Source organism: Streptomyces sp. MUM 2J, assembly GCF_022414535.1.
GTDB lineage: Bacteria > Actinomycetota > Actinomycetes > Streptomycetales > Streptomycetaceae > Streptomyces.
Map to the genome: position 1 here is coordinate 1 of NZ_JADWYM010000021.1, position 57,671 is coordinate 57,671.

46 protein-coding genes, 1 tRNA gene and 1 pseudogene (1 of these 48 running past the window's edge) are annotated in these 57,671 nt (G+C 72.7%); 36 read left to right on the forward strand and 12 right to left on the reverse strand.

What is annotated here, in order from left to right; genetic code table 11:
• Nucleotides 1–583 precede the first annotated feature (583 nt).
• Complete coding sequence (locus I3F54_RS18090; protein ID WP_240119850.1) at nt 584–3,100, reverse strand: bifunctional SulP family inorganic anion transporter/carbonic anhydrase; 2,517 nt, start codon at nt 3,098–3,100, stop codon at nt 584–586.
• A 338-nt stretch (nt 3,101–3,438) separates the two neighbouring features.
• Here I3F54_RS18090 and I3F54_RS18095 point away from each other — a divergent pair, with 338 nt between their 5' ends.
• A complete protein-coding gene (locus I3F54_RS18095; RefSeq protein ID WP_240119851.1) occupies nt 3,439–4,713 on the forward strand; it encodes a hypothetical protein in 1,275 nt (424 codons plus the stop codon).
• A 247-nt stretch (nt 4,714–4,960) separates the two neighbouring features.
• Here the strand turns inward: I3F54_RS18095 and I3F54_RS18100 are convergent, their stop codons facing one another.
• Nucleotides 4,961–5,941 (reverse strand): ATP-binding protein, encoded by a 981-nt coding sequence (locus tag I3F54_RS18100; protein ID WP_240119852.1) that lies wholly within the window; start codon nt 5,939–5,941, stop codon nt 4,961–4,963.
• A 101-nt stretch (nt 5,942–6,042) separates the two neighbouring features.
• Here I3F54_RS18100 and I3F54_RS18105 point away from each other — a divergent pair, with 101 nt between their 5' ends.
• Nucleotides 6,043–6,867: a Fic family protein gene (locus tag I3F54_RS18105; protein ID WP_240119853.1), complete on the forward strand. Its 825-nt coding sequence runs from the start codon at nt 6,043–6,045 to the stop codon at nt 6,865–6,867.
• Between the two features lie 441 nt (nt 6,868–7,308).
• Here the strand turns inward: I3F54_RS18105 and I3F54_RS18110 are convergent, their stop codons facing one another.
• Entirely contained in the window at nt 7,309–8,142 is an 834-nt protein-coding gene (locus I3F54_RS18110; protein ID WP_240119854.1) for an HAD family phosphatase, read from the reverse strand.
• Between the two features lie 583 nt (nt 8,143–8,725).
• Between I3F54_RS18110 and ssd the strand changes: the two genes are divergently transcribed.
• From ssd to I3F54_RS18145, 7 genes are all read left to right on the forward strand, one after another.
• On the forward strand, nt 8,726–9,829 hold the full coding sequence (gene ssd, locus I3F54_RS18115; protein ID WP_240119855.1) for a septum site-determining protein Ssd: 1,104 nt from the start codon (nt 8,726–8,728) through the stop codon (nt 9,827–9,829).
• The gene (locus I3F54_RS18120; protein WP_240119856.1) at nt 9,826–11,073 is read left to right on the forward strand and encodes a TadA family conjugal transfer-associated ATPase; all 1,248 of its coding nucleotides are present in this window, start codon (nt 9,826–9,828) and stop codon (nt 11,071–11,073) included. Before ssd ends, I3F54_RS18120 begins: the two co-directional genes overlap by 4 nt.
• 145 nt (nt 11,074–11,218) lie before the next feature.
• Entirely contained in the window at nt 11,219–12,028 is an 810-nt protein-coding gene (locus tag I3F54_RS18125) for a type II secretion system F family protein (protein ID WP_240119940.1), read from the forward strand.
• A 19-nt stretch (nt 12,029–12,047) separates the two neighbouring features.
• The gene (locus tag I3F54_RS18130; RefSeq protein WP_240119857.1) at nt 12,048–12,836 is read left to right on the forward strand and encodes a type II secretion system F family protein; all 789 of its coding nucleotides are present in this window, start codon (nt 12,048–12,050) and stop codon (nt 12,834–12,836) included.
• Between the two features lie 472 nt (nt 12,837–13,308).
• The gene (locus tag I3F54_RS18135; RefSeq protein WP_240119941.1) at nt 13,309–13,518 is read left to right on the forward strand and encodes a DUF4244 domain-containing protein; all 210 of its coding nucleotides are present in this window, start codon (nt 13,309–13,311) and stop codon (nt 13,516–13,518) included.
• A 34-nt stretch (nt 13,519–13,552) separates the two neighbouring features.
• Complete coding sequence (locus I3F54_RS18140; RefSeq protein WP_308373624.1) at nt 13,553–13,924, forward strand: TadE family type IV pilus minor pilin; 372 nt, start codon at nt 13,553–13,555, stop codon at nt 13,922–13,924.
• Nucleotides 13,921–14,346: an Rv3654c family TadE-like protein gene (locus tag I3F54_RS18145; RefSeq protein ID WP_240119858.1), complete on the forward strand. Its 426-nt coding sequence runs from the start codon at nt 13,921–13,923 to the stop codon at nt 14,344–14,346. Before I3F54_RS18140 ends, I3F54_RS18145 begins: the two co-directional genes overlap by 4 nt.
• Here the strand turns inward: I3F54_RS18145 and I3F54_RS18150 are convergent.
• Nucleotides 14,252–16,765: a DEAD/DEAH box helicase gene (locus tag I3F54_RS18150; RefSeq protein ID WP_240119859.1), complete on the reverse strand. Its 2,514-nt coding sequence runs from the start codon at nt 16,763–16,765 to the stop codon at nt 14,252–14,254. The two genes, I3F54_RS18145 and I3F54_RS18150, sit on opposite strands and share 95 nt — an antisense overlap.
• An 81-nt stretch (nt 16,766–16,846) precedes the next feature.
• Between I3F54_RS18150 and bldG the strand changes: the two genes are divergently transcribed.
• The 12 genes from bldG (at nt 16,847) to I3F54_RS18210 (ending at nt 34,574) form a co-directional block, all read left to right on the forward strand.
• On the forward strand, nt 16,847–17,188 hold the full coding sequence (gene bldG / locus I3F54_RS18155; RefSeq protein WP_009189842.1) for an anti-sigma factor antagonist BldG: 342 nt from the start codon (nt 16,847–16,849) through the stop codon (nt 17,186–17,188).
• Between the two features lie 106 nt (nt 17,189–17,294).
• Nucleotides 17,295–17,729 (forward strand): ATP-binding protein, encoded by a 435-nt coding sequence (locus I3F54_RS18160; RefSeq protein WP_240119860.1) that lies wholly within the window; start codon nt 17,295–17,297, stop codon nt 17,727–17,729.
• A 341-nt stretch (nt 17,730–18,070) separates the two neighbouring features.
• Entirely contained in the window at nt 18,071–20,476 is a 2,406-nt protein-coding gene (locus tag I3F54_RS18165; protein WP_240119861.1) for a sodium-translocating pyrophosphatase, read from the forward strand.
• A gap of 209 nt (nt 20,477–20,685) precedes the next feature.
• Nucleotides 20,686–21,267, forward strand: a complete 582-nt coding sequence (locus tag I3F54_RS18170; RefSeq protein WP_240119862.1) for a small secreted protein — start codon at nt 20,686–20,688, stop codon at nt 21,265–21,267.
• 28 nt (nt 21,268–21,295) lie between these two features.
• Nucleotides 21,296–22,822 (forward strand): methyltransferase, encoded by a 1,527-nt coding sequence (locus tag I3F54_RS18175; RefSeq protein WP_240119863.1) that lies wholly within the window; start codon nt 21,296–21,298, stop codon nt 22,820–22,822.
• A 319-nt stretch (nt 22,823–23,141) separates the two neighbouring features.
• The gene (locus I3F54_RS18180; protein ID WP_240119864.1) at nt 23,142–23,339 is read left to right on the forward strand and encodes a hypothetical protein; all 198 of its coding nucleotides are present in this window, start codon (nt 23,142–23,144) and stop codon (nt 23,337–23,339) included.
• 257 nt (nt 23,340–23,596) lie between these two features.
• Nucleotides 23,597–26,422: a type I DNA topoisomerase gene (gene topA, locus I3F54_RS18185; RefSeq protein ID WP_240119865.1), complete on the forward strand. Its 2,826-nt coding sequence runs from the start codon at nt 23,597–23,599 to the stop codon at nt 26,420–26,422.
• A 316-nt stretch (nt 26,423–26,738) separates the two neighbouring features.
• Nucleotides 26,739–29,954, forward strand: coding sequence for a dTMP kinase (gene tmk / locus I3F54_RS18190; protein ID WP_240119866.1), 3,216 nt, complete (start codon nt 26,739–26,741; stop codon nt 29,952–29,954).
• Between the two features lie 111 nt (nt 29,955–30,065).
• Nucleotides 30,066–31,271: a DNA polymerase III subunit delta' gene (locus I3F54_RS18195; RefSeq protein WP_240119867.1), complete on the forward strand. Its 1,206-nt coding sequence runs from the start codon at nt 30,066–30,068 to the stop codon at nt 31,269–31,271.
• A 259-nt stretch (nt 31,272–31,530) separates the two neighbouring features.
• Nucleotides 31,531–33,099 (forward strand): alpha/beta hydrolase, encoded by a 1,569-nt coding sequence (locus tag I3F54_RS18200; RefSeq protein WP_240119868.1) that lies wholly within the window; start codon nt 31,531–31,533, stop codon nt 33,097–33,099.
• A 108-nt stretch (nt 33,100–33,207) separates the two neighbouring features.
• A tRNA-Thr gene (locus I3F54_RS18205) sits at nt 33,208–33,284 on the forward strand.
• 378 nt (nt 33,285–33,662) lie between these two features.
• A complete protein-coding gene (locus I3F54_RS18210; protein ID WP_240119869.1) occupies nt 33,663–34,574 on the forward strand; it encodes a glycosyltransferase family 2 protein in 912 nt (303 codons plus the stop codon).
• A 198-nt stretch (nt 34,575–34,772) separates the two neighbouring features.
• Here the strand turns inward: I3F54_RS18210 and I3F54_RS18215 are convergent, their stop codons facing one another.
• Together I3F54_RS18215 and I3F54_RS18220 are read right to left on the reverse strand one after the other, a co-directional pair.
• The gene (locus tag I3F54_RS18215) at nt 34,773–36,458 is read right to left on the reverse strand and encodes a bifunctional 3'-5' exonuclease/DNA polymerase (RefSeq protein WP_240119870.1); all 1,686 of its coding nucleotides are present in this window, start codon (nt 36,456–36,458) and stop codon (nt 34,773–34,775) included.
• 150 nt (nt 36,459–36,608) lie between these two features.
• Nucleotides 36,609–36,850 (reverse strand): annotated as a pseudogene (locus tag I3F54_RS18220) (ATP-dependent Clp protease ATP-binding subunit); the annotation flags it as partial.
• Nucleotides 36,851–36,962: 112 nt separating this feature from the next.
• Between I3F54_RS18220 and I3F54_RS18225 the strand changes: the two are divergent.
• Entirely contained in the window at nt 36,963–38,105 is a 1,143-nt protein-coding gene (locus I3F54_RS18225) for a DUF2786 domain-containing protein (RefSeq protein ID WP_240119871.1), read from the forward strand.
• A 291-nt stretch (nt 38,106–38,396) separates the two neighbouring features.
• Here the strand turns inward: I3F54_RS18225 and I3F54_RS18230 are convergent, their stop codons facing one another.
• Nucleotides 38,397–38,942 (reverse strand): hypothetical protein, encoded by a 546-nt coding sequence (locus I3F54_RS18230; protein ID WP_240119872.1) that lies wholly within the window; start codon nt 38,940–38,942, stop codon nt 38,397–38,399.
• 405 nt (nt 38,943–39,347) lie between these two features.
• Between I3F54_RS18230 and I3F54_RS18235 the strand changes: the two genes are divergently transcribed.
• Together I3F54_RS18235 and I3F54_RS18240 are read left to right on the forward strand one after the other, a co-directional pair.
• The gene (locus tag I3F54_RS18235) at nt 39,348–39,653 is read left to right on the forward strand and encodes a hypothetical protein (RefSeq protein ID WP_240119873.1); all 306 of its coding nucleotides are present in this window, start codon (nt 39,348–39,350) and stop codon (nt 39,651–39,653) included.
• Nucleotides 39,654–39,779: 126 nt separating this feature from the next.
• On the forward strand, nt 39,780–40,049 hold the full coding sequence (locus tag I3F54_RS18240; protein WP_240119874.1) for a DUF397 domain-containing protein: 270 nt from the start codon (nt 39,780–39,782) through the stop codon (nt 40,047–40,049).
• 113 nt (nt 40,050–40,162) lie between these two features.
• Here I3F54_RS18240 and I3F54_RS18245 read toward each other — a convergent pair whose 3' ends face one another.
• Complete coding sequence (locus I3F54_RS18245; protein ID WP_240119875.1) at nt 40,163–40,642, reverse strand: ATP-binding protein; 480 nt, start codon at nt 40,640–40,642, stop codon at nt 40,163–40,165.
• A 376-nt stretch (nt 40,643–41,018) separates the two neighbouring features.
• On the opposite strand from I3F54_RS18245, the gene I3F54_RS18250 reads away from it, so the two are divergent.
• The 6 genes from I3F54_RS18250 to I3F54_RS18275 all read left to right on the forward strand — a co-directional run bounded on the left by I3F54_RS18250 (nt 41,019) and on the right by I3F54_RS18275 (nt 46,563).
• Nucleotides 41,019–41,843, forward strand: a complete 825-nt coding sequence (locus tag I3F54_RS18250; RefSeq protein ID WP_240119943.1) for a helix-turn-helix transcriptional regulator — start codon at nt 41,019–41,021, stop codon at nt 41,841–41,843.
• Between the two features lie 113 nt (nt 41,844–41,956).
• Nucleotides 41,957–43,420, forward strand: a complete 1,464-nt coding sequence (locus I3F54_RS18255) for an aldehyde dehydrogenase family protein (protein ID WP_240119876.1) — start codon at nt 41,957–41,959, stop codon at nt 43,418–43,420.
• A gap of 115 nt (nt 43,421–43,535) precedes the next feature.
• Nucleotides 43,536–44,087 (forward strand): DinB family protein, encoded by a 552-nt coding sequence (locus I3F54_RS18260; RefSeq protein ID WP_240119877.1) that lies wholly within the window; start codon nt 43,536–43,538, stop codon nt 44,085–44,087.
• 10 nt (nt 44,088–44,097) lie between these two features.
• On the forward strand, nt 44,098–44,739 hold the full coding sequence (locus I3F54_RS18265; protein ID WP_240119878.1) for a PadR family transcriptional regulator: 642 nt from the start codon (nt 44,098–44,100) through the stop codon (nt 44,737–44,739).
• 73 nt (nt 44,740–44,812) lie between these two features.
• Nucleotides 44,813–45,805, forward strand: coding sequence for an ATP-binding cassette domain-containing protein (locus I3F54_RS18270; RefSeq protein ID WP_240119879.1), 993 nt, complete (start codon nt 44,813–44,815; stop codon nt 45,803–45,805).
• Nucleotides 45,805–46,563, forward strand: coding sequence for an ABC transporter permease (locus I3F54_RS18275; protein WP_240119880.1), 759 nt, complete (start codon nt 45,805–45,807; stop codon nt 46,561–46,563). Before I3F54_RS18270 ends, I3F54_RS18275 begins: the two co-directional genes overlap by 1 nt.
• 36 nt (nt 46,564–46,599) lie before the next feature.
• Here I3F54_RS18275 and I3F54_RS18280 read toward each other — a convergent pair whose 3' ends face one another.
• Complete coding sequence (locus I3F54_RS18280) at nt 46,600–48,012, reverse strand: glutamate decarboxylase (RefSeq protein WP_240119881.1); 1,413 nt, start codon at nt 48,010–48,012, stop codon at nt 46,600–46,602.
• A gap of 283 nt (nt 48,013–48,295) precedes the next feature.
• On the reverse strand, nt 48,296–48,661 hold the full coding sequence (locus I3F54_RS18285; protein ID WP_240119882.1) for a YbjQ family protein: 366 nt from the start codon (nt 48,659–48,661) through the stop codon (nt 48,296–48,298).
• Between the two features lie 132 nt (nt 48,662–48,793).
• Here I3F54_RS18285 and I3F54_RS18290 point away from each other — a divergent pair, with 132 nt between their 5' ends.
• A complete protein-coding gene (locus I3F54_RS18290; RefSeq protein WP_240119883.1) occupies nt 48,794–49,864 on the forward strand; it encodes a DedA family protein in 1,071 nt (356 codons plus the stop codon).
• Nucleotides 49,865–49,983: 119 nt separating this feature from the next.
• On the opposite strand, the gene I3F54_RS18295 is transcribed toward I3F54_RS18290, so the two are convergent.
• The gene (locus I3F54_RS18295) at nt 49,984–51,645 is read right to left on the reverse strand and encodes a threonine/serine exporter ThrE family protein (protein WP_240119884.1); all 1,662 of its coding nucleotides are present in this window, start codon (nt 51,643–51,645) and stop codon (nt 49,984–49,986) included.
• Between the two features lie 130 nt (nt 51,646–51,775).
• Complete coding sequence (locus I3F54_RS18300; RefSeq protein ID WP_189303680.1) at nt 51,776–52,267, reverse strand: inorganic diphosphatase; 492 nt, start codon at nt 52,265–52,267, stop codon at nt 51,776–51,778.
• Nucleotides 52,268–52,346: 79 nt separating this feature from the next.
• Between I3F54_RS18300 and dacB the strand changes: the two genes are divergently transcribed.
• The 5 genes from dacB to ftsH form a co-directional block, all read left to right on the forward strand.
• Nucleotides 52,347–53,951 carry a D-alanyl-D-alanine carboxypeptidase/D-alanyl-D-alanine-endopeptidase gene (gene dacB / locus I3F54_RS18305; protein WP_240119885.1) on the forward strand — a complete coding sequence of 535 codons (1,605 nt, stop codon included), beginning with the start codon at nt 52,347–52,349 and terminating at the stop codon, nt 53,949–53,951.
• A 144-nt stretch (nt 53,952–54,095) separates the two neighbouring features.
• The gene (locus tag I3F54_RS18310) at nt 54,096–55,220 is read left to right on the forward strand and encodes a zinc-dependent metalloprotease (RefSeq protein WP_240119886.1); all 1,125 of its coding nucleotides are present in this window, start codon (nt 54,096–54,098) and stop codon (nt 55,218–55,220) included.
• Nucleotides 55,221–55,413: 193 nt separating this feature from the next.
• Nucleotides 55,414–56,457, forward strand: a complete 1,044-nt coding sequence (tilS, locus tag I3F54_RS18315) for a tRNA lysidine(34) synthetase TilS (protein ID WP_240119887.1) — start codon at nt 55,414–55,416, stop codon at nt 56,455–56,457.
• Nucleotides 56,458–56,534: 77 nt separating this feature from the next.
• Nucleotides 56,535–57,095 (forward strand): hypoxanthine phosphoribosyltransferase, encoded by a 561-nt coding sequence (gene hpt / locus I3F54_RS18320; RefSeq protein ID WP_240119944.1) that lies wholly within the window; start codon nt 56,535–56,537, stop codon nt 57,093–57,095.
• 184 nt (nt 57,096–57,279) lie between these two features.
• A protein-coding gene (gene ftsH, locus I3F54_RS18325) for an ATP-dependent zinc metalloprotease FtsH (RefSeq protein ID WP_240119888.1) crosses the window boundary here: on the forward strand, nt 57,280–57,671 show its 5' end (the start). The gene runs 1,648 nt beyond the window's last position; the window shows 392 of its 2,040 coding nt (coding positions 1–392); it begins with the start codon at nt 57,280–57,282; the stop codon falls past the right edge of the window.

Here is a 57,671-nt window from a genome sequence, read left to right on the forward strand (position 1 = left end):
CGGGCGGCGCGAAGCGTCGCTCCTCCCTGAGGAGGTTGGCCAGGCTTTCGTTACTCACGACATCTCCCTTTCTCGGGGTGTCCGTTGTGTCCCAGGCCACAGCTCATCAGACCCGGGGGGCCGATGACAAGGGTCGACGGAAAATTGGTTTAGACCTATGGGGCGAGTTCCCGGTGCGGGTGTCTCCGAGGTCGTCCCTGGTCATCCGTACCCACGGACCGGGTCCCGCGCGAGTTCACCGCATGTAACGCGCTTCACACCCCCGACGTCCGGGCGAGGGGAGGACAGGCCCACCTGTTGAGGGTGCGGGGTGGACGGGGCGTGAGGAGGGAGGCCGGGAGGCGGGGTGAGGTGCGAGCTGCGAGGGGGCGTTCGGGCCGGAGCGCGACAAGACCGGTTGCGTTGGAGGGACGGCAGCCGTCCCCTCCCGGCGGGCGGACGGCGTGCGCCGCGGGTGGGCGGGACCACGCCTCCCCGCGGTGACACGGCAACCGGGCACGCGTCACGGGCGCGCGGTCCGGCAGTGCAGGGACCGCGCGCCCGTGTCCGGTGCAACCGGGCTGCGGAGGGCCGGGCCCTCGGGTCAGGCCGGCAGGTCCGCCTCCCTCACGTGGTCGAACACCCTGTCCTGGTCCGCACCGGTCAACAGGTAGGCCTGCGCCTCACCCACGTGGAAGTACATCCCGTGCAGCTCCAGCGCGCCCTCGCGCAGCGCCCGAGCCACCGAATCGTGGGCGCGCAGGTGCTCCAACTGCTCGACCACGTTGGTCAGGCACAGCTGCTCCACCGCGTCGGCGGGCCCCCGGCCGGCGAGACGGGCCCACGGCCGGTTGTCGTCGGCCATGCGCTCCAGGCTCGGCAGCCCGTGCCGCAGCCACCGCTTCAGCGGTGTCCGGGCGCCGCCCGGCTCGGAGTTCAGCAGTGCCTGCATGGCCCCGCACCCGGAGTGCCCGCAGACCGTGATGGACCGAACCTGCAGCACCTCGACGGCGTACTCGATCGCGGCCGCCACCGAGTCGTCGCCGCTCTCCGCGCCGGGCAGCGGCACCAGGTTGCCCACGTTGCGCACCACGAACAGGTCTCCCGGGCCGCTGGAGGTGATCATCGAGGTGACCAGGCGGGAGTCGGCGCAGGTGAGGAAGAGCTGGGTCGGCCGCTGTCCCTCCCGTGCCAGCCGGGCGAGCTCGCCGCGCACCAGGGGCGCGGTGTTGCGCTGGAACGCGCTGATGCCGCGCACCAGTTGGCGCCCGCCGGGCTCGGGGCCGGGGGAGGTGTCCCCGAGGGCGGCCTGCCGCCCGTCCGCGCCGGTGCCGGAGTGCTGCCCGGCCCGGGAGGCGGCAGGCGGGCGCTCGCACTGGTGGTTGCGCCAGGGCGTCCAGGGACGGCAGCGGCATCCTGACGAAGCGACCGGTTCGGCGAGGCCGGTGCCGTGCCCCGGCCGGGGCGGGTCCTCCTGGTGGGCGTCGGAGCCGGTGGCGACGGCGGCTTGGGCCTTCTGGGCTTCGGGGCCGTGGGCGGTGGCCGGGGGTTCGGACAGGTCCTCGGGTTCGCCGATCCGGACTCCGGCGCGGCGACCGGTCAGCTCGACCGAGCCGCCCTGCGCGATGTGCGTCTTCTGCCAGTCCTGCAGTGCCTCGTACGCCGCGTGGTCCATGAACGACCCGCTCAACTCCACGACGACGTCGGCGCCCTGGGGGACGAGATGCAGGGCCCGGCTCAGTCGCGGCACCGCGAGGAACGTCAACTGGCCTCTCACCTGGACATGGTGGACTCCTTCCTGCTCGTCGTGGGTGATCCGGGTGCGGGTGAGGCGGTGCAGGGCGGTGGCGACGGCCACGGCGATCCCCAGCGCCACACCCTGCAGAACACCGAGGACGACCACGCCGAGGGTGGTGACGGCGTACACCAGCACCTCGCGGTGGCGGGTCACCGTGCGGATGTGGTGCAGGGACACCATCTGGATGCCGACGGCCATCACCAGGGCGGCGAGCGAGGCGAGCGGGATGAGCTCCAGGGCCGGGACCATCAGCAGCGCGGCTACCACTACGAGAACGCCGTGCAGCATCGTGGAGTTCCGGCTCACGGCACCGGCGTTCACATTCGCGGTGCTGCGTACGGCCACGCCCGCCACCGGCAGTCCGCCGAGCGTGCCGGAGACGATGTTGGCGGCACCCTGGCCGAGCAGTTCACGGTCCAGGTCGGAGCGGTGGATGTGCACACCGGGGCCGGGGCGGGAGGCGACCAGCTTGTCCACGGCGATCGCGCCGAGCAGCGACTGCACGCTGCACACCAGCGTCGTGGTCAGCACGGCGGCGGCGAGGCCGAGCGCCGGGCCCTCCGGCAGGCCGGCCAGAGCGTGGTTGCGCCAGGAGGGCAGATCCACCTTGAGCAGGCTGAGACCGGCGAGGGCCGCGGTCGCGGTGGCACCGGCGACGGCGACGAGTGGCGCGGGCACCTTCCGCAGCACCTGCCCGGCCCGTCCCGGCAGGCGTGGCCAGAGCAGGAGCAGGGCCAGCGTCAGTGTGCTCACGGCTACCGAGGCCGGTGCCAGTTGAGCCAACTGGGCGGGTAGTGCGCGGAGGTTGGCGAGCACGGAGCTCTGCGGGCGGCCGCCGAGCACGATGTGCAGCTGCGCCACGGCGATGGTGACGCCGATGCCGGCGAGCATGCCGTGCACGATCGCGGGGCTCACGGCCAGGGCGGTGCGCGCCACCCGCAGGCAGCCCAGGCCGATCTGGGCGAGTCCGGCGAGCACCGTGATGGCACACGTCGTGCGCCAGCCGTAACGCTGGATCAGGTCGGCGGTGACGACGGTGAGCCCGGCGGCGGGGCCGCTGACCTGCAGTGCACTGCCGCCGATCCGGCCGGCGACCAGGCCGCCCACGGCGGCGGCGACGAGGCCTGCCTGGAGGGGAGCACCGGTGGCCAGAGCGATGCCGAGGGACAGGGGGAGGGCGATCAGGAAGACCGCGATCGAGGCGGACACGTCGGCGCCCGCGGGCCGGAAGCGGCGTCGAGGGGCCGGCGGTGGGCTGTGCGGTGGGTGGGTGCGGTGGGTGCGCGTCGAGTCGGAAGCGCGAGTGGGGGTGCAGGCTGACATTTTCCCGTCTCCTCCGGGGCAGCGCGGTCGCGGAACTGGTGGGCCCCCGGTCGATGGCGGGGGTCGGGTCGCGGCCGTGGGTCACGGCGTGCAGCGGCGGGATGGATCAACGCTCGGTAAATGAATCGTAATGCAGAGTAAAGGCGAAGTGTGGATCATTCGAGCAAATAGGTCAAAAAGCCACTCTCATGAGTGAAGTGAGCTGTTGATCGGCTTGTCGTACAAATTCCTTCTTCGGTCCATGCGACCTTGACGGCGCTGTCGGCACGTCCCGGCACACACCGACAAGACGCCCTGATCGGCGTTGGCCTCGACAGAAGGAAGAAGGTGGGCGGAACATGGCCGCCACCGCAAGGATCGCCGCAGGCACCGTGGTCGCCGCGACCATGGCCGCATCCCTGGCCGGTTGCGCGACGGGAACCGGCGGATCCGGCGACACCGGTTCAGGCGTCCCCGGCGCGCAGAAGGCGAAGCAGGCTCCGGCACCGAAGAGCGTGGTCCGGCTGATCGGAGACGGATCGACCGCGTTCACCGGGGTACAGCCGCACCTGCCGACACCGCAACGGATGAAGCCGGGTCAGAAGCCTCCCCAGTTCGTGGTGTTCTCCTGGGACGGCGCGGGGGAGGACAGCCAGAAGCTGTTCTCCCACTTCCGTGAGGTCGCCAAGGACAACCATGCGACGATGACGTACTTCCTCAGCGGCGTGTACATGCTCCCTGAGAGCAAGCGTGACCTCTACCGCCCCCCGCAGCATTCGCCCGGCCGCTCCGACATCGGCTTCAACGACCAGCAGGGCATCATCGACACCGTCAAGCAGCTGAGGCTGGCCTGGCTCGAGGGCAACGAGATCGGCACCCACTTCAACGGTCACTTCTGCGGCAAGAACGGCGGCGTCGGCGAGTGGTCCGTCGAGGAGTGGAAGGACGAGATCAACCAGGCCAAGCAGTTCGTCAGGACCTGGAAGACCAACACGGGCGTGAAGAATGCCGCGCCGCTGCCCTTCGACTACGACAAGGAGCTCATCGGCGCACGCACCCCGTGCCTGGAGGGCCAGAAGAACTTCATGAAGGCCGCCCGCGAGCTCGGCTTCCGGTACGACTCCAGCGGTGTCAACAACCAGGTCTGGCCCGGGAAGAAGGAAGGCCTGTGGGACCTGTCGATGCAGCTCGTGCCCTTCCCGGGGCACTCCTACGAGCAGTTGACGATGGACTACAACTTCATGGTCAACCAGTCCGGCACCGCCACCCAGGGCGACCCCGCCAAGCGGGAGTTCTGGGGCGACCAGATGCGGGACGGCCTGCTCGACGGCTTCCGGCGGGCCTACGACGGCAACCGGGCGCCGCTGATCATCGGCAATCACTTCGAGTCCTGGAACGGCGGCACCTACATGCGCGCGGTCGAGGAGGTCGTCCAGACCGTCTGCAACAAGCCCGACGTCCGCTGCGTCTCCTTCCGGCAGCTCGCCGACTGGCTGGATGCCCAGGACCCGCAGGTCCTGGCCAAGTTGCGGACCTTGCAGGTCGGCGAGGCTCCCAAGCGGGGCTGGGCGTCCTTCCTGCCGGCCGCCCCCGCTCCGAAGGGTGTGCCCGGGTCGCCGGCGGCCCGGCAGTAGCCCGCTGGGGCGTGCGGTGAGGGTCCCGCCCCCACCCGGTACACAGGCTCACCGTGCTGTCGGGACCCCCACGTACGCCCCGCACGAGGGCCGGGTGCCCCTTCGTCCTGCGATCGCACGTTCCGAACGCCGAGCGGCCCGCCCGTCGGGAGATCGGCGCCTCGTTCGCGACACGCTCCGGAGGGCCGGCGACAAGGGGCGCCCCACCTGGAGCGCCCCTGCGGGGTCGAGATCTTCACCGGCCGCCTCAGGCAGGGGCGGCGAGGCTCTCGCCGAGCACGAAGTCCGGGTCGACCTGCGCCGCCAGGTCGGCCCCGGTGCGCTCGTTGCCCCAGGAGTGGGCGTTCTTCAGATGGAAGTGGACCATCTGGCGTGTGTAGCGCTCCCAGTCACGCCGCTCGTAGCTCTCGTCGGCGGCCGTCTGCAGCCGGTGCAGGGCGCGGCGGTTGGCGTCCTCCAGGAGCACGAAGCGGGGCGGGCGGCCCTTCTCCATGGCGCGCACCCAGTCCGAGTGCCCGACGGTCACCAGCAGGTCGTCCCCTACCTCGGCGCGCAGGAAGTCGAGGTCGTCCCGGCCCTGCACCTTGTTGCCGACGACCTTCAGCGTCACGCCGAAGTCGCGCGCGTACTCCTTGTACTGGCGATAGACGGACACTCCCTTCCGGGTCGGCTCGGCGACGAGGAACGTGACGTCGAAACGGGTGAACATGCCGGAGGCGAAGGAGTCCGACCCGGCTGTCATGTCGACCACGACGTACTCGTCACGGCCGTCCATCAGGTGGTTCAGGCACAGCTCCACCGCTCCCGTCTTGGAGTGGTAGCAGGCGACCCCCAGGTCGGCGTCGGAAAAGGGGCCGGTGACCATCAGACGGACGGTGTCGCCGTCGAGTTCCACCGGCCGGGCGCAGGCGTCGTAGACCGGGTTGTTCTCCCCCACCCGCAGCAGCCGCGAGCCCTCGCCGGGCGGCGTCGTCTTGATCATCGTGTCTGCGGAGGCGATGCGCGGGTTGGAGCCGCGCAGGTAGTCCTTGATCAGTGGCAGCCGCTCGCCGAGCGCGGGCAGTTCGGCTGCCTCCGCCTCGTCCAGGCCGAGTGCGGCGCCCAGGTGCTGGTTGATGTCGGCGTCGACCGCGATCACGGGCGCGCCCGTGGCCGCGAGGTGGCGGATGAAGAGGGAGGACAGGGTGGTCTTGCCGCTGCCGCCCTTCCCGACGAAAGCAATTTTCATGTTCACGAAGCGTAGTCGCCTCATTGCTGTGAGTGGAGTGGGGGCGTGAGGAAGACCACTCCTTCGTGGGGTGCGGGTTCCGGGTGCGTACTGTCGTACCCATGAGTACGACAGGCGCGACCGCCGATCCGCTCGCGGCCCTGGGCTCCCTGCCCGGCGTGGCCGAATCCGTGGAGTCCGTGCGCAGGGCCGTGGACCGGGTCTACGGACACCGGATCATGCGGCGCCGCAGCAACGAGATCACTTCCGAGGCCGCGTTGCGCGGGGCGCGCGGTTCCGCGGCGCTCTCCGGTGCCGACTGGGCGCTGGAAGAGGTGCGGCGGCGCAGTGACTTCGGCGGCGAGGGCGAGGAGCGCGTGATGGGTGCGGCACTCCGGCTGACCGCCGAGGCCGGTCAGCTGCTGTCCATCTGGCGGCAGTCGCCCCTCAGGGTGCTCGCCCGGCTGCACCTGGTGGCCGCGGCGACCCAGGGGGACGAGGTCGGGCGCCCCCGCCGGGCGGGCGAGCCGGTCGACGAGCCGCTGGTCGAGTTGCCGCCGCCCGGCGCGCAGGAGGTCTCCGGGCGCCTGGACGGCCTGGCGGAGCTGATCGTCGCGGGCGGTTCCGCCCCGGCGCTGGTGACGGCGGCGGTCGTGCACGGTGAGCTGCTGGCTCTGCGCCCGTTCGCCTCGCACAACGGCCTGATCGCACGGACGGCCGAACGTATCGTCCTGGTCGGCAGCGGCCTCGACCCCAAGGCGATCTGTCCTGCCGAGGCCGGACACGCCGAACTGGGCCGGGCGGCCTACCTGGCGGCCCTGGAGGGCTATGTCTCCGGGACCCCGGAAGGGGTGGCGGCCTGGATCGCCCACTGCGGACGGGCGGTCGAGCTGGGCGCACGGGAGTCGACGGCGGTCTGTGAGGCCCTGCAGCGCGGAGCGGCGTGACGGCACTCCGGCTTCGCTGCCGCGCCCCGCTTCCTGAGCGGTGCCAGAGAGCCGGGAGCGAGCGGGCCTGCCCCACCCGGGGCCCACAGGGTTGCGGCGGTACGAGGACTCGTACCGCCGCTGGCACGTGCACCGGGTTACCAAGCGTCCTCGATATGTACCCATCAGGTCGGGGTCTTTGCCCGAAACCTGGTGCGGCTGGCCCGTAATCGACGGGTCGACGTCGCGTGGGTGCCCGATGTCCGTGCGCGGTCCGTGGGGCCGAATGCGCTGTGAAGGTGATCCTCGCGGATGTCCTTGGTCTCGCGGGCCGTTGACTCCTTTCTACTCCAGGCCTCCGGCAAGCGGAAGCCTGGGCTGCACTTCTTTACTTTCGCCACCAAACGGGACCTGATCCGGCGCAATCCCCCTGAAACCGTTCGGACCGACGGGAACTACAGGTCACAGCTGCGGAGCGCGGCGTCGGCTCGCGTACCAGACGAGGCCGGCCGTGGCCGCCGCCGCGCCTATCGCGACCGCCGCGATGAGGGCCGGGCGTGACGGCACCGACAGCCCCGGGATGCGCTTCTTGAGCCGGACCGGGCGATGGAAGTCGAGAATCGGCCATTCGCGGGTCAGCGCCTCCCGGCGCAGCGCGCGGTCCGGGTTGACGGCGTGCGGATGGCCGACGGACTCCAGCATCGGCAGGTCGGTCACCGAGTCGCTGTAGGCGTAGCAGCGGGCGAGGTCGTATCCCTCGGACGCGGCCAGCTCCTTGACGGCCTCCGCCTTGGTGGGGCCGTAGGCGTAGTACTCCACCTCCCCGGTGAAGCAGCCGTCGTCGCCCACCACCATGCGGGTGGCGACGACCCGGTCGGCGCCGAGGAGCTCGCCGATCGGCTCGACCACCTCCGCGCCCGACGTCGACACGATCACCACGTCCCGTCCGGCCGTGTGGTGCTCCTCGATGAGGGAGGCGGCCTCGTCGTAGATGATGGGGTCGATCAGGTCGTGAAGGGTCTCCGCGACGAGTTCCTTCACTTGTTGCACGTTCCAGCCGCGGCACAGCGCGGACAGGTACTCGCGCATGCGCTCCATCTGGTCGTGGTCGGCGCCGCCCACCAGGAAGACGAACTGCGCATAGGCGGTCCGCAGGACGGCTCGGCGGTTGATCAGTCCGCCCTGGTAGAACGACTTGCTGAACGTGAGCGTGCTCGACTTCGCAATGACCGTCTTGTCCAGGTCAAAGAAGGCCGCTGTGCGGGGCAAGGAGTGGTTTTCCACGACCCCGAGCATAGGTGCAGCCCATTCGGCGTAAGGTGGGCGCGTGGGTTTGCCTGAGAGGCCTCTCGGGTACACCATGGAAGTCACGGATCGTTCGCGACCGTGCTAACCCGGTCCGACTCCTCCCCCCCCGAGTCGGCCGTGGAGACGACCCCCGCTCTCCCCCCCGGCGGGGGTCGTCGCATGTCCGGGTGGGTTTTCCCTCGCGTGCCACGACCAGTCGCCCCGTGCTGCTCCCTGGTGTCGGGTGCTCGACTCCTGCCCTTCTTCGTCACCCTCCGTAGTGGTTGGGCTGCTCTCTGGAAGTCGTCCGTGCATCAGTGCGGGCGTCACCGGTATGGGTGATGGCGATATTCACACTCGTCGAGTTGTCCACAGTTTTCGACCAAGATCCACATGATTTCCGGGGGTGCTGCACCGTGATTCCCACGCGTCGTCCGGCCCGCGCCGAGTTCTCGGCCGGATCCCATTGCCGGATGCGTATGGCCGGATTCCGTCGGCCGTTCATATGGAGGCCGCTTGCCGGTTCTTCACACGTTTGGGAATCGCGGGGCCCCAGGGGCTGCGCGACACGCAGCGAAGGGGGAAGGAAACCGTGTCAGGAACCGTCACACACGACCCGCCGCCGGCCACCGGAGGACGGCAGGCCCGCCCGCTGATCGTCACCGAGGACCCGGAACTCCTCGACGACCTGCTCCGGCTGTGCGCGGCCGCCGGCGCCACACCCGAGGTCCACCACGCCCAGCCGGAACCCGGGGGGAGCTGGGAGACCGCGCCGCTCGTCCTGGTCGGCGACGACGCGGCCCGCCGCGTGCGCGGTGCCACCCGCCGCCGCGGCGTGGTGCTGGTCGGCCGCGACCAGGACGACTCCGGGGTGTGGAAACGCGCTGTCGAGATCGGCGCCGACCATGTCCTGATGCTCCCCGACGGGGAGCAGTGGCTCGTCGACCGCATCGCCGACGTCGCCGAGGGCGCCGGCCGGCCCGCTCTCACCGTCGGCGTCATCGGCGGCCGTGGCGGCGCCGGGGCCTCCACGCTCGCGTGCGCGCTCGCCGTCACCGCCGCCCGTGAGGGACTGCGCACCCTGCTCGTGGACGCCGATCCGCTCGGCGGTGGACTCGACGTCCTCCTGGGCGGCGAGACGGCCGAAGGGCTTCGCTGGCCCGCCTTCGCCGCGTCCCGCGGACGGGTCGGCGGCGGCGCCCTGGAGGAATCACTGCCCGAACTGCACTCCCTGCGGGTCCTCAGCTGGGACCGCGGGGACCGCGTCGCCGTGCCTCCTCAGGCCGTCCGCGCGGTGCTCGCCGCCGCCCGGCGCCGGGGAGGCACGGTCGTGGTCGACCTGCCGCGCCGCGTCGACGACGGCGTCGCCGAGGTCCTCGCCCAGCTCGACCTCGGGCTCCTCGTCGTTCCCGCCGAGCTGCGTGCCGTCGCCGCAGCCGACCGCGTCGCCCGCGCGGCCGCCATGGTCCTGCGTGACCTGCGGGTCGCCGTGCGCGGCCCCTACGCGACGGGGCTGGACGAACGCGAGGTGGCCCGGCTGCTGGGCCTGCCCCTGGCCGGGGAGGTTCCCGCGGAACCGGCGCTGCTGCGCCCGCGCGAGGGCACGGCGACGCCGGGTGCGGCACCACGCGGACCGCTCGCCCGGTTCTGCAGGGAGTTCTGGGAGCGGGCCCTGGTCGAGGCGGGCGGCTCATGACCAGCCCCGTACCCGAGACCCGCCCCGAACTGCTCGACGGCGTAAGGCGATGGCTGGCGGCGAGCGGCGCCGAACCCACCCCCGCGCGCGTGGCGCAGGCACTGCGCGAGCAGGGACGTGTGCTCGGCGACGCCGAGGTCCTCGGTGCCGCCGAACGGCTCCGTTCCGAGCTGGTCGGCAGCGGGCCGCTGGAGCCGCTGCTCACCGATCCGTCGGTCACCGACGTCCTGGTGACCGCCCCGGACCGGGTCTGGGTTGACCGCGGCGGCGGCCTGGAGCGGGCACCGGTCCGCTTCCCCGATGCCGCGGCCGTACGGCGGCTCGCCCAGCGCCTGGCCGCGGTCGCGGGACGTCGGCTGGACGACGCCCGGCCCTGGGCCGACGCCCGGCTGCCCGACGGCACCCGGCTGCATGCCGTGCTGCCCCCGGTCGCGGTCGGTTGCACCTGCCTGTCGCTGCGTGTGGTGCGGCCTCGTGCCTTCACCCTCCACGAACTCGTCGCGGCGGGCACGGTGCCGCCGGGAGGGGACCGCGTGTTGCGCGCTCTCGTCGAGGCGCGGCTGTCGTTCCTGATCAGCGGCGGCACCGGCAGCGGCAAGACGACGCTGCTGAGCGCGCTGCTGGGACTCGTCGGTCCCGGGGAGCGGATCGTGCTCGCCGAGGACTCCGCGGAGCTGCGTCCCGACCATCCGCATGTCGTCCGGTTGGAGACCAGGCCCGCCAATCAGGAGGGGGCGGGCCTGGTCACCCTGGAGGACCTGGTCCGTCAGGCACTGCGGATGCGACCGGACCGGCTGGTCGTCGGCGAGGTGCGTGGCCCTGAGGTCCTCCACCTGCTGGCGGCCCTGAACACGGGCCACGAAGGGGGTTGTGGGACGGTGCACGCCAACGCCGCCGCCGACGTGCCCGCGCGTCTGGAAGCACTCGGCACGGCCGCCGGGCTCGACCGGGCCGCCCTGCACAGCCAGGTGGCCGCTGCCCTGTCCGTGGTCCTGCACCTCGCACGCGACCGGGCCGGACGGCGACGGATCTCCGAGGTGCACGTCCTGGAACGGGACCCGTCGGGACTCGTCAGGACCGTGCCGGCGCTGCGGTGGGCCGAGGACGCCTTCGTGCCGCAGCGGGGCTGGGAGCGGCTGCGGGGGCTGCTGAGCGACGCCCCTCTCCCGGTGGCGGGCCCGCCGAGCGCGGAGTGGCGGCACGGGACGGACGGTCAGGGGTTCGGGGGTGAGCGGCATGGGTGAGATGTTCCGCACCCCTGCGGTGAGTGGTCCGGGCGACCTGGGCTGGGGCCCGCAGGTGATTGCCACGGGTGAGGCGCCGTGGCACGCCGGTTCGGCTCAGACGACGTGGGGTGCGGCTGTGGCCTGCCTCGGGGTGGCGGCCTGGATGCTGGGCGGCGGAGGCTTCGGAGCGCGGCGGGCGCGGCTGCTGCTGGCGGGCGGTGGAGTGGTGGTGCCGGGGCCGCCCGGCTGGCGGGAACTGGCCGGCGGACTGCGGCGGATCTGCGGACACTGGCGGCCCGAGTGGTGGTCGGCCGTCGGCGGGCTGGTGCTGGCGCTGCTTGGCGGCTCGCTGCTGCCGGTCCTCGCGGGTGCCGCCGGAGTACCGCTGCTGCGGCGGGCGCGGAGGGCCACCGAGGCGCGACAGGGCCGGGAACGACGCGCCGACGCCGTCATCGCGCTGTGCGCCGCCCTGGCGGGCGAGGTGCGGGCAGGGCGGCAGCCGGGGGAGGCCTTGCTGCACGCGGCACGCGGCTCCCACGGGCTCGGGGAGGCACGGGCCGCGGTGCTGGCGGCGGCCCGGTTCGGCGGTGACGTCCCCGCTGCGCTCGCACAGGCGGCACGGCAGCCCGGTGCCGGCGGACTGCTGGGTCTCGCGGCCTGCTGGCGGGTGGCCGTCGACCAGGGCGCCGGCCTGGCGTCCGGGCTCGACCGGCTCGAGGCCGCGTTGCGTGCCGAGCGGGACCAGCGCGCCGACCTCCGTGCCCAGCTGGCCGGGCCGCGAGCCACTGCCCTGCTGCTCGCCGGGCTACCGGTCGTCGGCATCCTCCTGGGCACCGCACTGGGCGCCGACCCGCTGCACGTCCTGCTCCACACCCCAGCGGGGCTCGGCTGCCTGCTGACCGGAGGACTGCTGGAGGGAGCCGGCCTGTGGTGGGCGATGCGGATCGTGCGGCGAGCCGAGGACGTGACGTGAGGCGGAGGAGGTGGCAGACATGACCGAGGATGTCGTCCACAGGCTGGGGGCGGTCATGGGGATCGCGGTGGTCCTCGGATGGCTCGCCCTGCGTGTGCAGGCGGCACGGCGCAGACGACGGACGCGGAGGCGGCTGGCCGCACTGCTCGGCCTGCGGATCGCCGACGCCGGCCGCCCCCGTCTCCCGGCACGTGGTGCCGCGCGCCGGTGGCTGCCCGCGGTGGGTGCCGTGGGCGTCGGCTGGGTGCTCCTCGGCGGGCCCACGGGCATCGCGGTCGGCCTGGCCGGTGCCGCCGGACTGAGCTGGTGGCGACGGCGCCGGGTGGCAGCCGACGGCGCTGCGGGGAAGGCAGACGCGGTGCTGATCGCCCGTCGGCTTCCGCTCGCCGCCGACCTGCTGGCCGCCTGCATCGCCGCGGGTGCCGCCCCGGCGGTCGCCGCGCAGGCCGTGGGCGACGCCCTCGGCGGCCCGGTGGGCGATGCGCTCGCCCGCGGCGCGGCCGAGGCACGGCTGGGCGGTGAACCGGCCGAGGCGTGGCGGCGCCTGGCCGCCCTGCCCGGTGCCGGGGCGCTGGCCCGGCTGCTGGAACGGGCCGACACGACGGGCCTCCCCGCGGCCGGGCCGGTCGCCCGGCTCGCCGCGGACGCCCGCGCCGGATGGACGCGCACAGCGACGGGACGCGCTCGGCGAGCGTCCGTCGCGGTCACCGCGCCGGTGGGGCTGTGCTTCCTGCCCGCGTTTCTCGCGGTCGGGATCCTGCCCGTGGTGATCGGACTCGCGGGCGAGGTGCTGGGAGGGGGTGGCTGATGGCGTGGGACGCGTGAACGGCACGGTGTCCCGATCGCGGGCACTGCCCCGGACGGGCGGTGGGCGCCGGACGGGCGACGGGTACCGGAGGGGCAGCCGGCCGTGGAACGGCGAACTGTCTCGGGCTGGGGGCCGACGCCGGACCGAGGAACGGTCCCCGGCCGGTGGATGCTCTCCGACCGGCGAACGCTCCACGGCCGTGGCCGACTCTGTGCGGGCTGCGGGCTGCGGGCTGCGGGCTGCGGGCTGCGGACCGGCCGCCGGTCTCCAGCCGGCCGTCGCCTTCGGCGGGTCCGCCGGACCGGGACCGCCCACGGGGCGAGGAGCGCCCGCCGGACCGGAAGCGCCCGCCGGCCTCGGGCGCGAGCCGGACCCGGCCATGTGCCGGACCAGTTGGGCGCATAGGAATCACAGGGATCGAAGACGGAATCGGACGGACGAGGAAACGGCAATGGACCTCACGGGGGTTGAGATGGGCGAGGCGGTACGGGCGCGGTTGCGTGCCCTGGTGTGCAGGCTGCGCGGGGCGCGGGAGGACGCGGGGATGGTCACCTCCGAGTACGCGATGGGGCTGCTGGCGGCGGTGGCTTTCGCCGCCGTGCTGTACAAGGTGGTGACGAGCGGGCCGGTCGGCGAGGCGCTGCAGGCCGTGGTGGATCGGGCGCTCGGTGCGCAGGTCTGAGTGCGGCCGGTCCCGCGGGCGAGCCCGGGACCCGGTGCGTACCCCGGATCCCGGGCGCGGCCGGGACGCGGGGTTCGTGACGGCCGAGTCCGCGATGGTGCTGCCCGTGCTGGTGCTGTTCGCCATGGGGCTCGTATGGGGGCTTCTCGTGGTCGCGGCGCAGATCCGGTGCGTGGACGCCGCGCGCACGGGGGCCCGGGCGGCGGCCCGTCAGGACCCGCCCGAGGCGGTGCTCCGGGTGGCGCGTGACACGGCACCGCGAGGTGCGCGGATCACCGTCACCCGGGAGGGGGACCAGGTCCGGGTGGTGGTCGTGGCCAGACCGCCTCTGTTGCACGGTCTCTCCCCCGAACTGCGCGAGGAGGCGGTCGCGTTGGCGGAGGAATCCGTGGGGTACGGGTCATGAGGGGCCCTGCCCGGACGGTGGCCCCGCGCAGGTCCGACAGGGGGGCCGCCACCGTCTGGAGCGTGGGCGCGATCGCCGTGCTGTGCCTGGTGTTCGGGGTTCTGCTCGCGCTGGGGCAGGCCGTCGTGACCCGGCACCGGGCGGCCGGCGGCGCCGATCTGGCCGCGCTCGCCGCCGCGGAGCACGGGGCGGAGGGCGGTGCGGCGGCCTGCGCCCGGGCGGAGCGCGTGGCGCGGGCCCAAGGGGCGCGGCTGGTGCGGTGCGCGATCGTGGGGGAGATCTCGGACGTGACGGCTGCGTCGGGACGGGGGCCGTTCGCCGTCGAGGTCAGGGCCCGGGCGGGCCCGGCGGATCCGTCGCCGGTTCGGCCGTCGCCGGATCCGGCTCCCCCGGCGCCGGCGCGTCCCGCAGCAGAACCGTGAGCAGCCGCACGGCGCCTCTCTTGTGCAGCGGGTCGTTGCCGTTGCCGCACTTGGGGGACTGGATGCACGACGGGCAGCCGGCGTCGCACTCGCAGGAGGCGATGGCCTCACGGGTGGCGGTCAGCCAGGCACGGGCGGTGTGGAAGGCGCGCTCGGCGAAGCCCGCGCCGCCGGGATGGCCGTCGTACACGAAGACGGTCGGCAGGAGCGTGTCGGGGTGCAGGGGGACGGAGACTCCGCCGATGTCCCGGCGGTCGCAGGTCGCGAACAGCGGCAGCATGCCGATGGAGGCGTGCTCGGCGGCGTGCAGGGCCCCGCCGAGGATCTCCGGGGGGATCCGGGCCTCGTCCAGTTGGTCCTCGGTGACCGTCCACCACACCGCGCGTGTACGGAGCGTGCGGGGAGGCAGGTCGAGCTTCGTCTCCCCCAGGACCTCGCCGGTGATCAGGCGCCGGCGGAGGAAGGAGACCACCTGGTTGGTGACCTCCACCGAGCCGTAGCACAGGCGGCCCTGGCCCCAGGGAACCCCGGTGTCCGTCTCCAGCACGGCAATGGACGTGGTGTCGCGGGCGACCGTGGAGTACGGCGGGGAAGCCTCCTCGACCAGGGCGACCGAGTCGTCCAGGTCCAGCGACCGCACCAGGTAGGTGCGGCCCTGGTGGAGGTGGACGGCGCCCTCGTGGACCGCGGTGTGGGCGGCGCCGTCGTCCACCGTGCCGAGCAGCCGTCCCGTGCCGGCCTCGACGATCTGCACCGGCCGGCCGCCCTCACCGCGGATGTCGGTCAGGTCGGCGGCCCGCTCCCGGCGTGTCCAGTGCCAGGCCCTCGTCCGGCGGCGCAGCAGCTTCGCAGACTCCAGCTGGGGCAGCAGTTCGGCACAGGCCGGACCGAACAGCGCCAGGTCGTCGTCGGTGAGCGGAACCTCCGCGGCGGCGGCGCACAGGTGCGGGGCGAGGACGTACGGGTTGTCGGGATCGAGGACGGTGGATTCCACCGGTTGGTCGAACAGGGCCTCGGGATGATGGACGAGGAAGGTGTCCAGGGGGTCGTCGCGGGCGATCAGGACGGCCAGCGCGCCCCGGCCGGAGCGCCCCGCGCGGCCCGCCTGCTGCCACAGGGAGGCCCGGGTGCCCGGGTAGCCGGCGATCAGGACGGCGTCCAGGCCGGACACGTCCACGCCGAGCTCCAGGGCGGTCGTCGCGGCGAGGCCCAGCAGTTCCCCGGAGTGCAGGGCGCGCTCCAGGGCGCGCCGCTCCTCGGGGAGGTAGCCGCCGCGGTAGGCCGCGACACGCCGGGCCAGCGAACGGTCGACCTCGGCGAGGCGCTCCTGCGCGATCACGGAGATCAACTCGGCGCCGCGCCGGGAGCGGACGAACGCGACGGTGCGCACGCCCTGTACCGCGAGATCGGTGAGCAGCTCGGCCGTCTCGGCGGTGGCGGTGCGGCGGACCGGTGCGCCCTTCTCCCCGTGGAGCTCGGTGAGCGGCGGCTCCCACAGGGCGAACACCAGCTCACCGCGGGGTGAGGCGTCGTCGGCCACCTCGACGACCGGGAGGCCGGTGAGACGGCGGGCGGCCACGGCGGGCTCGGCGGCGGTCGCGGAGGCCAGCAGGAAGACGGGGGAGGAGCCGTAGCGCGCGCACAGGCGGCGCAGGCGGCGCAGCACCTGGGCGACGTGGGAGCCGAAGACGCCGCGGTAGGTGTGGCACTCGTCCACGACGACGTACTTCAGCGCCTTCAGGAAGGAGGACCAGCGGGGGTGGGAGGGCAGGATCCCGCGGTGCAGCATGTCCGGGTTGGTCAGCACGTAGTTGCCGTACTGCCGGATCCACTCGCGTTCCTCGAACGGGGTGTCGCCGTCGTGCACGGCCGGTCGAACCGATGTGCCCAGTGGGCGTGAGAGCTCCTTCACCGACCGGCACTGGTCCGCCGCGAGGGCCTTGGTGGGGGCCAGGTACAGCGCGGTGGCGCCGCGGCCGTTGGGCGCCTCGGAGCCGTCCAGGAGGGTGGAGAGGACCGGGACGAGGTAGGCCAGGGACTTGCCGGAGGCGGTACCGGTTGCGACGACCACCGACTCGCCGTCCAGGGCGTGCTCGGCCGCTTGTGCCTGGTGGGCCCAGGGGTGGTCGATGCCCGCCGACTGAACTGCGGCGACGACTTCGGAGCGGATCCGGTCGGGCCAGACGGCATGCCGACCCGCCCTCGGGGGCAAGTGCTCCGTATGAGTGATGCGCGAAGCCCGGCTCGGCGCGGAGGCGAGCCGGTCCAGGACCGTGCCCGGCGAGGGGCCGGATGCGGGCTCGGTCCGGGGTCGATCGGGTCGCTGATTCTTGGCCATCGGCACCGAGTGTGTCACCGACGTGACGGACAATGGAGTCAAGGCGTCGTGCACGCCCGCCGGTAAGTGATTGAATGCCATCGCGGCTGGCGAACCGTCATCGGGGCAGCAAGCCGATAGTCCCGAGGGACGACCGCTCGATAGCAAGGTGCTGGAGGATCCGTGGACCTGTCCCTGTCGACCCGTACCGTCGGCGATCGTACGGTCGTCGAGGTCGGTGGCGAAATCGACGTATATACCGCGCCCAAACTGCGCGAGCAGCTGGTCGAGCTGGTGAACGACGGGAATTTCCACCTCGTCGTCGACATGGAGGGCGTGGACTTCCTCGACTCCACCGGGCTCGGCGTGCTGGTCGGCGGTCTGAAGCGTGTACGAGCCCATGAGGGCTCCCTGCGCCTGGTCTGCAACCAGGAGCGCATTCTGAAGATCTTCCGCATCACCGGTCTGACCAAGGTGTTCCCGATTCACACCTCGGTCGACGAGGCGGTGGCGGCCACCGACTGACGACCGGTCCCGGGCCCCGGCCCGGGACGGCTGGACGACCCCGACGGGGACCGGGCTGTACGCGGCCCGGCCCCCCGACAGCACGCCCGAGTTCCGAGGGGGATGCATGGCCACCGTTGAACTCCGATTCAGCGCGCTGCCCGAGCACGTCAGGACCGCCCGTTTGGTGGCGGCAGCGGTGGCGCGCAGGGCCGGGGTGGAGGAGGCCGTCCTCGACGAGGTCCGCCTCGCTGTCGGTGAGGCGTGTACCCGTGCCGTCGGGCTGCATCAGCTCAGCGGCGTCACGGAGCCGGTGAAGGTGGTGCTGATCGAGGAGGAGAAGCAGTTCTCCATCGAGGTCGGCGACCGGGCGCCGCACCAGGTGCCCGGAGAGCCTTCGGACGCCGGCGACGGCTCCGACGCCGAACCCGAGGAGGACGAGATGGGCCTGGCCGTCATCAGCGGGCTCGTCGACGACGTCGAGGTCTCCACCGGTGAGCACGGCGGGCTGATCCGCATGACCTGGCCCACCACGCCACCACCGGCGGCGGCGCTCGCCTGACCGCCGCCACCGTCTGTGGTACCCGAAGGGCCCCCTCGTGGGGCCCTTCGGCATGTGCGGATGTCAGTGTCCGCACCTAGAGTGGTGATCGGTGCACCACCTGTGAAGAACGTCGCCCGTCAACCGGATGCCGTCACCGAGCCGTCATGGCCGCGATGCATTTCGTGAATTCCTTCACGATCAATCGCGGCGTCGGATCATCTCCCTGTCCCTCCACAACGCTTCCAGGGCATTACTGTACGTCGCGGCGAATTCTGTTTACCGCGCCCTGTTTTGATCAGGGCCGGGTACCTACAATCCCGTCCACATCTTGAGCTCAGCCCAAGCGTCAAGGAGGACGAATGGCGGGGCTTTCCACCTCAGAACAGTTGGGTCATCCCACAGCCCTCGCAGCCGCTGTGCTGACCGACGACAACCGGGTGCTGGTGTCGGTGATCGCGGTCGTCGCGCTGGCCGCGCTCGTGGTCGCGGGCGTGCTGGTACGGCAGGTGCTGGCGGCGGGCGAGGGCACCGACACCATGAAGAGGATCGCGGCAGCCGTCCAGGAGGGCGCCAACGCCTACCTGGCCCGGCAGCTGCGCACGCTCGGCGTATTCGCCGTCGTCGTGTTCTTCCTGCTCATGCTGCTGCCCGCGGACGACTGGAATCAGCGCGCTGGCCGATCGGTGTTCTTCCTGATCGGCGCGGCATTCTCGGCGGCCACCGGCTATATCGGTATGCGGCTCGCCGTGCGCAGTAATGTGCGGGTCGCCGCGGCGGCGCGGGAGGCGACTCCGGCAGAGGGTGAGCCGGAAAAGGATCTCACCGCGGTCTCGCACAAAGCCATGAAGATCGCTTTCCGTACGGGCGGTGTCGTCGGCATGTTCACGGTGGGGCTCGGCCTGCTGGGCGCCTCCTGCGTGGTGCTGGTGTACGCGGCCGACGCGCCGAAGGTCCTGGAAGGGTTCGGTCTCGGCGCGGCCCTCATCGCGATGTTCATGAGGGTGGGCGGAGGCATCTTCACCAAGGCCGCCGACGTCGGAGCCGACCTGGTCGGCAAGGTCGAGCAGGGCATCCCGGAGGACGACCCGCGCAATGCCGCGACCATCGCCGACAACGTGGGGGACAACGTCGGCGACTGCGCCGGCATGGCCGCCGACCTCTTCGAGTCGTACGCGGTGACCCTGGTCGCCGCGCTGATCCTCGGCAAGGCGGCGTTCGGCGACGCGGGGCTGGCCTTTCCGCTGCTGGTGCCCGCGATCGGTGTGATCACCGCGATGATCGGCATCTTCGCGGTCGCCCCGCGGCGTGCCGACCGCAGCGGCATGACGGCGATCAACCGCGGCTTCTTCGTCTCCGCGGTCATCTCGCTCGCCCTGGTCGCGGTGGCCGTCTTCACCTATCTGCCCTCCTCGTACGCCGACCTCGACGGCGTCACCGACGCGGCGATCAGCGCCAAGGGCGGTGACCCGCGGGTCCTCGCCATCGTGGCGGTGGCCATCGGCATCCTGCTGGCCGCCGTCATCCAGCAACTCACCGGCTACTTCACGGAGACCAACCGGCGCCCGGTGCGGGACATTGGCAAGACGTCCCTCACCGGGCCCGCGACGGTCGTGCTGGCCGGTATCTCCGTGGGGCTCGAATCGGCCGTCTACACCGCGCTGCTGATCGGCCTGAGCGTGTACGGGGCGTTCCTGCTCGGCGGCACGTCGATCATGCTGGCGCTGTTCGCGGTGGCTCTGGCCGGCACCGGCCTGCTCACCACGGTCGGTGTGATCGTCGCCATGGACACCTTCGGCCCGGTCTCCGACAACGCTCAGGGCATCGCCGAGATGTCCGGGGACGTCGAGGGCGCGGGCGCGCAGGTGCTCACCAACCTGGACGCCGTCGGGAACACCACCAAGGCCATCACCAAGGGCATCGCCATCGCCACCGCCGTCCTGGCGGCGTCGGCGCTCTTCGGGTCGTACCGGGACGCCATCACCACCGGTGCGCGGGACGTCGGCGAGAAGCTCTCCGGAGAGGGCGCGCCGATGACCCTGATGATGGACATCTCGCAGCCCAACAACCTGGTCGGCCTGATCGCGGGCGCCGCGGTCGTCTTCCTCTTCTCCGGACTCGCCATCAACGCCGTGTCGCGGTCGGCCGGTTCCGTGGTGTTCGAGGTGCGGCGGCAGTTCCGTGAGAAGCCCGGGATCATGGACTACAGCGAGACCCCGGAGTACGGCAAGGTCGTCGACATCTGCACCAAGGACGCCCTGCGCGAACTGGCCACCCCCGGTCTGCTCGCCGTCATGGCGCCGATCTTCATCGGGTTCACGCTCGGTGTCGGCGCACTCGGTTCCTATCTGGCGGGCGCCATCGGCACGGGCACGCTGATGGCGGTGTTCCTCGCCAACTCCGGAGGAGCCTGGGACAACGCCAAGAAACTGGTCGAGGACGGGCACCACGGGGGCAAGGGCAGCGAGGCGCATGCGGCCACGGTGATCGGCGACACGGTCGGCGACCCCTTCAAGGACACCGCCGGTCCGGCCATCAACCCGCTGCTGAAGGTCATGAACCTGGTGTCGCTGCTGATCGCCCCGGCGGTGATCAAGTTCTCCTACGGTGTGGACAAGAGCGTCGGCATCCGGATCGTGATCGCGGTCCTCGCCTTCGTGGTGATCGCCGGCGCGGTGTACGTCTCCAAGCGGCGCGGTATCGCGGTCGGCGACGAGAACGACACCGGCCGGTCGTCCAAGCCGGCCGATCCCGCGGTGGTTTCGTAGCGGCCGCGGGCCGGGACCGGCCAAGGGGCGGGCGGGCGGCGCGCGTTGCGTGCCGCCCGCCGTGCGACGTGTGGGTCGCGTCTCTCCGTGAGCATTCTCTCACTTGGTGTAAATAGTGCATATATGGATATTCTTCCCTTCGTTTCTCGGGGGCCGCAGGGTCGGCGTGTATGTTCCGGGGCCGAGAGCCATGGGAAGGGACCGATCCGGTGAACAAGAAGCTCGCGGTCGCACTGTCCGGCGGTGCGGTACTCGCAGTGGCCCTGACGGGATGCAGCAGCGAGAAGGAGAACAAGGAACTCGACGCCTGGGCCGCGAAGGTCTGCGAGAGCGTGCCCGCGCAGCAGGCGAAGATCGAGGCGGCGTTCGACGCGCTCGGCAAGGCCGCCAAGGACGGCCCGCCGCAGGAGCTCCAGAAGACCGACTCCCAGGCCTTCCAGGACCTCTCCGACGGCTTCAAGGCCCGGGCTGCCACCATCGGCAGCGCGGGGGCGCCGCCCGGCGTCGACGACGGCGAGCGCAAGCAGCAGGACGCCGTCAGGAAACTCACGGTCCTGTCCGCGTCCTACGCCGACCTGAAGAAGCAGGTCGACGCCCTCGACACCAAGGACCAGGGCAAGTTCGCCGCCGGGCTGGACGACGTCTCGGAGCGGATGAAGGAGGTGTCCGTGCAGTACAAGGGCGCGGTCACCGCCCTGCAGACGCTGGAGGAGGGCGACGTCAAGCAGGCCGTGGCCAAGCAGCCGGGCTGCAAGAAGGCCACCGCGCCCACGCCGGCGTCCAGCACCTGAGCCGTCCGCCGCGGGCCACAATGGGTGCGTGAGTAACGCCACCTCGTCCCCCCTGCCCTCCACCGACCGCGCCGATGTGGCCGCGCAGCTGAGGGACGCCCTGCTCGGGGCGTCCTTCACCGCCGACGGCCTGCTCGACCTGCTCGGCGCCCCCGCGTACGCGGCACTGGCCCGCAGCGAGACCGTGCCCGCGCTGCGGGCGACCCGCGGGGACACCCCGCTGGAGACCGTCGTACGGCTCTTCCTGTTGCAGCAGCCCGTGCCGCACGAGCGCGCGGCGGGCGTGCTGCCCGTCGACGCCTGCCTGGAGGCCGGCTGGCTGGTGCGCACCGGCGCGGAGTCCCACGGCGACGTCGCCGCGACCGTGGACGTACGGCCGTACGGCGGACCCGGCGGCGAGGACTGGTTCATCGTGTCCGACCTGGGGTGCGCGGTGGGCGGGGCCGGCGGCATCGGACGCCGCGCCGAGGGTGTCGTCCTGGGCGTCGGCGGCGCGTCGACCACGCTGGCCGGCATCACCGTCCGCACGCCCGTCGCCTCCGCTCTCGATGTCGGCACCGGCTCCGGGATCCAGGCGCTGCACGCCTCCCGGCACGCCACGCGCGTGACCGCCACCGACCTCAACCCGCGTGCCCTGCACATCACCGCGCTCACGCTGGCCCTGTCCGGTGCCCCGGCCGCCGATCTGCGGGAGGGCTCCCTGTTCGAGCCGATCCGGGAGGACGAGACCTTCGACCTGATCGTGTCCAACCCGCCGTTCGTGATCTCGCCCCGTGCCCGGTTGACCTACCGGGACGGCGGGATGGGCGGGGACGATCTGTGCCGCTCGCTCGTTCAGGAATCGGGGGCGCGGCTGAACGAGGGCGGGTTCGCGCAGTTCCTCGCCAACTGGCAGCACGTGGAGGGGGAGGACTGGCAGGACAGGCTCAGGTCGTGGGTGCCGCGGGGATGCGACGCGTGGATCGTCCAGCGCGAGGTGCAGGACGTCACGCAGTACGCCGAGCTGTGGCTCAGGGACGTCGGTGACCACCGCGGGGACCCGGCGGAGTACCAGGCGCGCTACGACGCCTGGCTGGAGGAGTTCGAGGCCCGCAAGGTCAAGGCGGTCGGCTTCGGCTGGATCACCCTGCGCAGGACCGGGGCCGCCGAGCCGTCGGTGACGGTCGAGGAATGGCCGCATCCGGTCGAGCAGCCGCTCGGCGACACCATCCGCGCGCACTTCGAGCGGCTGGATCATCTGCGCTCGCACGACGACGCGGCCCTGCTCGCCGGCCACTTCAGGCTCGCCGCCGAGGTCGTCCAGGAGCAGGTCGGGCTGCCCGGCGCCGAGGACCCGGAGCACGTCGTGCTGCGCCAGCACCGTGGCATGCGGCGGGCCACCAAGGTCGACACCGTGGGCGCGGGCTTCGCCGGCGTCTGTGACGGCACCCTCAGCGCCGGACGCATCCTGGACGCCATCGCCCAGCTGATGGGCGAGGACCCGGTCCTCCTGCGCGACCGCACGCCTGCGCAGATCCGGCTCCTGGTGGAGCAGGGCTTCCTGGAGCCGTCGTAGGAGACCCGGTGCGACGCCTCTGCGGGGCGTGTGCTCCGCCACACGGTCCGGCGGCCGGGCGCGCCGCGGGGTGCGCCCGGGCCGTGGATGGGCGGCGACGGGCGGACACGCGCGGTGATCCGATGAAAACAAGCCGTGTTCACGGCCGTGTTCCCCGCGGTGTCCCGCCTGTCCGGGATCGTCGGGCCGGGGCCCTCGGGAGCCGGCCGGGACCGTGTCGGCCCGGCGTTCACCTCGGGTTCGCCGGGGTGACGCCCGTGCGTGTCAGTCTCCTCGGGCTGGGCGCGTAACGGACGGGACAAGAGGGGCGCGGGTTGCCATGGAGAGCGGACCGGCGATCTTCGCCGGAGTGGTGTTCGGCCTGTTCGGAGTGGGTCTGCTCACCTGGACGGCGGTCCGGGTGCGGCATCGCGCGCCGGTGGCCCTCGGCGTGAGCCCGGTCGCATCGGCCGCGGTCGCCGGCCTCGTGTCGGCGGCGGCGCTGGCGCTCGGCGCCTGGTGCCTCACGCAGCTGTGAGCATCGTCGCGGACGCGGTGGGCGGACCACCCCGGGCGGTATGTGAGAGGTCACGCTCCGGAACGCCCGAAAAGTCTGCTGAGCATTCCGGGCGGCAGGAATAGTGGTAGTCGGGTTACCGTTCGAGTGGCCGTTGCGGGCTTTCCCCGTTTGACACGGGGGCGGGATGTACCGTCACACTCCGCAGCGTCAGCATCGTCCGACCCCGGGACCAGGGCCTGGGGAGGCCCCAGCGTCGACCGGAGAGAAGAGCGAAGTTGTCCCCGACCAGCGAGACCGCGAACGGCGGGCGCCGACTCGTCATCGTCGAGTCGCCTGCCAAGGCGAAGACGATCAAGAGCTACCTCGGCCCCGGCTACACCGTCGAGGCGAGCGTCGGGCACATCCGCGACCTTCCCAACGGCGCCGCCGAGGTGCCCGAGAAGTACACCGGTGAGGTCCGCCGCCTCGGCGTGGACGTCGAGCACGACTTCCAGCCGGTCTACGTCGTGAACGCCGACAAGAGGGCGCAGGTCAAGAAGCTCAAGGACCTGCTGAAGGAGTCCGACGAGCTCTACCTCGCCACCGATGAGGACCGCGAGGGCGAGGCCATCGCCTGGCACCTGCAGGAAGTCCTCAAGCCCAAGGTGCCGGTCAAGCGGATGGTCTTCCACGAGATCACCAAGGCCGCGATCCAGGCCGCCGTGGCCAACCCGCGCCAGCTCAACCAGAAGCTCGTCGACGCCCAGGAGACCCGCCGCATCCTCGATCGCCTCTACGGCTACGAGGTGTCGCCGGTGCTGTGGAAGAAGGTCATGCCGAAGCTGTCGGCGGGCCGCGTCCAGTCCGTCGCCACCCGGCTCGTCGTCGAGCGGGAACGTGAGCGCATCGCGTTCCGCTCCGCCGAGTACTGGGACCTGACCGGCACCTTCTCCACCGGTCGTGCCGGGGACGCGTCCGACCCGTCGTCGCTGGTCGCCCGCCTGCAGACCGTCGACGGCCGGCGGATCGCGCAGGGCCGCGACTTCGACTCCCTGGGACAGCCCAAGAGCGCCGCCACCCTCCACCTCGACGAGGCGAACGCCCGCGCCCTGGCCGCCGCCCTGGAGAACACGCAGTTCTCCGTGCGGTCCGTCGAGTCCAAGCCGTACCGCCGCTCTCCGTACGCCCCGTTCCGCACGACGACGCTGCAGCAGGAGGCGAGCCGCAAGCTCGGCTTCGGTGCGAAGGCGACGATGCAGATCGCGCAGAAGCTGTACGAGAACGGCTACATCACGTACATGCGTACGGACTCCACGACCCTCAGCGAAACGGCGGTCGCCGCCGCCCGCGCCCAGGTCACGCAGTTGTACGGCGCCCAGTACCTGCCCGACGCCCCGCGTACCTACGCCGGCAAGGTGAAGAACGCGCAGGAGGCGCACGAGGCGATCCGCCCCTCGGGCGACCGCTTCCGCACGCCCGCCGAGACGGGTCTGACCGGCGACCAGTTCAAGCTCTACGAGCTGATCTGGAAGCGGACCGTCGCCTCCCAGATGAAGGACGCGACCGGCAACAGCGTCACCGTGAAGATCGGCGGTACGTCCGCCGACGGACGGAACGTCGAGTTCAGCGCCTCCGGCAAGACGATCACCTTCCACGGCTTCCTGAAGGCCTACGTCGAGGGCGCCGACGACCCGAACGCCGAGCTGGACGACCGCGAGCGCCGGCTGCCGCAGGTCGCCGAGGGCGACGGGCTGACCGCCCAGGAGATCACCGCCGACGGCCACGCCACCAAGCCCCCGGCCCGCTACACCGAGGCCTCGCTGGTCAAGGAGCTGGAGGAGCGTGAGATCGGCCGTCCGTCGACGTACGCGTCGATCATCGGCACGATCCTGGACCGCGGCTACGTCTTCAAGAAGGGCACGGCCCTGGTGCCGTCCTTCCTGTCCTTCGCCGTGGTCAACCTTCTGGAGAAGCACTTCGGGCGGCTCGTCGACTACGACTTCACCGCCAAGATGGAGGACGACCTCGACCGCATCGCCCGCGGTGAGGCCCAGGCCGTGCCGTGGCTGAGGCGTTTCTACTTCGGCGAGGGCACCACCAACGGCACCGCGGCCGATGCCGGCAACGGTGACGGGGACCACCTCGGGGGCCTCAAGGAACTGGTGACCGACCTGGGCGCGATCGACGCCCGCGAGGTGTCGACGTTCCCCCTGGGCAACGACATCGTGCTGCGTGTGGGCCGCTACGGCCCTTACATCGAGCGGGGCGAGAAGGACACCGAGAAGCACCAGCGAGCCGACGTCCCCGCGGACCTGGCGCCGGACGAGCTGACCCCCGAGCTGGCCGAGGAGCTCCTGGCCAGGGGCAGCGGGGAGCGGGTGCTGGGCACCGACCCGCAGCCGCCGCACCACGCGATCGTCGCCAAGGCCGGCCGCTTCGGGCCGTACGTCACGGAGGTGCTGCCCGAGGGCACGCCGAAGACCGGCAAGAACGCGGTGAAGCCTCGGACCGCGTCCCTGCTCAAGTCGATGTCCGTGGACACGGTCACCCTTGAGGACGCGCTGCGCCTGATGTCGCTCCCGCGGGTCGTCGGCACCGACGCCGACGGACAGGAGATCACCGCGCAGAACGGCCGCTACGGTCCGTACCTGAAGAAGGGCACGGACTCGCGGTCGCTGCAGTCCGAGGAGCAGATCTTCACGATCACGCTGGAGGAGGCGCTGGCGATCTACGCGCAGCCCAAGCAGCGCGGCCGTGCGGCGGCCAAGCCGCCGCTGAAGGAGCTGGGCGAGGACCCGGTCAGCGGCAAGCCGGTCGTGGTCAAGGACGGCCGCTTCGGGCCGTACGTCACCGACGGGGAGACCAACGCGACCCTCCGCTCCGGTGACAGCGTCGAGGCCGTCACCCCGGAGCGCGGGTTCGAGCTGCTCGCGGAGAAGCGCGCGAAGGGCCCGGCCAAGAAGACGGCGAAGAAGGCGGCGGCCAAGAAGACGACGACCGCGAAGAAGACCGCGGCGAAGAAGACGACGTCGGCGGCGAAGAAGACCACCGCCAAGAAGACCACGGCGAAGAAGACGACCGCCAAGAAGGCGACGGCCTCGCGGGCGGCGTCCGAGGACTGAACCCGGGTGTGCCGGGGGCCGGACGCAGCCGGCCTCCGCGCCCGGTCCGGCCCACGCGTCCAGGCCACCCGGCCGCCGACGTCTGCCGCCCGCCGGCTCGCGGCCCGCAGGCTCGCGGCCCGGCCCCTCCCGTGCTCCCGCGCCCCGTGCGCCGTTTCGCGGGACCGGGCCGGTCACGGGCGTCGCGTCCCGGGACAGGGCGGTGGTCCGGTTCCGTGTTCGCGAACAGAACGCCCCGGTCCCGCACGGGTTCCGGGGCGAGCGCGGGTTCGGTCGGGCGGTCCGGGTCGTCGGCCGGTCCCGATAGGCTGAAAGCATGACGCGAGCCGAGCAGCCAACGGCCCCCACCCCTGCCCCGGACGACGCCCTGGTGGCGGACTCCCGCGAGCGTGCCGTGCGCGCTCTGCTGCGCCGTCCGCAGCTCAAGCGGCTGTGGAGCGCGCAGCTCGTGAGCGGCGTCGGTGACATGCTGGCGCTCCTCGTCCTGGTCGTCCTCGCCCTCCAGGCGGCGGTCGTCGAGGATTCCTTCGGCGGCGGCTATCGGGGCGCGGCGTTCGCAGTGGCGATCGTCTTCGGGGTGCGGATCCTCGCGACCCTGCTGTTCGGAGCGGTCCTTCTGGGGCCGCTCACCTCGTTGACCTCCCAGGAAGGCCCTCTCGACCGGCGCTGGACCATGGTCGGCGCCGACGGGCTGCGGGCCGTGCTGCTCATCGTGGCGCCGCTGTGGATCGACTGGATGCCGGACGACGCCCTCGCCTTCCTGCTCGGCACCGTCTTCGCCGTCGGGATCGCCGAGCGGCTGTGGACGGTGTGCCGGGAGAGCGCGGCGCCCTCCCTGCTGCCGGCCCCGCCGCCGGAGGGAGCCACGGTACGGCCGCTGCCCGACCACATGGACGCCCTGCGCCGCCTGTCCTTGCGCACCGGGTTCGTCGTGGTCCCGCTCGCCGCCGCCGCCCTGGTCGCCGCCGGGCTGCTGAACAACCTGCTGGGCGCCGGCATCGCCTGGTTCTCCCAGCACCAGGCAGCCCTCGGCTCGTACGTGGCGGCCGGACTGTTCGCCGCCTCCCTGTCCGTGCTGACGTTCCTGGAGCTGCCCGGGGCGCGCACCCCCCGTGCGCGGTCGCCGCTGGAGGGCCTGCGCCGCCCCCGGACCGGCTCGGGCGTCGACAAGGGCCGCACCGGCGCGATCCCGCTGCTGGTGCTCGCCTGCGCGGCGGTCGCCGGGGCGATCTCTGCAGCCGTCGGCGTGGCGGTGCTGCACGCCGCGGACCTGGGCGGCGGGCCGGTGCTGTACGGGCTGCTGGTGCTCGCCCTGACCGGAGGCGTCGTCGTCGGTATCCGCACGGCCCCCGCGATCGTGCCCGCGCTGTCCAGGCGCCGACTGCTGGCGCTCGCCCTCGCCTTCACCGGCGTCGCCCTGCTCGCCGCCGGTCTCGTCCCGGACGTCACCACGGTGCTGCTGATCGACGTGCTGGCCGGCGTCGGCGCCGGCGTGGCCGCCAACACCGGGCACACCCTGCTCGACCAGGAGGCGGAGGACTACCGGCGCCCGCGCACGACCGAGCACCTGCACGCCGTCGTCCGGGTCTTCGTGGCGCTCGGGGCGGTGATCGCACCGCTCGTCGCGGCGCTCATCGGCCCGCACCGGCTGGAGAGCGGCAGGTTCGTCTTCGCGCACGGCGGTGCGGCGTTCACCCTGATGCTCGTCGGCGCGCTGCTGCTGCCGGTGGCCGCGCTGGTGCTGGCCAAGGTCGACGACCGCTCCGGTGTGCCGCTGCGGCAGGATCTCAAGGACGCCCTGCTCGGCGGCGACGACCCGGCGCAGGAGCCCGCGGGTTCCGGGTTCTTCATCGCGCTGGAGGGCGGCGACGGCGCCGGCAAGTCCACGCAGGCCGAGGCGCTCGCCGAGTGGATCCGGGGCAAGGGCCACGAGGTCGTGCTCACCCGCGAGCCGGGGGCGACCCCGGTCGGCAAGCGGCTGCGCTCGATCCTGCTGGACGTGTCGTCGGCGGGACTGTCGCACCGCGCCGAGGCGCTGCTGTACGCCGCCGACCGGGCGGAGCACGTCGACACCGTCGTCCGGCCCGCCCTGGAGCGGGGCGCGGTGGTGATCTCCGACCGGTACATCGACTCCTCCGTGGCCTACCAGGGTGCGGGCCGCGACCTGTCGCCGACCGAGATCGCCCGCATCAACCGCTGGGCGACCGACGGCCTGGTGCCGCATCTGACGGTGCTGCTGGACGTCGCGCCGGAGACAGCCCGTGAGCGGTTCACCGAGGCGCCCGACCGGCTGGAGTCGGAGCCCGCCGAGTTCCACGCGCGCGTGCGGTCCGGCTTCCTCACCCTCGCCGCGGCCGATCCCGGCCGCTATCTGGTGGTGGACGCGGGACAGGAGCCGGAGTCCGTCACCACCGTCATCCGGCACCGGCTCGACCAGGTGCTGCCGCTGTCCGAGGCCGAGATCCAGGCCCAGGAGGAGGCACGCCGCCGGGCCGAGGAGGAGGCCCGCCGCAAGGCCGAGGAGGAAGCGGCCCGCAAGGCCGAGGAGGAGCGCCTGGAGCGCGAGCGCGAGGAGCAGCTCGCCCGGCTGCGTGCCGAGGAGGAGGAACGCAAGCGGCGCGAGCTGGAGGAGGCGCAGCGGCGCGAGGCCGAACGGCAGGCGGAGGAGGCCCGGCAGCGGGCCGAGGAAGCGAGCCGGCGCGCGGAGGAGGAGCGGCAGCGGCTCCTCGCCGAGGAGAAGGCCCGTGCCGAGGAGGAGGCCCGCCGCAGGGCCGACGAGGAACGGCGCCGTCGGCAGGCCGAGGAGGAGGCCCGGCTTCGGGCCGAGGCCGAGGCGCTGCGTCTGGAGAAGCAGCGCAAGGCCGAGGAGGCGCTGCTGCGTGCGGAGGAGGCCCGCCGGGCCGCCGAGGAGGCGGCATCCGCCGCGCAGGCCGGCCCGAAGCCGCTGCCCCCGGCGGTGACCCGGGAGGCGGCGACCGTGCCGACGCCGGTCGTGGAGCCCGGGCGGACCGGGCGGGGGACCGACGCCGCCCGCACCGACGGCTCCGCGGAGGCCGATCGCGCCACCGGCACGTCCGGTGTGCCTGACTCGGACTCCGAGGTGACTGCCGAGCTGCCGCAGCCGCCGGCGCCGTCGAGAGCGGCCGACGAGACGGCGGTGCTGCCGCCGGTGCCGCCGGGTGCCGCGGACGAGACGGCGGTGCTGCCGCCGGTGCCGCCGGGTGCCGCCGACGACACCGCCGTGCTGCCTCCCGTGCGGGAGGAGGACGCCGGGGACCGCGTGCCGCCGGGCTTCTTCCGGGACGGGCCGCGGGACGCGGGCCCGGCCGGCCACGGCGAGGACCGCACCCGCGAGATGCCCCGGATCGACGCCGACGACGCACCCCGCAGGCGGCAGCGGCCCGACTGGGCCGAGGAGACACCGCTGGACGACCTGCCGACGCTGGCCGACGAACTGCTCGGCCCGCGCGGGGACGGGGACGACACCGGCGACGACCCGCGGGGCGGACGCGGCCGGGGACGGCGGCGCTGACGGACGGCGTCGCCGCGGCGACGGCGGACCCGTCCCGTGGCCGGTGCTGTCGGTGGGGCCCCGCACAATGGATGCCGCAGGGTGTGAAGTGACGGAAAGGCGGCGTGACCCATGACCGTGTGGGACGACCTCGTCGGGCAGGCGCGGGTGAGCGAGCAGCTCGCCGCCGCTGCCCGGGACGCCGACGCCCTGGTCACCGCCGCCGCGGCGGACGCGCCGCCGCCGGAGGCGTCGAAGATGACGCACGCCTGGCTGTTCACCGGCCCGCCCGGAGCGGGGCACGTCCACGCGGCGTGTGCCTTCGCCGCGGCGCTGCAGTGCGTGAGCCCCGACCGGGCGCTCGGCGGCGCCCCCGGGTGCGGCTTCTGCGACGGTTGCCACACGGCCCTGATCGGCACCCACGCCGACGTCACCACGGTCGCCGCCGTCGGCACGCAGATCCTCGCCGAGGACATGCGCGACACGGTTCGCAAGTCCTTCACGTCCCCGGCGAACGGCCGCTGGCAGATCATCCTCGTCCAGGACGCCGAGCGGCTGAACGAGAAGTCCGCCAACGCGGTCCTCAAGGCGGTCGAGGAGCCCGCCCCGCGCACGGTGTGGCTGCTGTGCGCGCCGTCGATCGAGGACGTCCTGCCCACGATCCGCTCCCGCTGCCGCCACCTCACCCTGAGTACGCCGTCGGTCCATGCGGTCGCGGACATGCTGGTACGCCGCGAGGGCGTCGAACCCGATGTCGCCGCTGCCGCCGCCCGCGCCACGCAGGGGCACGTCGACCGGGCCCGCCGCCTGGCCACCGACCCGGCCGCCCGTGAGCGCCGCGCCGCCGTGCTCAAGCTGCCCCTGCGCGTCGAGGAGGTCGGCGGCTGCCTCCGGGCCGCCCAGGAACTGGTGGACGCCGCGGCGGAGGACGCCAAGGCCCTCGCGGAGGAACTCGACGCCAAGGAGACCGAGGAGCTCAAGGCCGCGCTCGGCGCGGCCCAGGGCGGCCGGCTGCCGCGTGGTACGGCCGGCGTGATGAAGGACCTGGAGGACAAGCAGAAGCGGCGCCGTACGCGCACCCAGCGCGACAGCCTCGATCTCGCGCTGACCGACCTCACCGCGTTCTACCGTGACGTCCTCGCCCTCCAGCTCGGCTCCCGCGTCGCCATCGCCAACGCGGACGCGGAGGACGCGCTGGAACGCGCCGCCCGCACCGGCGGCCCCGAGGCCACGCTGCGCCGCATCGAGGCGATCGGCGCGTGCCGGGAGGCCCTGGACCGCAACGTGGCTCCGCTGCTGGCGGTGGAGGCGATGACGATGGCCCTCAGAGCGGGCTGAGCCCGCGACGACGGCGGCCGGGACGCCAGTGGGGGTGCCCCAGGGACCCGGGGTGTGACCCCGTGGTGCGGCCTTGTCACAGCCGCGTGGCGCGGATCGACGGGCGGGCCCCCACCCGGGAGCGCGGTCACGGTCGTCGCCCCGGTGCCGCTGCCGCCGCGAGGGTGACCGGCGTCCGTGACGGTTGACGGTATCCCTCGTCCGAAGCACGTCGCCCACGGAGAGCACCTGTGCCGTCGCGCAGAGTTACGCTCGCGGAATGCACACACGGCGCGTTCCCCGCAGGCCCCGCACCGCCCTCGTCCTGGCCGCCGCCCTGCTCGTCTCCGCCTGCTCGGCCGGCGGACCGTCCGGCACCGCCGCCTCCACCGCGGCCCGGGCCGCGGTGCTGGCCGCCCTGCCCGCGGCGACGCCGGGCGAGCTGGCGCCGTACTACGGGCAGAAGCCGGACTGGAGCGAGTGCGGCGTGCCCGGCTTCGAGTGCGCCACGCTGAAGGCCCCGCTCGACTACGCCGACCCGTCCGCGGGGGAGGTGCGGCTGGCCGTCGCCCGCAAGAAGGCCACCGGCCCCGGCAAGCGCATCGGCTCCCTCCTGGTCAATCCCGGCGGCCCGGGCGGCTCCGCGATCGGCTACCTCCAGCAGTACGCCGCGATCGGCTACCCCGCCGAGGTACGCGCCCGCTACGACATGGTGGCCGTCGACCCACGGGGTGTCGCCCGCAGCGAGCCGGTCGAGTGCCTCGGCGGGCCCGCGATGGACGCGTACACGCAGACCGACAGCACCCCCGACGACGCCCGGGAGACGAAGGAGCTGGTCGACGCGTACAAGGAGTTCGCCGAGGGGTGCGGGGCCCGCTCCGCGCGGTTGCTGCACCACGTCTCCACCGTGGAGGCGGCCCGCGACATGGACATCGTGCGCGCGGCGCTCGGCGACCGGAGGCTGACGTACGTGGGCGCGTCGTACGGCACGTTCCTCGGGGCGACGTACGCCGGGCTCTTCCCCGGGCGGGTGGGGCGGCTGGTGCTGGACGGGGCCATCGATCCGTCGCTGCCGGCCCGCCGGATGAACCTGGAGCAGACGGCGGGGTTCGAGACGGCGTTCCGGGCGTTCACGCAGGACTGCGCGAGTCGTCCCGACTGCCCGCTGGGCACCGATGCCGCCGATGCGGGCCGGAGGCTCAAGGCGTTCTTCGGCGAGCTCGACGCCCGCCCCCTCCCCACCGGGGACGCCGACGGCCGGGTGCTCGGCGAGGCCCTCGCCACCACGGGCGTGATCGCCGCGATGTACGACGAGGGAGCCTGGGAGCAGTTGCGCGAGGCGCTGACCTCGGCGATGAAGGAGCACGATGGAGCGGGCCTGCTGATGCTGTCGGACAGCTACTACGAGCGTGACGCCGGGGCCCGTTACAGCAACCTGATGTTCGCCAACGCCGCCGTGAACTGCCTGGACCTCCCGCCCGCCTTCGACGGCCCCGATGCGGTGCGCAAGGCCCTCCCCGACTTCGAGAAGGCGTCCCCGGTCTTCGGGGAGGGCCTGGCCTGGGCCTCGCTGAACTGCACGTACTGGCCGGTGCGGCCCAGCGGCGAGCCGCACCGCATCACGGCCGAGGGTGCCGCGCCGATCGTGGTCGTCGGCACCACCCGCGACCCCGCGACCCCGTACCGCTGGGCGCGGGCCCTCGCCGGCCAGCTGTCCTCCGCCCGCCTGCTCACCTACGAGGGCGACGGGCACACCGCGTACGGCCGCGGCAGCGCCTGCATCGACTCCGCGATCGACGGGTACCTGCTGCACGGGACACCTCCGGCAAAGGGAAAGCGCTGCTCGTAGCCGCCGCCACCGGCCCTGGAATCCCCCGTTCCGAGGCCGGTGCGAAGCACCCCCGGAAACTGTGTAGACTTACCGACGTTGTTGATCGCACGATGGTGCGGGCAGCGCGCCGCTTTAGCTCAGATGGCCAGAGCAACGCACTCGTAATGCGTAGGTCTCGGGTTCGAATCCCGAAAGCGGCTCCACTCCAAGCCCAGCTCAGGCTTAGCCTGAGCTGGGCTTTTTCGTTCAGCGGATGCCGGTGCGTGCCGCCCGCGTGGCGGCCACGGCCGGGACCGCGGGCGTCGCGGGGTCACGGAAGTCTCGCGTCCGGTGGGCGGGTACGCCTGGCGCGCTGTGCGCGCGGACGCCCGACCGGGGGCTCGGGCCCCGCCGGCACGTCGCGACACGGGTGGCCCGTGCGAGGGCACGGTGCGGTGGGGTGGACTCGGGCCGGCGCGCGGAAAATCGCCGCAAATGGGAGGCAAAGTGAAGCGGCATCAGGACAACCCCCGCCCTTGAGGCAACATCTTCGTGAACGACGGGCGGCGTGCGGCAGGGACACGCCGTGGCCGGGTGGCCGGATGGGGTTGGTGAGGGACGTGATGGTGCCGAGGATCGCGGTCGCCGTGGTGACCATGGGCAACCGGCCCGCGGAGGTCGACGCCCTGCTGGAGTCCGTGGCCAAGCAGGACGTACCGCCGGCCCGCATCGTGATCGTCGGCAACGGCTGCCGGCTGCCCGAGTTCGCGCGGCGGCTCGCGCTCCCCGGTGAGGTCACCGTGGTCGAGACCGACGAGAACCTCGGCTGTCCCGGGGGCCGCAACGTCGCGCTCGCCCGGCTCCGCGAACTCGGGGACGTCGACGTCGTGGTGGAACTGGACGACGACGGGCTGCTCGTCGACCCCGACGTGCTGCGCCGGGTTCGGGACCTGTTCGCGGCGGACCCGCGGCTCGGCATCGTCGGCTTCCGCATCGCCGACGAGAACGGCGAGACACAGCGCCGGCACGTCCCGCGTGCCGGCAACGCCGACCCCATGAGCGGCGGTTACGTCACGGGCTTCCTCGGCGGCGGGCACGCCTTCCGCACGGCGATGCTGGACGAGATCGGTGACTGGCCCGCCCGGTTCTTCTTCGCGCACGAGGAGACCGACCTGGCGTGGCGGGCGGCCGACGCCGACTGGAAGATCCTCTACGCGCCGGAACTGCTCCTGCAGCATCCGAAGACGTCTCCCGCCCGGCACGCCATCTACTACCGCGTCAACGCCCGCAACCGGGTCTGGCTGGTCCGGCGCCGGCTGCCGCTGCCGCTGATCCCGGTCCACCTGGCCGTCTGGGTCGCTGTCACCCTGTTGCGGATCCGGTCGCTGGGCGGGCTGCGGGCCTGGTTCGGCGGCTTTCTGGAGGGCGTGCGCTTGTCCGCCGGCGAGCGTCGGCCCATGCGCTGGCGCACGGTGTGGCGGCTGACCCGGCTGGGTCGCCCGCCCGTCATCTGACAGGGCCCGCCCCCGTCGTCCGGACGCGCCCGCTCCGGCGTCCGGCGGTGCCGCCCGTCCCGGTCGTTCGCCGGGGTCGCCCCGGTCGCTCGCCCCGGTGATCCGGCTGCGTACGCCCTGCCGTCCGGACCGGTCCGGCCCGTCCGGACGGTGGTCCGCCCCCGGGGAGACGGGTCGCACCGCGCCGCAGGCGACGGCTCACTTGGCGTCCCCGTAGCACTCCACCACGGCGGTGGTGAACGGGAAGCGCACCGGCGTCTCACCGAACGTCAGCCGCCCGGCCAGCTCGGCCGCCTCCCGGATCGCCGCGACGACCGCGTCGGCCTCCTCCCGCGGGCAGTGCACGATCACCTCGTCGTGCTGGAAGAAGACCAGCTCGGCCGCCATGCCGGTGCACCGCTGCCGCAGCGCGGCGAGCAGCAGCAGGGCCCAGTCGGCGGCACTGCCCTGGACGACGAAGTTACGGGCGAAACGGCCTCGGGCGCGGGCGTCGGTGGAGGCGTAGCCGGGCACCCATGCGTCACCGCCGCGCTCCTCCTCGGGCACCGGGATGCCCGCCTCCTCCGCCGCGTCCTCCCGGGCTCCGGCCGCCGGTGGGCAGGTCCGGCCCAGCCAGGTGCGCACGAGGCGCCCCTCCTCGCCGGCCCGCGCGGCGTCGTCGACGTAGGCCACCGCCTTCGGGAAGCGGCGGCGCAGCGCGGCGAGGTTCTTCAGGCCGTCGCCGGAGGTCTGGCCGTAGACCGCGCCGAGCACCGCCAGTTTGGCCTGGGCGCGGTCGCCGGCGAAGGCCCGGTCGGAGACCGACTGGTACAGGTCGGTCTCGCGGCCGGCCACCTCCATCAGGCCGGGGTCGCGGGAGACGGCCGCGAGCACGCGCGGCTCCATCTGGTCGGCGTCGGCGACGACGAGCCGCCAGCCGGGGTCGGCGACCACCGCGCGCCGGATGACCCGGGGGATCTGCAGGGCGCCGCCGCCGTTGGTCACCCAGCGGCCCGTGACGGTTCCGCCCGCCTGGAACTCCGGGCGGAACCGGCCGTCGCGGACCCAGTCCTGCAGCCAGGCCCAGCCGTGCGCCACCCAGATGCGGTACAGCCTCTTGTACTCCAGCAGCGGTTTCACGGCCGGATGGTCGACGGACTCGATCTCCCAGCGGCGTGTCGACCTGACCTTGATCCCGGCCCGGCTGAATGCCTTGACGACGTCGGCGGGCAGGTCGGGGCGGACCCGGCGGCCGAAGGCGGCCGACACCTCCTCGGCCAGTTCAGCCAGGCGGCGCGGCTCGCCGCCGCCCGCGTACCGTTCGCCGAGCAGGTCGTGCAGCACGTCGCGGTGGACGTCGGCGCGCCACGGCAGCCCCGTGTGGTTCAGCTCGGTGGCCACCAGCATGCCCGCCGACTCGGCCGCGGTCAGCAGCCGCATCCGGCCGGGGTGCCCGGCACGCCCGTGGCGCCGCTGCTGCTCGGCGTAGACCTCCAGCAGGTCCGGCAGCGGCAGGGGGACGCCCTGGGGTTCGAACAGGGGTGACTGGGCTCCCGGTTCGGCCGTGCGCTGGGGCGGGTCGGGCGGTACGGGGCCCCCGCGCAGCCGGGCGAGGGCCGCCGCGGCCGAACGGGGCTCCCCGTACCGCCCCTCGTGGCCGAGGAGGAGGGTCTCGGCGGCCTCGATGTCGTAGCACCGCGTCACTCGCACCCCCGTGGCGAGCAGCTGCGGATACACCTCGGCCGTCGAGCGCCAGACCCAGCGGGACACGTGCGGCCTGCTGCGCACGGCTCCTGCCAGGTCCTCCTCCCGGCAGACCGGACCGTCGGGCAGCCCGTCCGGACCGAGGGGGGCGATGTCCACACCGCCGTCCTCGGCCGGGGCGAGCGCCCACCGACCGGTCATGGGAGGAGTCTGGCAGGAGGGTCTGACAATGTGGTCCTACCTGCGGTTTCTGGGCTCACCCGGCTCACCCGGCTCACCCGGCTTCCCGGCTTCACGGCTCCCCCGAACACGCGCCTTCCTCGCGCCGGTGTCGGCGGGGACGCCCTGGTCACCCTGGTCGGCGATCTCCTTCGCCGCGTGGCCCTCCGGCTCCGACGGCAGGGCGAGGACCGGGTGGGCGGGGCGCCCTCGGCGCTGCGCGCCTGCCGGGCCCGGCTGCGGGCGGCCATGACGACGTTGCGTGCGCGAGGTGTGTACCGGCTGAACCTCTGGCGCAGGCCGAGGACCGGCTCCCTGGGCGCGAACCGCTGCTGCGCCGCCCGCCGGGTGACGCCCATGCCCGTGCCGATGTCGCGGCGCCACGGCACCGTCCCCCGGCCGGTCTTCCGCGGCGGGCACGCGCGCGGGGCGAGATGTCGCCACGGGCGGGGGCCGGCTGTCGGCGGCCCGTGCCACGATCGACGGGTGAGCAGCACCGACAACCCGACCGGCACCGTCGACCGTGCCTTCTCGGCCGCCCTGTACGACACCGGGGACACCACCCTCGACACCGGCGCGTCCCTCCTCGCCGCGGATCCCGCGGCGGACGCCGAGGTGGCGCGGCGGGGCCGGGAGTTCGTCGCGGGCACCTGGCGACGCGGCTGGCAGCCCGCCGACGTCGTACGCATCGTGCGGCGCGAGCTGGACGACGGGCATGTGCGTCTCGCCGCGGCGCTGATCCGGGCCCAGGCGCCCGGTGACCGGCCGCGCGGTCCGCGATGGGCCGCACAACTCGGCGCCCTGCCGGAGGACGAGTCGCCCCGCCCGGACCGCTTCGCGCACGCCACCACCGTGCTGGAGCTGTACCGCCTGCTGCTGCGCCTGCCCGCGCTGGAGCCGCTCGACGAACCGCACCCGCGCTCCGGTCAGCGGACGCACGCCTCGGGCTCCCGCATGCTCACCCGCATCCGCGCGCTGCTCGCCAAGGCCGAGGCGACCGCGTACCCGGAGGAGGCGGAGGCGCTCACCGCCAAGGCGCAGGAGCTGATGGCCCGGCACAGCGTCGACGAGGCGCTGCTCGCCGCGCGGGACGCCGACCCCGATGCGCCCGGTGCCTGCCGGATCGGCGTCGAGCCGCCCTACGAGCAGTCCAAGGCGGTGCTGCTGGACGCGGTCGCCCGCGCCAACCACTGCCGCGCGGTGTGGAACGAGGCTCTCGGCTTCTCCACGGTCGTCGGCTTCGAGGCCGACCTGGAGGCGGTCGAGCTGCTGCACACCTCCCTCCTGGTGCAGGCGCAGACCGCGCTGGCCGGGGCGGAGGCCGCGCAGCGCCGCGGCGGGCGCAAGCGGACCAAGACCTTCCGGCAGTCCTTCCTCGCCGCCTACGCACACCGCATCGGCGCCCGCCTGACCGCCGCGGCGGAGGAGGTGCTCGCCGACCGCGGCGCCGGCGCCGACCTGCTCCCGGTCCTCGCCTCCCGCGAGGTCGCCGTCACCGCCGAGGCCGACCGGATGTTCCCGGAGACGGTCACCACCCGCCTGCGCGGGGTCAGCGACGCCGCCGGATGGGCCGAGGGCTCCGACGCCGCGGACCGGGCCCAGGTCAGGGCCCGTCCCCGGCTCTCCTGAGCCGGCGGTCCGCGCCGGGACGGGCCGGCCCCGTTCGACGGCGCCCACCGCCGCGCGCACAGCGTGCGACCCGGCCGCGTGGTACCCCGCGTGGTCGGCGCCGCCCCGCGGGCAAGGTCCCGTCTCCGACACGGCAGCAGCCATGCCATGGCCACGGCCCCGGTCCCGGCCACCCCCGCCCCCGCCCCCGCCACGGTCGCCGTCCGGTGGTGAACCCGGGTCCGCGGGGTGTGCCTCCGCCCGGGGGCCTTGCGTCCGCAGCGGCGTTCCCCGGCCCGGGAGCGTGGAGCCCTACGACCCGAGGTCGGCCGTGGGGAGTCCCGACGGCAGCGTGCCGCCCTCGGAGCGGGTGTAGGTCTCGGTGCCGAGGGGGCCCTCCCAGGTGATCCTCAGGGTGCTTCCGTCGACGGAGTCGACCGTGCCGGACGCCCGGTCCTTGCTGCCGTCGGTGCACTTCAGACGGATGGCCCGCGTTCCCGGCTCCGTCCCGGCGGTGCCGCTGCACACGGTGCCGCCGGTGGTGAACACGCCGGCCTCCGTGCCGTGGACCACCAGCACCACCGCCCTGCCGCCGGTGGTGGTGAGCCAGTTCCCCTCCAGGTCGCCGGCGGGTGCACTCGGCGTGCGGGTTCCGCCGCCCCCCGCGGTCGGTGTCGCGGACGGGGCGGGCGTCGCCGACGTCCTGTCGTTCGTGTCGCCGGCGTCGCTGCACGCCGTCAGCACCAGGGCACCGGTCAGCGCGGCGGCCAGGACGACGGCGGTCGTGCTCCGCGGTCGCCGCGGGGACGCTCCGCGCGACGTGCGATGCTGAGGACGCGATGAGGGCACCGAGGTCACGGGGGCTCCCGAGTCGTAGCCGAGCGGCCGGGTCGTGGACGGCCGGAGGGTCGCAGCACGCTACCAGCCGCCGCCGGGCCACCGTCCAGGCCTCTGCCGGAACACCGGACGATCCGCGCGGCACCGGAGCGCCGCAGGACGGAGGGGCCGAAGACCGGGTGAAGCCGGAACCTCCTCTTCCCATCCGGGCCGCTCCCCCCTCCTCCGTCCAGGAGTCCCGCGGGACTCCCCGTTCCCACGCCGAGCGGACGCCACCCGCGTCGGCCGGCACCCCGTCCCCTCCTCCCCCTCCCGCCGGAGCCCGGCGCGCCCGCCCGAGCCGGGGTCGCCCGCGCCATGGCCGGTGCGGGGCTCCGGGTTCCTCCGTGGGCGGGTCGGCCACCGGTACCGGATGCCCTCCGTCCGATGAACCGGCTCCGCTTCCCCGGCGTCGTCGACGTGGAGGTCCCCGTCTACGACATCGGGCGGACGCCGTCCCTCCGGCGGGCTGATGCCGGTCCGGCCGACCTGCCGGACCGGATGATCATCCGAACTCTGGAACAGGAAGGCCGCGGACTGCGTCCATTACAGGTGCACACGGGACTCGATCCGGGTGCCCCGGCGCGCCGGTGGCCTGGGCCGGACATGGACGAAAGCCGGAGCGCGCATGTCCTGCCCGACCCGGGGCAGGCGCTGGAAACGGCTTCGGCAAAGCGTCCGTCAAAGCTGTAACCGGAGGAACACCCCGTGTGCACGTGCATCTGCTCATGCATCTGCACGTGAACAGGACTATGATCCGGCTCAGTTGACCACTGCATCAATGGCCTCATCAGCCAGTGCACCACCGGGGAGCGACCTGTGGATCACCACGTGTACGACGCCCGCGACGCGTCCGGCGTGTACAACGGCATCGCCGCCACGCAGCTGCACGGGGCGGCCTGGCAGAAGAGCAGACACAGCAACTCCCAGGGATCCTGCGTGGAGTTCGCCCGGTTGCCGGGCGGTGACGTGGCCGTCCGGAACTCGCGGTTCCCCGACGGTCCGGCGCTCGTCTACACCCGCGCGGAGATCGAGGCGATGCTGCTCGGTATCAAGGACGGCGAGTTCGACCACCTCATCGCGGGCTGATGGGGCGCCGGCCCCCTTCCCGGCCGCCGCTGCCGGCGGACAACGCGGGGCATTCGCCCTACGACGCACGGTGACGCGCGTAGATCCGTGGCGCGGGGGAGCGCCGCGGATTCTCATGCGGAGTCGGGCCGCAGCCGGAACAGCGCCCAGACGACCTTGCCGCCCAGGGTGCCGGCGAGCGGGTGCCAGCCCCAGCCGTCGCTGAACGAGTCGACGAGCAGGAGTCCTCTGCCGGACTCCGCGGAGAAGTCGTCGGCCTCCCGCGTGACGGGCGACTCCTTGCTGGGGTCGCGCACGGCGCACACCAGGCGCCCGGTCCACCGCAGCAGGTGCAGCCGCACCGGCTGCTGCGGTTCGGGCGCGCGTACGGGGACCGCCGGGACCGCGTGCCGCAGGGCGTTGGTGACCAGCTCCGAGACGACCAGGCACACGTCGTCGAAGTGGTCCCCGAGCTCCCACTGGTCGAGGGTCTTGCGGGTGAAGTGCCGTGCGTCGCGCACCGCTTCGTAGCGGGCGGGGAGGGCGCAGGAGGCGGCCTCGGACACAGCCGCGGGGTCCAGCGGAGGAAGGCCCTGCCGTAAGGGCTCGAGCATGGTCGATCCATTCGTCCCCATGCGAGGCACTCCCGGGAATTCGCGGTCGTTGCGATGCAGCGGTGGCGCGGCACCATGGTTTCGGATGCGCACTACAGATGCAAGGGCAGATGCACGTGCACGTGACCGAATTGGGCCTGCCCGTACCACTTCTTGGCCATTTTTTCCGCCACCCTCTCGCCCAACTCCCGCCCTCCCTCCGTCATTTCCGTGTCCGCCCCAGGTCCGATGCAGAACGGATGGTTCTCCTTCTTTGCTTCTCTGTAATCGGACGAGTACTGCTCGAAGTGTTTTAGTGGCAGACTTCGGCTCCTGAAGACGGTTGGGGAGGCAGGCGAACGTGAGCGCGGGAGAGCCCGGATCGGTGGTGCGACGCATGCTGCTCGGCTCGCAACTCAGGCGACTGCGTGAGGCGCGCGGGATCACCCGCGAGGCGGCGGGGTACTCGATCCGTGCCTCCGAGTCGAAGATCAGCCGGATGGAGCTGGGCCGGGTGAGCTTCAAGACGAGGGATGTGGAGGACTTGCTGACGCTGTACGGCATCACGGACGAGGCGGAGCGCAACGCACTCGTCGCCCTTGCCCGTGAGGCCAATGTCGCGGGCTGGTGGCACAGTTACTCCGACGTGCTGCCCAACTGGTTCCCCACCTACGTGGGCCTGGAGGGCGCCGCCTCCCTGATCCGTGTGTACGAGGTGCAGTTCGTGCACGGTCTGCTGCAGACCGAGGCGTACGCCCGTGCGGTGGTCCGGCGCGGCATGAGGGGCGCCAGCGACGCGGACGTCGAGAAGCGCGTCGCGCTGCGGCTGGAGCGGCAGAAGTACCTCGTCACCGAGAACGCCCCCGAGTTCCACATCGTCCTGGACGAGGCCGCCCTGCGCCGTCCCTACGGCGACCGCGCGGTGATGCGCGAGCAGTTGCAGCACCTGATCGACATGTCCGAGCGGCCCAACGTGCGCCTGCAGGTCATGCCGTTCAGCTTCGGCGGCCACTCGGGCGAGTCCGGTGCCTTCACCGTCCTCAGCTTCCCCGAGTCCGACCTGTCGGACGTCGTCTTCCTGGAGCAGCTCACCAGCGCCCTCTACCTGGACAAGCGCGAGGACGTCCTGCAGTACGAGCAGGCGCTGAAGGAACTCCAGCAGGACAGCCCCGGGCCGGCCGAGAGCCGGGACGTGCTGCGCGGGCTGCTCCAGCTGTCGTAGGGCGCCGGCGGCGGGCGGAGCATGTCGCCGGACCTGCCGGTGTACCTTCAACTCCGGTGAATCGTCAGTACGATGACAGGTGATCAGGCTGATCGGACGGATTGAGGGATCACATGTCGTCGTCCTGCTTCACCGACCTGGCTCAGCAGTACATCGACGGTGAGTGGCGTCCCGGAACCGGCAGCTGGGACATCATCGACTTCAATCCCTACGACGGCGAGAAGCTGGCCTCGATCCCGATAGCCACGGCCGACGAGGTCGACCAGGCGTACCGGGCCGCCGCGCGCGCCCAGCGGGCCTGGGCCGCGACCGGCCCGTCCGGCCGGCGGACGGTCTTCGAGGCCGCACTGCGGCTGGTGGAGGAGCGTGCGGACGAGATCGCCGCGATCGTCGCCGAAGAGCTCGGCGGCACCCGCCTCCGGGCCGCCTTCGAGATCGGCCTGGCCAAGGAGTTCCTGCGGGACGCCGCCCGGCTCGCCCTCGGTGCCGAGGACCGCGTCCTGCCGGCGCGGGCGGCCGGCAAGGAGCACCGTCTCCACCGGGTGCCCGTCGGCGTCGTCGGCGTCATCAGCCCGTTCGACTTCCCCTTCCTGTTGTCGATCAAGCCGGTCGCGGCGGCCCTCGCACTCGGCAACGCTGTCGTGCTGAAGCCGCACCAGGACACCCCGGTCACCGGCGGCACCCTGATCGCCAAGCTGTTCGAGGACGCGGGGCTGCCGCCCGGACTGCTCAACGTCGTGCTCACCGACATCGCGGAGATCGGCGACGCCTTCATCGAGCACCCGGTCCCCGGGGTCATCTCCTTCACCGGCTCCGACAAGGTCGGCCGCCACATCGCCACCGTCTGCGCCGGACAGCTCAAGCGCGCCGTCCTCGAACTCGGCGGCAGCAGCGCACTGGTCGTCCTCGACGACGCCGATCTGGACTACGCCGTCGACGCCGCCGTCTTCAGCCGCTACGCCGACCAGGGCCGGATCTGCATGGCCGCCCACCGCGTCCTGGTGGACCGCACGGTCGCCGCGGAGTTCACCGAGAAGTACGTCGCCGAGGTGCGCACCCTGAGAACCGGCGACCCGCGCGATCCGCGGACGGTGATCGGCCCCGTCCTCAACTCCCTCCAGGCCGGCGCGATCTCCGCGACGATCGAGCAGGCCGAGGCCGAGGGGGCCACGGTCCTGGTCCGTGGGCGGACCGCGGACAACCTCGTCGGCCCGAGCGTCCTGACCGACGTGCCCGCCGACTCCTCCCTCCTGCACCGGGAGATCCTCGGCCCGGTCGCCCTCCTCGTCCCCTTCGACGGCGAGGAGGAGGCCGTCCGCATCCTCAACGACACCCCCAACGGCCTCAGCGGCTCCGTCCACACCGCCGACGTCGAGCGGGGCGTGGCCTTCGCCCGGCGTATCGAGGCCGGGACGGTCCACGTGAACGACGGCGCCGTCCACGTCGAGCCCCTCGTCCCCTTCGGCGGCGAGGAGGGCCCCGGCATCGGCCGCCTGGGCGGCGAGTCCACGCTCGACGCCTTCACCACCCTGAAGTGGATCTCGGTGCAGCACGGCCGGAGCGCGTTCCCGTCCTGACCCGCGCGGTCGCCGCCCGGCCATGCGGACAGGAGCTGACCTCATTCCCCCGTAGCGTCGTGGAAGCCCGCCGGAGGAGGTCCCTTCGGCGCATCCCGGCGAAAGGCGGCTGATCATGGTCACTCATGTTCCGGCGGAGGAGTACGGCGCCGAGCGCGGCGCGCTGTTGGCCTTCCTGGCCGAACAGCGCGGCGGCATCCGGCGGTCCGTGCTCGGGCTCACCGACGAGCAGGCGTCCTCCCGGCCCAGCGCCAGCGCCCTGTCTCTGGCCGGACTGGTCAAGCACGTCGCCGAGGTCGAGCAGGCCTGGATCGCGCGCGCCCGGGGCGAGGCCCCGGCGGTGGAGCGGGACGAGACGACCTGGGAGGAGTGTTTCCGCCTGGTCGGCGACGAGACGCTCGCCTCGCAACTGGCGTACTGGGAGAAGGTCGCCGCCGGGACGGAGGCCTTCGTCCGGGGCGTGCCGAGCCTGGACGACACCTTCGCCCTGCCCGATCAGCCCTGGTTCCCGCCCGAGGGCCGGGTGTCGATGCGCTGGCTCTGCCTGCACCTGATCCGGGAGACGGCCCGCCACGCCGGGCACGCCGACATCATCCGCGAGTCCCTCGACGGGAGGACGGCGTTCGAGCTGGTGGCCGCGGAACGGGAGTCGGCCTCCGGGTCCTAACCTGGAGCGCATGTCAGCGATCCGTCTCCTCGTGCTGGGCGCCGTCCGCCAGCACGGGCGGGCCCACGGCTACCAGGTGCGCAACGACCTGGAGTACTGGGGCGCGCACGAGTGGTCCCACGCCAAGCCCGGCTCGATCTACCACGCCCTGAAGCAGATGGCCAAGCAGGGCCTGCTGCACGCGCACGAGATCGCCCCCTCCACCGCCGGCGGTCCGCCCCGCGTCGAGTACGAGATCACCGGGGCGGGCACCGAGGAGTACTTCCGCCTCCTGCGCGAGGCCCTGGTGGCCCGCGAGGGGAACATCGACATGCTCTCCTCGGCGATCGGCTTCATGGTCGATCTGGAGCGCGGTGAGGTGGTGCGGCTGTTGCAGGAGCGGCTGCGCCGCCTCGCGGAGTGGCGCGACACCGTCACCGAGCACTACGTGCCCGAGGGCGGCCCCGAGAGGCTGGGCCACATCGGCGAGATCATGAACATGTGGGTCCACACGGCGGACGGCGAGGCCGCCTGGACCCGCGGCCTCGTCGACCGCATCGAGGGCGGCGCCTACACCTTCGCGGGGGAGGGCGAACCGTTCGTCGGCGTTCTGGCCGACGGCGAGGAGAACCCGTACGCGACGGGAGAGCGGCATCCCGGGGACGCCGGCTAATCAAGTTTGACCAATAAGAAAGGGCGCGTTATCTTCAGGGTATTAGTCAAGTTTGACTAGTGAGGAGCGTCCTGTGACCCATCCGGCGATCACCGTCGAGGCAGCCCGGAAGCGCTACGGAGACACACACGCACTGGACGGGCTCGACCTCACGGTCGCGTCCGGCAGCGTGCACGCGGTGCTCGGCCCCAACGGAGCCGGCAAGACCACCCTGGTCCGCATCCTCGCCACCCTGCTCCGCCCGGACTCCGGGCGTGTCCGGGTGGCCGGGCACGAGGTGGTGGGGCAGACCCGCGAGGTCCGCTCCCGCATCGGCCTGCTCGGCCAGTACGCCGCCGTCGACGAGCAGCTCGACGGCCGTCAGAACCTGGAGCTGTTCGGCCGCCTCCACCACCTGGGCGCCCGCCGCGCCCGGGCCCGCGCCGGCGAACTGCTGGCCCGCTTCGACCTGGCCGGCACCGGCCGCAAGCAGGTCGCCCGGTACAGCGGCGGCATGCGGCGCCGTCTCGACCTCGCCGCGGCCCTGATCACCGAGCCGGAAGTGCTCTACCTCGACGAACCCACCACCGGCCTCGATCCCCGCGGGCGAGCCGAGGTGTGGGCGGCGGTCCGCGCCCTGGCCGGCGGTGGCACGACCGTGCTGCTCACCACCCAGTACCTGGAGGAGGCCGACCAACTCGCCGACCGGGTCTCGGTCGTCGATGGGGGCAGGGCCGTCGCCGACGGCACGCCCGACGAGCTCAAGGCCCGCACCGGCGGCGACCGCATCGACGTCGTCCTGCGTGATGCCGGCGCCCTCGGGGCCGCCGTCGCCGTGCTGCCCCTGCCGAAGGACGCCGTCTCCGTCGACCCGGACCGCCGGCTGCTCAGCGCGCCCGTCACCGACCGGATGGCGGCTCTCACCGGCGCCGTACGCGCCCTGGAGGAGGCCGGTATCGACGCGGAGGACGTCGGCCTGCGCCGTCCGACCCTCGACGAGGTCTTCCTGCACCTCACCGGCTCCGGAGCCGGTGAGGGCACCCGAGTCGGCGCCCCGGCCGGCCGTCGCCCGAAGGAGACCGCGTGATGCCCCACACCCTGACCGACTCCTGGACGATGACGCGCCGCGAAGTCGCCCACTGGACCCGGCAGCCCGCCACCGTGCTGGTCGGCCTGCTCTTCCCGGTGATGATCCTGCTGATGTTCGGTTACCTCATCGGCGGCGGGCGAGGCGTCGACGGCGCCTACCTCCCCTACCTCCTCCCCGGGATGCTCGCGCTCACCATGGCCTTCGGCCTGGAGGGCACGATGCTCAACGTCACCCAGGACCTCGGCCGGGGCGTCATCGATCGCTTCCGCTCGCTCCCCATGGCCGACTGCGCGGTCCTGGTGGGCCGCTCGGCCGCCGACATGCTCCAGTCGGCGCTCGCGCTGGCCGTCCTCCTCGGCGTCGGCCTGGCGCTGGGCTGGCGCACACACGCCGGACCGGCCGCGCTCCTCGGCGCCGTGGGTCTGCTCCTGCTGTTCCGGTTCGCGATGCTGTGGATCGGTATCCACCTGGCGCTGGTGGCGGGCAGGCCGGAGATGGTGCAGGCCGTCCAGATCCTCGTGTGGCCGGTCGGCTTCCTCTCCAACGCGCTCGCCGCCCCCCGGTCCATGCCGGACTGGCTCGGCACGGCCGTCGCCTGGAACCCGATGTCCCACACGGCGACGGCCGTACGCGATCTGCTCGGCGGCCCCGGCGGGGAGCCGGGCCACCTGTGGGCGGCGGTGGCGTGGCCGGTGGGGCTGCTGGCGGTGTTCCTCCCCCTGGCGGTGCGGAGGTTCGCCCGGCTGGGTGGCTGACCGCCGCGGTCCGAACGGCCCGACGGCCCGGAGCGCTCAGTGGTGGAAGCCGGTGGCCGCCGCCCTGTCCGGTGTCTGTGGACGCGGCTGCCGGCGCAGCTCCGGCAGCAGCTGGGACAGGTCGGCCAGGAACAGGTCGCCGAGGTCCGACGAGAAGCCGTTGCGGCACACGACCCGCAGCACGGACAGGTCCTCGCGGTGGGGCGGGAAGGTGTACGCCGGCACCAGCCAGCCCTTCTCGCGCAGCCGCCGGGAGACGTCGAACACGTCGAAGGCCCGCACCTCCGGCGCCGTGGTGAAGGCGAACACCGGCAACTGGTCGCCCCGGGTCAGCAGCCGGAAGTCGCCGAACTCCTCCACCCGCTCGGCGACACTCCGGGCCACGTCCCGTGAGGCCTGCTGCACCGCGCGGTAGCCCTCGCGGCCCAGCCGCAGGAACGTGTAGTACTGGGCGACGACCTGGGCGCCCGGGCGGGAGAAGTTGAGCGCGAAGGTCGGCATGTCGCCGCCCAGGTAGTTGACCCGGAACACCAGGTCCTCCGGCAGCGCCTCGGCGTCCCGCCACAGCGCCCAGCCGACCCCCGGATAGACCAGCCCGTACTTGTGCCCCGAGGTGTTGATCGACGCCACCCGCGGCAGCCGGAAGTCCCACTTCAGGTCCGGGTCGAGGAACGGGGCGATCATGCCACCGGAAGCACCGTCGACGTGCACCGGGATGTCGAGCCCGGTGCGCTCCTGGAGGTCGTCCAGCGCCGCGCACAACTCCTCGACGGGTTCGTAGGACCCGTCGAAGGTGGAGCCGAGGATGCCGACGACCCCGATGGTGTTCTCGTCGCAGAGGTCGGCCGCCGCCTGCGCGTCGAGGTGGTAGCGGTCGCCCTCCATCGGCACCTGCCGGGCCTCCACCTCCCAGAAGTTGCAGAACTTCTCCCAGCACACCTGGACGTTGACGCCCATGACCAGGTTCGGGCGGGCGCCCCCGCCGGGGTACCGGTCCGCGTTGCGCTGGGCCCACCGCCGCTTCAGGGCCATACCGGCCAGCATGCACGCCTCGCTGGAGCCGGTCGTCGAACAGCCGACCGCGGACGACGGGTCCGGCGCGTTCCACAGGTCCGCGAGCATGGCCACGCAACGGCGCTCCAGTTCCGCGGTACGCGGGTACTCGTCCTTGTCGATCATGTTCTTGTCGCGGCACTCGGCCATCAGGATGCCCGCCTCGGGCTCCATCCAGGTGGTGACGAAGGTCGCCAGGTTCAGGCGGGAGTTCCCGTCCAGCATCAGCTCGTCGCGCACGAGCTGGTGGGCCGTCATGGGCGGCATGGGCGCCTGCGGCAGCCGGTGCTTGGGCGGCGCCTCGGTCATGCCGCCCAGCGGATTCGCCTCCCCGTAGAAGGGGTTCACGGACACAGTGCGCTCGTCGGGCTTCTCGGGGCCTTTGTGCAACGCCATGGGCGCGTCTCCCAGTTCTCTGAGTTCTCTGAGTTCCCTGAGTTCTCCGAGTTCTCCGAGTTCTCCCGGTGTTCCCGGATCTCCCAGTCTTCCCGGTCACCCCACAAGCGTGCCTCCCGGCCCCACCGGCCGGTGGTTGCCCCGGCCGTTCCGGGCACGGGTGCCCCTCTGGTCCCGCCGGGTGCCTGTTCTCCGGATCCCCGGGTGCCGCCGGGGCGTGCGACGGGGACCACCGCCGAGGCGGGGCCCCGGCGGTGCCGCTGTGCGTCCCCCGGGTGGCGGACTACTCCGGGGCGAGGATCACCGCCGTGCCGTACGCGCACACCTCGGTGCCCACGTCAGCCGCCTCGGTCACGTCGAAACGGAACATCAGCACGGCGTTCGCGCCGCGCGCGCGTGCCTGTTCGACGAGCCGCTCCATGGCCTGGTTGCGGGTCTGGACCAGGGTCTTGGTGAGCCCCTTGAGCTCACCCCCGATCATCGATTTCAGACCGGCGCCGATCTGGCTCCCCACATGGCGGGACCGCACGGTCAGTCCGAAGACCTCGCCGAGGACCTCCTGGACCCGACGGCCCGGAACGTCGTTCGTCGTCACCACGAGCACGTCCGGCCGAGGGCTCTGGCCACCGCCGTAGTCGTCAATACCCATGGCTCACAGCTTTGCCCCAGCCCCGCCACAGTGCATCCTGGGAGCGCGCGTGGAACCTGGGCCACGACCGCTGCGTTGATACTTTTGGGCGGCCAACCCCGCCCGTCCCCCATCAGCAGGAGCCACAGTCCCGTGACCACGCTTGCGCTCGGCCCCGAGTGGCTCAGCCCGGACTACCTGATCCAGACCTTCAGCCTGGCGGGCATCCTGCTGATCGTCTTCGCCGAGTCCGGCCTCTTCGCCTTCCTGCCCGGCGACTCCCTGTTGTTCACCGCGGGCCTCTTCGTGGCGCAGGGGCAGTACATCAGCCAGCCGCTGTGGCTGGTGTGCACCCTGATCGTGCTGGCCGCCGTCCTCGGCGACCAGGTGGGCTACATGATCGGCAAGTTCTTCGGCCCGAAGTTGTTCAGCCGGCCCGATTCCCGGCTCTTCAAGCAGGAGAACCTGGACAAGGCCCACGAGTTCATGGAGCGGTACGGTCCCAAGGCCATCGTCCTCGCCCGGTTCGTGCCAATCGTGCGGACGTTCGCGCCGATCGTGGCCGGCGCCGGCCGGATGAAGTACCGCACGTTCTTCACGTACAACGTCGTCGGCGGCGCAGCCTGGGGCACGGGTGTCACCCTGGCGGGTTACTGGCTCGGCCAGATCGACGTCATCAAGCGCAACGTCGAGGCGATCCTCGTCCTCATCGTGCTGGTCTCCGTGGTGCCGATCGCCATCGAATACCTGCGCGAGCGCGCCAAGAGGAAGCGCGCCGCCGGGCAGCCCGCAGACGTGCAGCCCGCCGCCGGGCACTCCGCCGGCGGTCGCCCGCCGGTCATGGACGACGCCACGACCCGGCTGCGCCGCGTCGACCCGGCCCAGCCGCCCCAGCAGGACCAGGGCGGCACCAGCGGGTACAGCGCCCAGTACGGCGCCCATCCCGCCCACGGTCACCAGCAGCAGCCGTACGCCCCTCAGCCCCAGCAGCCGTACGCGCCCCAGCCCCAGCCCCAGCAGCCGTACGCGCCTCAGCCCCAGCAGCCGTACGCGCCCCAGCCCCAGCAGCCGTACGCCGCCCAGTCCCAGCCTCAGCCCCAGCAGCCGTACCCGCCCCAGCCCCAGCAGGGCTACGGTCAGCCCCAGCAGGGCTACGGTCAGCCTCAGCAGGGGTACGGCCGCCAGCAGCCCTACGACGGCCAGTACCCGTACGACCAGGGCTGACAGCCCCGTCCCACGGGCAGGGGCGCGCGCCCGTGACGCCAGCCGATGCGGGCCCGATGCGGAGGTACGGTCTGCGCGGCCCCGTGCCGCCGCGGGTGGCCGCCCGGGGCACCGGTAGCTCAGAAGCCGCGCGTCCGTTTCGCCGCCCGCCGCTTCTCAGCAGACCCGACCTGGAGGAACAGCCGGGAGACCTCCGACCCGAGGTTGACCCCGATGGCGATGGCCATGGCGAGCGCCGCCGCCTTGGTCAGGGAAGCCAGCCCCTTGTCCACCTCGTTCTGCGCGATGGCCAGCAGCCCGAAGTAGGTGGCCGAACCCGGCAGCAGCGGCCCGATCGCGGCGGTCGTGTAGGGCAGCGCGGAAGCGAACCGGTAGCGCGACAGCAACTGCCCGAACAGCCCCACCAGCCCCGCCGCCGCCGCCGTGGAGGCGACCGGTGAGAGGTCGCCCGTGTAGCGCATCGCGCCGTACACCGTCCAGGCGATGCCCCCGTTCAGGGTCACGGCCAGCACGGTGGACCGTTCCTGCTGGAGCAGCACCGCGAACGTGAGCGACAGCAGCATCGCCGCGCCGATCTGCCACAGCGGTCGTTCGGAGATGCTCAGCGCGGCGTCGGGGTTGAGGCGGGCGTCCAGCTGCACTCCCAGATAGAGCACCACCAGCACGCCGACGACGATGCCCACGAAGAGGTACAGGACCTCCAGCAGCCGCGCCGAGGCGGTGATGTAGAAGCCGGTCAGCCCGTCCTGCACGCCGGCCACCAGCGCCCGTCCGGGCAGCAGCGCGAAGAGCCCACCGGTGATGACCGCGGAGGCCTTCACGTCGACGTGCGCCAGCGTGAGCGCGACACCCACCGCCGCGGGCGGCATCGCCGCCGCCGTGAACTGGTAGAACTCCGGCAGCCCGCGCCCCGCGGACAGCCACGCCAGCCGGTCGCCGAGCATGGCGCCGATCGCCGCCGCGACGAACACCAGCGGGCCACCGCCGACCAGCACCGAGGCCGCACCGGCGAGCAGCCCACTCGCCAGGGTCAGCACCCAGGTCGGGTAGGGGTGCCGGTTGCGCCTTATCTCCGCGAGCCGCCGGTAGGCCTCCTCCAGGGAGACATGGGTCTCGGGGTCGCTGAGGTCGTCCACGAGCTGGAACACGGCCGCCAGGCGTGTGTAGTCGGTGCCGCGCCGCCGTACCGTCCGGGACGCCGTCACCGGGTCCTCCACCAGCGACGGCTGGTAGGAGATCGCCAGCAGGGTGAAGGTCACGTTGGGTTCGCAGCGGTCCAGCCCGTAGGAGCGGCAGACGGCGAACATCGCCGCCTCCACGTCCTCGGCGCCCTCACCGCCGGCCAGCAGCAGCTCGCCGATACGCAGCGTCAGGTCGAGCACGCGCGGGACGGCCGGGCCGCCCTCCTCCACCCGTAGCACCGGCTCCGGAGCCGGCCGCTCGGTCACCGACATCCGCAGCATGGTGCGCATCCGGTCCTGCCACGGCACGTCCTTGGCCAGGCCGGCCGAGGGGATCCCGGAAGCCGGGGTGAAGGCCGTCGGTGCGCCCTTGGCGTGGTAGGTGCTCGGCGGGTCGAACGCCGATCCCTCCGGCTCGGCCGCGGGTGCCTGCGTCACGTCCAGGCCCCGGGGCACGGCGAACTCCGACGTCGTCTCCGGCTCCGTACCGCCTCTGGGCGCGACGAGCCCCGCCGGAACGGCGAACTCGGACGTGATGTCGGAGTCGTAGGAGCTCCGTGCCTCGTCCGACTGTGGTTTGCGGTCCTCCGTCTCCGTCACTTCCGAAGCACTCCCTCTACGACACCTCCATCTGGCCTCAGTATGCGCACACGCCCCCGGCCGGGCGGGCACGCCGATATGCGGACGGGCCGCACGCGCGGCGCGTGCGGCCCGTCCGGGAGTCGGTGGCTCAGTGACCGCCCTGCTCCTCGAAACGCTTGTAGGACCGCTCGATCTCGGCCTCGGCGTCGGTGCGCCCGACCCAGTTGGCGCCCTCGACGGACTTGCCGGGCTCCAGGTCCTTGTACACCTCGAAGAAGTGCTGGATCTCCAGGCGGTCGAACTCGGAGACGTGGTGGATGTCGCGCAGATGCTCCACGCGCGGGTCCGTCGCCGGGACGCACAGCAGCTTGTCGTCGCCGCCCGCCTCGTCGGTCATGCGGAACATGCCGATCGCACGGCAGCGGATCAGGCAGCCCGGGAAGGTGGGCTCGTCCAGGATGACCAGGGCGTCCAGCGGGTCGCCGTCCTCGCCGAGGGTGTTCTCGACGAAGCCGTAGTCGGTCGGGTAGGCGGTCGAGGTGAAGAGTCGACGGTCCAGGCGGATCCGACCGGTCTCGTGGTCCACCTCGTACTTGTTGCGCGAACCCTTCGGAATCTCGATCGTGACGTCGAACTCCACCGGTGGCTCCTCCATGATCAGCACATACTTCGGGTGGTTAAGTGTCCCTCACGCAGGTGTGTGATCGCGAAAGGGGCTGGTGGTCGTGCCGGAACTGAGGCCTTGGCGGGGCACGCGACCGCGCGCGGCACGGTTCGCCGCCGCCGTACGGCCGCGTCTCGCACGTGCCGCGACGGCCGTCCGGCCGCGGGTCGCGCGGCTTGCACAGTCCGCGAAACCGCACGTCACACGCATGACGCGGCCGAACGCCAACAAGACCTGGCAGTACACCGCGGGCGCGGCCACCGCCGGTCTGGCGCTGGCCGCCGGTGTGGTGACCGCCGTGGGTCCCTGGGACGCCACGGGTCAGCGTACGGCCGAGCGGGAGCGGGCGGCCGCGCAGGAGCACACGGGTGGCGCAGATCACGGCCACACCTCCGGCACCGCGACCGCAGGTCCCCGGCCCGCCCCGAGCGCCGCCGTCGTCCTCACGGGCCTGGGCGGCGGAGCCAACACCGTGAAGTCGGCGCCGAAGGCCCTGGACGCCAAGGCCCTCGCCGCCGTACTGGGCCCGCTGCTCGACACGCCCGCACTCGGCACCCGCCACGCGGCCGCGGTCGTCGACGTCGCCACCGGCGAGCGCCTGTACGGCGCCGGTGCCGCGCAGGGCCTGACGCCCGCGTCGACCACGAAGATCGCCACCGCGGTCGCCGCGCTGTCCGCCCTGGGCCCTGACCACCGCTTCACCACCCGTGCCGCGCTGGAGCCCGACACCGGGGAACTCGTCCTGGTCGGCGGCGGCGACCCCACGCTCACCGCACGCGAGAAGACCGACGGGTGGGCCGACCTGCGCACGCTGGCCGCGGACACCGCCGCGGCCCTGAAGAAGCAGGGCGTGCGGAACGTGACGCTGTCGTACGACACCACCCTGTTCGCCGGGTCCGGACTTCACCCCATCGGGGTCAACGGCAACCTCGCCCGTGTCAGCGCCCTGGCGGCCGACGAGGGCCGCGCCGACGGCTCCACCAGCGGACCCGCGCACCGCGTGGCGGACCCGGCGGTGGCCGCGACGCGCTCGTTCGCCGGGTTCCTGGCGGAGCACGGCATCAAGACCACCTCCCCGGGCCCCTCGAAGGCCACCGGCCGCGCCCGGACCCTCGCGACGGTGTCCTCCCCGCCGCTGTCCCGCATCGTGGAGCGGATGCTCACCCACAGTGACAACGACATCGCCGAGGCCCTCGCCCGCCAGACCGCCGCCGCGACGGGCGAACGCCCCGACTTCGCAGGCGCGGGCCGGGCCGTCCGCGCCCAGCTGCAGAAGCTGGGCCTGCCGCTGACGGGTGCCGTCTTCCACGACGGCAGCGGCCTCGACCGCACCGACCGTCTCACCGCGGGCCTGCTGACCGCCCTGCTCGTCGAGGCGGGCGACCCCGCGCGCCCCGATCTCCGGCCCGTCCTCACCGGCCTGCCGGTGGCGGGCTTCACCGGCACGCTGACCAGCCGATACACCGACGGGGCGGCCGGCGTCGTGCGTGCCAAGACCGGCACCCTGACCGGCGTGAACACCCTCGCCGGGACCGTCGTGGACCAGGACGGGCGCCTTCTGGCCTTCGCCTTCCTCGCCTCGGGGACGACAGACCCCTGGGCGGCGCAGAAGGCGCTGGACAAGGCGGCGACGGCAGTGGCGGGATGCGGCTGCCACTGAGCGCCGCACGCCCCGCACGCCCCGCGGCCGGGCCCGCCGCCTGCGGCGCCCCGGGGCACCGCAGGCGGCGGGCCCGGCATCTTCGGCACCTCCGGCCCCTCCCACGGCCTGCCCCCGGGGGCGGAGCTCACGTACCGTTGACGCATGACGAGCATCGGTGGAGCCGAGATGGTCGACTGGAATCTCGCGGTGGCGACCGCGACCCGGCTCGTGCGGCCGGGCCCCGAGGTGAGCCGTGACGAGGCCAGGGCCGTCGTCGCGGAGCTGCGCCGCCATGCGAAGTCCTCGGAGGAGCACGTGCGGGGCTTCACCCGGATGGGCACCGAGGTCACCCACGACACCCCGGTCCTCGTCGTCGACCGCCCCGGCTGGGTGCGGGCGAACGTCGCCGGATTCCGGGAGATCCTCAGGCCGCTGCTGGAGAAGATGCAGGAGCGTCGCGGCAACAGCACCGGCGGCGCGGTCCTCGGAGCCGTCGGCGGCAAGGTGACCGGGGTCGAACTCGGGATGCTGCTGTCCTTCCTGGCCTCCCGCGTGCTCGGTCAGTACGAGACCTTCGCCCCCGCCACCCGCGACCTGCCGGCCGGTGAGAACGGCGGCGGACGGCTGCTGCTGGTCGCCCCGAACATCGTGCACGTCGAGCGCGAACTCGACGTGCAGCCGCACGACTTCCGCCTGTGGGTGTGCCTGCACGAGGAGACGCACCGCACGCAGTTCTCCGCGGTGCCGTGGCTGCGCGACCATCTGGAGGGCGAGATCCAGGCCTTCCTGGCGGAGACCGACGTCGACCCGATGACCGTCCTGGAACGCGTCCGCGACGCCGCCCAGACACTCGCCGGTGGCCGTCCCGAGGGTGAGGACGACGACGGCGGCCGGTCCCTGGTCGAGCTGGTGCAGACGCCCACCCAGCGGGAGGTCCTCGGCCGCCTCACCGCCGTGATGTCCCTGCTGGAGGGGCACGCCGACTTCGTCATGGACGGGGTCGGCCCGGACGTCGTGCCGACCGTCTCCGAGATCCGCGAGAAGTTCCAGCAGCGCCGCGCCAAGGGCGCCTCCCGCCTCGATCTCGCCCTGCGCAAACTGCTGGGCCTGGACGCCAAGCTGCGGCAGTACCGGGACGGCGAACGCTTCGTGCGGGCCGTCGTCGACCAGGTCGGCATGGACGGCTTCAACCGCGTGTGGACCTCGCCCAACACCCTCCCCACCAAGGCGGAGCTCGCCAGGCCGGCGGAGTGGGTCGCGCGGGTGCACCACACGCCGGAGACGTGAGCCGCGGGGCGAACGTCGTGCGACACGTCCGGCCCACGGCAGGCGAACGCCCTCCCAATCACCCGTCCGAGGGACCGTGGGCCGTGGACAGGCGTGCAATGCTCAGGGAACCGCCCATTTCTGTCACCATCTACACACTCTGAGTGACCGACTACGGGCTCACCCCCCGAAAACTTCATGAAGGGAACCGGACATGGGTCCCCATCCTGCGGTCGCGGCGATACGCCTGGCGGTCCGCCGCGTCCTCCATGACATCCTCACCGAACACAGCGACACCGACGCCTCCGCAGCGGCGCCGGCGCACGGCACGCCCGTACGCCCGACCGCGCCGCTCGTCCTCGTGGCCTGCTCCGGCGGCGCCGACTCCATGGCCCTCGCCTCCGCCCTCGCCTTCGAGGCCCCCCGGCTCGGCCTCCGCGCGGGCGGCGTCACCGTCGACCACGGCCTGCAGTCAGGCTCCGACAGGCGGGCAGCGGACGTCGTCCTGCGCCTGCGGGACCTCGGTCTCGACCCGGTGGTGTCCGCCGCCGTCACCGTCGGCCGCGACGGCGGTCCCGAAGCCGCCGCCCGCGACGCCCGGTACGCCGCCCTCGACGCCGCCGCCGAACACCACGGTGCCACCGCGATCCTGCTCGGCCACACCCGCGACGACCAGGCCGAAACCGTCCTGCTCGGCCTCGCCCGCGGCTCCGGTACCCGCTCCCTGTCCGGAATGGCCGCGGTCTCGGGGGCCGGCGGCCGTTACCGGCGCCCCTTCCTCCAGCTCGACCGGCAGACCGCACGCAAGGCCTGCATGGTCCAGTCCCTGCCCGTCTGGGACGACCCGCACAACTCCGACCCCGCGTACACCCGCTCGCGACTGCGCCACGAGGGCCTGCCCGCCCTGGAGAAGTGCCTGGGCAAGGGCGTCGTCGAGGCCCTCGCCCGTACGGCCCAGCTCTCCCGCGACGACGCCGACGCACTCGACGCGTGGGCCGGCCAGGCCGAGGCCGGCGTCCGTGACGCCGCCGGTCTGCTGGAGTGCGCCAAGCTCTACGCCCTGCCGCCTGCCGTCCGCCGCCGCATCCTGCGCCACGCCGCCATCGAGGCGGGTGCCCCGGCCGGCTCGCTCTTCGCCCGCCACATCGAGGAAGTCGACCGGTTGATCACCGGCTGGCGCGGCCAGGGCGTGATCAATCTGCCCGGCAAAGTCGTCGCCCAGCGGCAGGGTGGCAGACTGGTGATTCGGCAAGGCTGAATCCGGAGTTCCCACCGGCCCGCTGACACGGGTCCCGGAGGTCCGGCGCAGGCCGGTGGGACGACCGACCGAAAGTGATGCGGGTGGACGCGAAAGACATGGGTGCCGACCTCAAGCAGGTGCTCATCACCAAGGAAGAGATCGACGCGAAGCTGGCCGAGCTGGCCGCGAAGATCGACGCGGAGTACGCGGGCAAGGATCTGCTGATCGTCGGCGTCCTCAAGGGCGCCGTGATGGTCATGGCCGACCTCGCCCGGGCGCTGTCCACCCCGGTCACCATGGACTGGATGGCCGTGTCCTCCTACGGCGCGGGCACCCAGTCCTCCGGCGTCGTACGGATCCTCAAGGACCTCGACACCGACATCAAGGGGCGGCACGTCCTGATCGTCGAGGACATCATCGACTCCGGTCTGACGCTGTCGTGGCTGATCAACAACCTCGGCTCCCGCGAGCCCGCCTCCCTGGAGGTGTGCACGCTGCTGCGCAAGCCGGACGCCGCCAAGGTCGCCATCGACGTGGAGTGGGTCGGCTTCGACATTCCCAACGAGTTCGTGGTCGGCTACGGCCTCGACTACGCCGAGAAGTACCGGAATCTCCCGTTCGTCGGTACGCTCGCGCCTCACGTCTACGGTGGCTAGCACGGCGCCGTAGGACGCGGAGGGAAGACCGGGAACCCCGGCGGCGGTCGCGCCGTTGGACCATGCAGACGGGATTGCCAGCCGTCCTGTGCGGCTTCGGGCCACCATGCTGGGGTACCGTCAGAAGAACTGTCTTATCAGACTCACTATGGCAGGAGGGACGGGGCGGCACCGCTCCGTGTGGATGGACGTGAAGCGATACTTCCGTGGGCCGGTCATGTGGATCGTGCTGGCCGTCCTTGCCGTGGTCGTGTTGATGCAGGTCGTCGGCTCGTCCGGCGGCTACAAGACGGTGGACACAGGTCAGGTTGTCCAGGCGATCAACGAGAACAAGGTCGAGTCGGCCAAGCTCACCACCGGTGACGAGCAGACCATCAAGGTCACGCTCAAGGACGGCGAGAAGGTCAAGGACAGCTCGAAGATCCAGGCGAGCTACATCGGCGACCAGGGCGTGACCATCGCCAGCACGCTGCAGAGCAAGTTCGAGCAGAAGCAGATCCCGCAGGGTTACACGGTCTCACCGTCGAAGCAGAACCCGTTCGTCGGCATTCTGCTGTCCCTGCTCCCCTTCGTCCT

Excerpts from the sequence above, each read along its gene's own strand:
- I3F54_RS18090 (WP_240119850.1), bottom strand. The coding sequence starts at position 3,100 with ATGTCAGCCTGCACCCCCACTCGCGCTTCCGACTCGACGCGCACCCAC.
- I3F54_RS18095 (WP_240119851.1), top strand. The coding sequence starts at position 3,439 with ATGGCCGCCACCGCAAGGATCGCCGCAGGCACCGTGGTCGCCGCGACC.
- I3F54_RS18100 (WP_240119852.1), bottom strand. The coding sequence starts at position 5,941 with ATGAAAATTGCTTTCGTCGGGAAGGGCGGCAGCGGCAAGACCACCCTG.
- I3F54_RS18105 (WP_240119853.1), top strand. The coding sequence starts at position 6,043 with ATGAGTACGACAGGCGCGACCGCCGATCCGCTCGCGGCCCTGGGCTCC.
- I3F54_RS18110 (WP_240119854.1), bottom strand. The coding sequence starts at position 8,142 with ATGCTCGGGGTCGTGGAAAACCACTCCTTGCCCCGCACAGCGGCCTTC.
- I3F54_RS18120 (WP_240119856.1), top strand. The coding sequence starts at position 9,826 with ATGACCAGCCCCGTACCCGAGACCCGCCCCGAACTGCTCGACGGCGTA.
- I3F54_RS18125 (WP_240119940.1), top strand. The coding sequence starts at position 11,219 with ATGCTGGGCGGCGGAGGCTTCGGAGCGCGGCGGGCGCGGCTGCTGCTG.
- I3F54_RS18130 (WP_240119857.1), top strand. The coding sequence starts at position 12,048 with ATGACCGAGGATGTCGTCCACAGGCTGGGGGCGGTCATGGGGATCGCG.
- I3F54_RS18135 (WP_240119941.1), top strand. The coding sequence starts at position 13,309 with ATGGGCGAGGCGGTACGGGCGCGGTTGCGTGCCCTGGTGTGCAGGCTG.
- I3F54_RS18145 (WP_240119858.1), top strand. The coding sequence starts at position 13,921 with ATGAGGGGCCCTGCCCGGACGGTGGCCCCGCGCAGGTCCGACAGGGGG.
- I3F54_RS18150 (WP_240119859.1), bottom strand. The coding sequence starts at position 16,765 with ATGGCATTCAATCACTTACCGGCGGGCGTGCACGACGCCTTGACTCCA.
- I3F54_RS18160 (WP_240119860.1), top strand. The coding sequence starts at position 17,295 with ATGGCCACCGTTGAACTCCGATTCAGCGCGCTGCCCGAGCACGTCAGG.
- I3F54_RS18165 (WP_240119861.1), top strand. The coding sequence starts at position 18,071 with ATGGCGGGGCTTTCCACCTCAGAACAGTTGGGTCATCCCACAGCCCTC.
- I3F54_RS18180 (WP_240119864.1), top strand. The coding sequence starts at position 23,142 with ATGGAGAGCGGACCGGCGATCTTCGCCGGAGTGGTGTTCGGCCTGTTC.
- tmk (WP_240119866.1), top strand. The coding sequence starts at position 26,739 with ATGACGCGAGCCGAGCAGCCAACGGCCCCCACCCCTGCCCCGGACGAC.
- I3F54_RS18195 (WP_240119867.1), top strand. The coding sequence starts at position 30,066 with ATGACCGTGTGGGACGACCTCGTCGGGCAGGCGCGGGTGAGCGAGCAG.
- I3F54_RS18200 (WP_240119868.1), top strand. The coding sequence starts at position 31,531 with ATGCACACACGGCGCGTTCCCCGCAGGCCCCGCACCGCCCTCGTCCTG.
- I3F54_RS18210 (WP_240119869.1), top strand. The coding sequence starts at position 33,663 with ATGGGGTTGGTGAGGGACGTGATGGTGCCGAGGATCGCGGTCGCCGTG.
- I3F54_RS18215 (WP_240119870.1), bottom strand. The coding sequence starts at position 36,458 with ATGACCGGTCGGTGGGCGCTCGCCCCGGCCGAGGACGGCGGTGTGGAC.
- I3F54_RS18235 (WP_240119873.1), top strand. The coding sequence starts at position 39,348 with ATGAACCGGCTCCGCTTCCCCGGCGTCGTCGACGTGGAGGTCCCCGTC.
- I3F54_RS18245 (WP_240119875.1), bottom strand. The coding sequence starts at position 40,642 with ATGCTCGAGCCCTTACGGCAGGGCCTTCCTCCGCTGGACCCCGCGGCT.
- I3F54_RS18250 (WP_240119943.1), top strand. The coding sequence starts at position 41,019 with ATGCTGCTCGGCTCGCAACTCAGGCGACTGCGTGAGGCGCGCGGGATC.
- I3F54_RS18255 (WP_240119876.1), top strand. The coding sequence starts at position 41,957 with ATGTCGTCGTCCTGCTTCACCGACCTGGCTCAGCAGTACATCGACGGT.
- I3F54_RS18260 (WP_240119877.1), top strand. The coding sequence starts at position 43,536 with ATGGTCACTCATGTTCCGGCGGAGGAGTACGGCGCCGAGCGCGGCGCG.
- I3F54_RS18265 (WP_240119878.1), top strand. The coding sequence starts at position 44,098 with ATGTCAGCGATCCGTCTCCTCGTGCTGGGCGCCGTCCGCCAGCACGGG.
- I3F54_RS18275 (WP_240119880.1), top strand. The coding sequence starts at position 45,805 with ATGCCCCACACCCTGACCGACTCCTGGACGATGACGCGCCGCGAAGTC.
- I3F54_RS18280 (WP_240119881.1), bottom strand. The coding sequence starts at position 48,012 with ATGGCGTTGCACAAAGGCCCCGAGAAGCCCGACGAGCGCACTGTGTCC.
- I3F54_RS18285 (WP_240119882.1), bottom strand. The coding sequence starts at position 48,661 with ATGGGTATTGACGACTACGGCGGTGGCCAGAGCCCTCGGCCGGACGTG.
- I3F54_RS18310 (WP_240119886.1), top strand. The coding sequence starts at position 54,096 with ATGACGAGCATCGGTGGAGCCGAGATGGTCGACTGGAATCTCGCGGTG.
- tilS (WP_240119887.1), top strand. The coding sequence starts at position 55,414 with ATGGGTCCCCATCCTGCGGTCGCGGCGATACGCCTGGCGGTCCGCCGC.
- hpt (WP_240119944.1), top strand. The coding sequence starts at position 56,535 with ATGCGGGTGGACGCGAAAGACATGGGTGCCGACCTCAAGCAGGTGCTC.